Source organism: Haloferax sp. Atlit-12N (genome assembly GCF_003383095.1).
Taxonomy (GTDB): Archaea; Halobacteriota; Halobacteria; order Halobacteriales; family Haloferacaceae; genus Haloferax.
This window is the reverse complement of the sequence record NZ_PSYW01000005.1, coordinates 57672-111493: the sequence shown is the minus strand read 5'-3', so window position 1 is coordinate 111493 and position 53822 is coordinate 57672. Positions and strand designations below refer to the sequence as shown.

At 67.0% G+C, this 53822-nt stretch carries 62 protein-coding genes and 1 tRNA gene (1 of these 63 only partly in view); 29 read left to right on the top strand and 34 right to left on the bottom strand.

Annotated elements, in window-relative coordinates; translation table 11 throughout:
- Nucleotides 1-94 precede the first annotated feature (94 nt).
- Nucleotides 95-928 carry an MBL fold metallo-hydrolase gene (locus tag C5B90_RS18315; RefSeq protein ID WP_115883389.1) on the bottom strand — a complete coding sequence of 278 codons (834 nt, stop codon included), beginning with the start codon at nucleotides 926-928 and terminating at the stop codon, nucleotides 95-97.
- 506 nt (nucleotides 929-1434) lie between these two features.
- Between C5B90_RS18315 and C5B90_RS18305 the strand changes: the two genes are divergently transcribed.
- Nucleotides 1435-1884 (top strand): TIGR00725 family protein, encoded by a 450-nt coding sequence (locus C5B90_RS18305; protein WP_115883387.1) that lies wholly within the window; start codon nucleotides 1435-1437, stop codon nucleotides 1882-1884.
- Between the two features lie 18 nt (nucleotides 1885-1902).
- On the opposite strand, the gene C5B90_RS18300 is transcribed toward C5B90_RS18305, so the two are convergent.
- From C5B90_RS18300 to dph2, 3 genes are all read right to left on the bottom strand, one after another.
- Nucleotides 1903-3507: a hypothetical protein gene (locus tag C5B90_RS18300; protein WP_115883386.1), complete on the bottom strand. Its 1605-nt coding sequence runs from the start codon at nucleotides 3505-3507 to the stop codon at nucleotides 1903-1905.
- An 80-nt stretch (nucleotides 3508-3587) separates the two neighbouring features.
- Complete coding sequence (locus tag C5B90_RS18295) at nucleotides 3588-4148, bottom strand: hypothetical protein (RefSeq protein WP_115883385.1); 561 nt, start codon at nucleotides 4146-4148, stop codon at nucleotides 3588-3590.
- Between the two features lie 196 nt (nucleotides 4149-4344).
- Nucleotides 4345-5379: a diphthamide biosynthesis enzyme Dph2 gene (gene dph2, locus C5B90_RS18290; RefSeq protein WP_115883384.1), complete on the bottom strand. Its 1035-nt coding sequence runs from the start codon at nucleotides 5377-5379 to the stop codon at nucleotides 4345-4347.
- Between the two features lie 165 nt (nucleotides 5380-5544).
- On the opposite strand from dph2, the gene C5B90_RS18285 reads away from it, so the two are divergent.
- From C5B90_RS18285 to C5B90_RS18270, 4 genes are all read left to right on the top strand, one after another.
- On the top strand, nucleotides 5545-6198 hold the full coding sequence (locus C5B90_RS18285; RefSeq protein WP_115883383.1) for an alpha/beta hydrolase: 654 nt from the start codon (nucleotides 5545-5547) through the stop codon (nucleotides 6196-6198).
- A gap of 80 nt (nucleotides 6199-6278) precedes the next feature.
- Nucleotides 6279-6653, top strand: a complete 375-nt coding sequence (locus C5B90_RS18280; RefSeq protein ID WP_058567703.1) for a YlbF family regulator — start codon at nucleotides 6279-6281, stop codon at nucleotides 6651-6653.
- A gap of 64 nt (nucleotides 6654-6717) precedes the next feature.
- The gene (locus C5B90_RS18275) at nucleotides 6718-7335 is read left to right on the top strand and encodes a CDP-4-keto-6-deoxy-D-glucose-3-dehydrase (protein WP_115883382.1); all 618 of its coding nucleotides are present in this window, start codon (nucleotides 6718-6720) and stop codon (nucleotides 7333-7335) included.
- A 26-nt stretch (nucleotides 7336-7361) separates the two neighbouring features.
- On the top strand, nucleotides 7362-7985 hold the full coding sequence (locus C5B90_RS18270) for a transcriptional regulator (protein ID WP_115883381.1): 624 nt from the start codon (nucleotides 7362-7364) through the stop codon (nucleotides 7983-7985).
- Nucleotides 7986-8003: 18 nt separating this feature from the next.
- Here the strand turns inward: C5B90_RS18270 and C5B90_RS18265 are convergent, their stop codons facing one another.
- Complete coding sequence (locus C5B90_RS18265; RefSeq protein ID WP_058567936.1) at nucleotides 8004-8270, bottom strand: hypothetical protein; 267 nt, start codon at nucleotides 8268-8270, stop codon at nucleotides 8004-8006.
- Between the two features lie 73 nt (nucleotides 8271-8343).
- Entirely contained in the window at nucleotides 8344-9276 is a 933-nt protein-coding gene (locus C5B90_RS18260; protein WP_115883380.1) for a peptidylprolyl isomerase, read from the bottom strand.
- A gap of 154 nt (nucleotides 9277-9430) precedes the next feature.
- Between C5B90_RS18260 and C5B90_RS18255 the strand changes: the two genes are divergently transcribed.
- The 4 genes from C5B90_RS18255 to C5B90_RS18240 are packed head-to-tail and all read left to right on the top strand — an operon-like array spanning nucleotide 9431 to nucleotide 12330.
- Nucleotides 9431-9892, top strand: coding sequence for a hypothetical protein (locus C5B90_RS18255; RefSeq protein ID WP_115883379.1), 462 nt, complete (start codon nucleotides 9431-9433; stop codon nucleotides 9890-9892).
- 1 nt (nucleotide 9893) lies between these two features.
- Nucleotides 9894-10601: a hypothetical protein gene (locus tag C5B90_RS18250; RefSeq protein ID WP_115883378.1), complete on the top strand. Its 708-nt coding sequence runs from the start codon at nucleotides 9894-9896 to the stop codon at nucleotides 10599-10601.
- Nucleotides 10598-12022, top strand: a complete 1425-nt coding sequence (locus C5B90_RS18245) for a hypothetical protein (RefSeq protein WP_115883377.1) — start codon at nucleotides 10598-10600, stop codon at nucleotides 12020-12022. Before C5B90_RS18250 ends, C5B90_RS18245 begins: the two co-directional genes overlap by 4 nt.
- 20 nt (nucleotides 12023-12042) lie before the next feature.
- The gene (locus C5B90_RS18240; protein WP_115883376.1) at nucleotides 12043-12330 is read left to right on the top strand and encodes a hypothetical protein; all 288 of its coding nucleotides are present in this window, start codon (nucleotides 12043-12045) and stop codon (nucleotides 12328-12330) included.
- Nucleotides 12331-12350: 20 nt separating this feature from the next.
- Here C5B90_RS18240 and C5B90_RS18235 read toward each other — a convergent pair whose 3' ends face one another.
- The 6 genes from C5B90_RS18235 to C5B90_RS18210 form a co-directional block, all read right to left on the bottom strand.
- The gene (locus C5B90_RS18235; protein WP_115883375.1) at nucleotides 12351-12560 is read right to left on the bottom strand and encodes a hypothetical protein; all 210 of its coding nucleotides are present in this window, start codon (nucleotides 12558-12560) and stop codon (nucleotides 12351-12353) included.
- Between the two features lie 83 nt (nucleotides 12561-12643).
- Nucleotides 12644-12877, bottom strand: a complete 234-nt coding sequence (locus C5B90_RS18230; RefSeq protein WP_115883374.1) for a hypothetical protein — start codon at nucleotides 12875-12877, stop codon at nucleotides 12644-12646.
- Complete coding sequence (locus C5B90_RS18225) at nucleotides 12874-13134, bottom strand: cytochrome C oxidase subunit IV family protein (protein ID WP_115883373.1); 261 nt, start codon at nucleotides 13132-13134, stop codon at nucleotides 12874-12876. Before C5B90_RS18225 ends, C5B90_RS18230 begins: the two co-directional genes overlap by 4 nt.
- Before the next feature lie 10 nt (nucleotides 13135-13144).
- Nucleotides 13145-15706 (bottom strand): cbb3-type cytochrome c oxidase subunit I, encoded by a 2562-nt coding sequence (locus C5B90_RS18220; RefSeq protein ID WP_115883372.1) that lies wholly within the window; start codon nucleotides 15704-15706, stop codon nucleotides 13145-13147.
- Entirely contained in the window at nucleotides 15703-16464 is a 762-nt protein-coding gene (gene coxB, locus C5B90_RS18215; RefSeq protein ID WP_115883371.1) for a cytochrome c oxidase subunit II, read from the bottom strand. Before coxB ends, C5B90_RS18220 begins: the two co-directional genes overlap by 4 nt.
- Nucleotides 16465-16644: 180 nt before the next feature.
- Nucleotides 16645-17160, bottom strand: coding sequence for a DUF6789 family protein (locus C5B90_RS18210; RefSeq protein ID WP_115883370.1), 516 nt, complete (start codon nucleotides 17158-17160; stop codon nucleotides 16645-16647).
- A gap of 114 nt (nucleotides 17161-17274) precedes the next feature.
- Between C5B90_RS18210 and cyaB the strand changes: the two genes are divergently transcribed.
- The gene (gene cyaB / locus C5B90_RS18205; RefSeq protein WP_115883369.1) at nucleotides 17275-17832 is read left to right on the top strand and encodes a class IV adenylate cyclase; all 558 of its coding nucleotides are present in this window, start codon (nucleotides 17275-17277) and stop codon (nucleotides 17830-17832) included.
- A gap of 127 nt (nucleotides 17833-17959) precedes the next feature.
- Complete coding sequence (locus C5B90_RS18200) at nucleotides 17960-19168, top strand: methionine adenosyltransferase (protein ID WP_115883368.1); 1209 nt, start codon at nucleotides 17960-17962, stop codon at nucleotides 19166-19168.
- Nucleotides 19169-19235: 67 nt separating this feature from the next.
- Here the strand turns inward: C5B90_RS18200 and ppk1 are convergent, their stop codons facing one another.
- Entirely contained in the window at nucleotides 19236-21800 is a 2565-nt protein-coding gene (gene ppk1 / locus C5B90_RS18195; protein WP_115883367.1) for a polyphosphate kinase 1, read from the bottom strand.
- Nucleotides 21801-22053: 253 nt separating this feature from the next.
- On the opposite strand from ppk1, the gene thiI reads away from it, so the two are divergent.
- From thiI to C5B90_RS18180, 3 genes are all read left to right on the top strand, one after another.
- A complete protein-coding gene (thiI, locus tag C5B90_RS18190; protein ID WP_115883366.1) occupies nucleotides 22054-23229 on the top strand; it encodes a tRNA uracil 4-sulfurtransferase ThiI in 1176 nt (391 codons plus the stop codon).
- A 200-nt stretch (nucleotides 23230-23429) separates the two neighbouring features.
- Complete coding sequence (locus C5B90_RS18185; protein WP_058567952.1) at nucleotides 23430-23684, top strand: hypothetical protein; 255 nt, start codon at nucleotides 23430-23432, stop codon at nucleotides 23682-23684.
- Between the two features lie 42 nt (nucleotides 23685-23726).
- The gene (locus C5B90_RS18180) at nucleotides 23727-24179 is read left to right on the top strand and encodes a DUF5804 family protein (RefSeq protein ID WP_115883365.1); all 453 of its coding nucleotides are present in this window, start codon (nucleotides 23727-23729) and stop codon (nucleotides 24177-24179) included.
- A 21-nt stretch (nucleotides 24180-24200) separates the two neighbouring features.
- Here the strand turns inward: C5B90_RS18180 and C5B90_RS18175 are convergent, their stop codons facing one another.
- Entirely contained in the window at nucleotides 24201-25118 is a 918-nt protein-coding gene (locus C5B90_RS18175; RefSeq protein ID WP_115883364.1) for a PLP-dependent cysteine synthase family protein, read from the bottom strand.
- Nucleotides 25119-25264: 146 nt separating this feature from the next.
- Between C5B90_RS18175 and C5B90_RS18170 the strand changes: the two genes are divergently transcribed.
- On the top strand, nucleotides 25265-25645 hold the full coding sequence (locus tag C5B90_RS18170) for a thioredoxin family protein (RefSeq protein ID WP_115883363.1): 381 nt from the start codon (nucleotides 25265-25267) through the stop codon (nucleotides 25643-25645).
- A gap of 36 nt (nucleotides 25646-25681) precedes the next feature.
- Here the strand turns inward: C5B90_RS18170 and C5B90_RS18165 are convergent, their stop codons facing one another.
- On the bottom strand, nucleotides 25682-27793 hold the full coding sequence (locus C5B90_RS18165) for a thioredoxin domain-containing protein (protein WP_115883362.1): 2112 nt from the start codon (nucleotides 27791-27793) through the stop codon (nucleotides 25682-25684).
- A 177-nt stretch (nucleotides 27794-27970) separates the two neighbouring features.
- Here C5B90_RS18165 and purD point away from each other — a divergent pair, with 177 nt between their 5' ends.
- Both purD and C5B90_RS18155 read left to right on the top strand, forming a co-directional pair.
- Nucleotides 27971-29257 (top strand): phosphoribosylamine--glycine ligase, encoded by a 1287-nt coding sequence (gene purD / locus C5B90_RS18160; protein ID WP_115883361.1) that lies wholly within the window; start codon nucleotides 27971-27973, stop codon nucleotides 29255-29257.
- Nucleotides 29258-29347: 90 nt separating this feature from the next.
- A complete protein-coding gene (locus C5B90_RS18155; protein ID WP_115883360.1) occupies nucleotides 29348-29890 on the top strand; it encodes a DapH/DapD/GlmU-related protein in 543 nt (180 codons plus the stop codon).
- Between the two features lie 33 nt (nucleotides 29891-29923).
- Here the strand turns inward: C5B90_RS18155 and C5B90_RS18150 are convergent, their stop codons facing one another.
- The 5 genes from C5B90_RS18150 to C5B90_RS18130 form a co-directional block, all read right to left on the bottom strand.
- Nucleotides 29924-30955, bottom strand: coding sequence for a sensor histidine kinase (locus tag C5B90_RS18150; protein WP_115883359.1), 1032 nt, complete (start codon nucleotides 30953-30955; stop codon nucleotides 29924-29926).
- 122 nt (nucleotides 30956-31077) lie between these two features.
- A complete protein-coding gene (locus tag C5B90_RS18145) occupies nucleotides 31078-31692 on the bottom strand; it encodes a hypothetical protein (protein ID WP_115883358.1) in 615 nt (204 codons plus the stop codon).
- A gap of 202 nt (nucleotides 31693-31894) precedes the next feature.
- The gene (locus C5B90_RS18140) at nucleotides 31895-32767 is read right to left on the bottom strand and encodes a mechanosensitive ion channel family protein (protein WP_115883357.1); all 873 of its coding nucleotides are present in this window, start codon (nucleotides 32765-32767) and stop codon (nucleotides 31895-31897) included.
- A 1-nt stretch (nucleotide 32768) separates the two neighbouring features.
- Nucleotides 32769-33578, bottom strand: coding sequence for a diadenylate cyclase (gene dacZ / locus C5B90_RS18135; protein WP_004976646.1), 810 nt, complete (start codon nucleotides 33576-33578; stop codon nucleotides 32769-32771).
- A gap of 116 nt (nucleotides 33579-33694) precedes the next feature.
- The gene (locus tag C5B90_RS18130; protein WP_115883356.1) at nucleotides 33695-34057 is read right to left on the bottom strand and encodes a group 1 truncated hemoglobin; all 363 of its coding nucleotides are present in this window, start codon (nucleotides 34055-34057) and stop codon (nucleotides 33695-33697) included.
- A 173-nt stretch (nucleotides 34058-34230) separates the two neighbouring features.
- Between C5B90_RS18130 and C5B90_RS21075 the strand changes: the two genes are divergently transcribed.
- The gene (locus C5B90_RS21075) at nucleotides 34231-34686 is read left to right on the top strand and encodes a hypothetical protein (RefSeq protein WP_233512121.1); all 456 of its coding nucleotides are present in this window, start codon (nucleotides 34231-34233) and stop codon (nucleotides 34684-34686) included.
- Nucleotides 34687-35013: 327 nt separating this feature from the next.
- Here the strand turns inward: C5B90_RS21075 and C5B90_RS18120 are convergent.
- Nucleotides 35014-35096, bottom strand: a tRNA-Leu gene (locus C5B90_RS18120).
- 106 nt (nucleotides 35097-35202) lie between these two features.
- Between C5B90_RS18120 and C5B90_RS18115 the strand changes: the two genes are divergently transcribed.
- Nucleotides 35203-35511: a transcription initiation factor IIB family protein gene (locus C5B90_RS18115; RefSeq protein WP_115883355.1), complete on the top strand. Its 309-nt coding sequence runs from the start codon at nucleotides 35203-35205 to the stop codon at nucleotides 35509-35511.
- Nucleotides 35512-35522: 11 nt separating this feature from the next.
- Here C5B90_RS18115 and C5B90_RS18110 read toward each other — a convergent pair whose 3' ends face one another.
- From C5B90_RS18110 to C5B90_RS18085, 6 genes are all read right to left on the bottom strand, one after another.
- Nucleotides 35523-35729, bottom strand: a complete 207-nt coding sequence (locus C5B90_RS18110; RefSeq protein WP_058827794.1) for a hypothetical protein — start codon at nucleotides 35727-35729, stop codon at nucleotides 35523-35525.
- A gap of 29 nt (nucleotides 35730-35758) precedes the next feature.
- Nucleotides 35759-36259, bottom strand: coding sequence for a phosphopantetheine adenylyltransferase (locus C5B90_RS18105; RefSeq protein ID WP_115883354.1), 501 nt, complete (start codon nucleotides 36257-36259; stop codon nucleotides 35759-35761).
- 119 nt (nucleotides 36260-36378) lie between these two features.
- Nucleotides 36379-36843 carry a winged helix-turn-helix domain-containing protein gene (locus C5B90_RS18100; RefSeq protein ID WP_115883353.1) on the bottom strand — a complete coding sequence of 155 codons (465 nt, stop codon included), beginning with the start codon at nucleotides 36841-36843 and terminating at the stop codon, nucleotides 36379-36381.
- A 67-nt stretch (nucleotides 36844-36910) separates the two neighbouring features.
- On the bottom strand, nucleotides 36911-37987 hold the full coding sequence (locus C5B90_RS18095; RefSeq protein ID WP_115883352.1) for a glutamate--cysteine ligase: 1077 nt from the start codon (nucleotides 37985-37987) through the stop codon (nucleotides 36911-36913).
- Between the two features lie 157 nt (nucleotides 37988-38144).
- Nucleotides 38145-38810 (bottom strand): fibrillarin-like rRNA/tRNA 2'-O-methyltransferase, encoded by a 666-nt coding sequence (locus C5B90_RS18090; protein ID WP_115883351.1) that lies wholly within the window; start codon nucleotides 38808-38810, stop codon nucleotides 38145-38147.
- Nucleotides 38807-39649, bottom strand: coding sequence for an NOP5/NOP56 family protein (locus C5B90_RS18085; RefSeq protein ID WP_115883350.1), 843 nt, complete (start codon nucleotides 39647-39649; stop codon nucleotides 38807-38809). The genes C5B90_RS18090 and C5B90_RS18085 overlap by 4 nt, the downstream gene beginning before the upstream one ends.
- A 111-nt stretch (nucleotides 39650-39760) precedes the next feature.
- Here C5B90_RS18085 and C5B90_RS21310 point away from each other — a divergent pair, with 111 nt between their 5' ends.
- The 8 genes from C5B90_RS21310 (at nucleotide 39761) to C5B90_RS18050 (ending at nucleotide 44140) form a co-directional block, all read left to right on the top strand.
- Complete coding sequence (locus C5B90_RS21310; protein WP_115804898.1) at nucleotides 39761-39895, top strand: rubrerythrin-like domain-containing protein; 135 nt, start codon at nucleotides 39761-39763, stop codon at nucleotides 39893-39895.
- Nucleotides 39892-40314 (top strand): hypothetical protein, encoded by a 423-nt coding sequence (locus tag C5B90_RS18075; RefSeq protein ID WP_115883349.1) that lies wholly within the window; start codon nucleotides 39892-39894, stop codon nucleotides 40312-40314. The genes C5B90_RS21310 and C5B90_RS18075 overlap by 4 nt, the downstream gene beginning before the upstream one ends.
- A gap of 38 nt (nucleotides 40315-40352) precedes the next feature.
- Nucleotides 40353-40724, top strand: a complete 372-nt coding sequence (locus C5B90_RS18070; protein WP_115883348.1) for a hypothetical protein — start codon at nucleotides 40353-40355, stop codon at nucleotides 40722-40724.
- 116 nt (nucleotides 40725-40840) lie between these two features.
- Nucleotides 40841-41467: a DUF6517 family protein gene (locus C5B90_RS18065; protein WP_199517555.1), complete on the top strand. Its 627-nt coding sequence runs from the start codon at nucleotides 40841-40843 to the stop codon at nucleotides 41465-41467.
- A 47-nt stretch (nucleotides 41468-41514) separates the two neighbouring features.
- The gene (locus C5B90_RS20945; protein WP_199517548.1) at nucleotides 41515-41670 is read left to right on the top strand and encodes a hypothetical protein; all 156 of its coding nucleotides are present in this window, start codon (nucleotides 41515-41517) and stop codon (nucleotides 41668-41670) included.
- The gene (gene corA / locus C5B90_RS18060) at nucleotides 41667-42650 is read left to right on the top strand and encodes a magnesium/cobalt transporter CorA (protein WP_115883346.1); all 984 of its coding nucleotides are present in this window, start codon (nucleotides 41667-41669) and stop codon (nucleotides 42648-42650) included. The genes C5B90_RS20945 and corA overlap by 4 nt, the downstream gene beginning before the upstream one ends.
- Nucleotides 42651-42872: 222 nt before the next feature.
- Nucleotides 42873-43871, top strand: a complete 999-nt coding sequence (locus C5B90_RS18055) for a transcription initiation factor IIB family protein (RefSeq protein WP_115883345.1) — start codon at nucleotides 42873-42875, stop codon at nucleotides 43869-43871.
- 89 nt (nucleotides 43872-43960) lie between these two features.
- Nucleotides 43961-44140, top strand: coding sequence for a hypothetical protein (locus tag C5B90_RS18050; RefSeq protein ID WP_004976607.1), 180 nt, complete (start codon nucleotides 43961-43963; stop codon nucleotides 44138-44140).
- Nucleotides 44141-44198: 58 nt separating this feature from the next.
- On the opposite strand, the gene C5B90_RS18045 is transcribed toward C5B90_RS18050, so the two are convergent.
- Nucleotides 44199-44606, bottom strand: a complete 408-nt coding sequence (locus C5B90_RS18045; protein ID WP_115883344.1) for a translation initiation factor IF-2 subunit beta — start codon at nucleotides 44604-44606, stop codon at nucleotides 44199-44201.
- 267 nt (nucleotides 44607-44873) lie between these two features.
- On the opposite strand from C5B90_RS18045, the gene C5B90_RS18040 reads away from it, so the two are divergent.
- Nucleotides 44874-45110: a UPF0058 family protein gene (locus C5B90_RS18040; RefSeq protein WP_008093660.1), complete on the top strand. Its 237-nt coding sequence runs from the start codon at nucleotides 44874-44876 to the stop codon at nucleotides 45108-45110.
- A 215-nt stretch (nucleotides 45111-45325) separates the two neighbouring features.
- On the opposite strand, the gene C5B90_RS18035 is transcribed toward C5B90_RS18040, so the two are convergent.
- The 4 genes from C5B90_RS18035 to malQ all read right to left on the bottom strand — a co-directional run bounded on the left by C5B90_RS18035 (nucleotide 45326) and on the right by malQ (nucleotide 49372).
- On the bottom strand, nucleotides 45326-45763 hold the full coding sequence (locus C5B90_RS18035) for a DUF555 domain-containing protein (protein ID WP_115883343.1): 438 nt from the start codon (nucleotides 45761-45763) through the stop codon (nucleotides 45326-45328).
- A gap of 61 nt (nucleotides 45764-45824) precedes the next feature.
- Nucleotides 45825-46739 (bottom strand): DNA-3-methyladenine glycosylase, encoded by a 915-nt coding sequence (locus tag C5B90_RS18030; protein WP_115883342.1) that lies wholly within the window; start codon nucleotides 46737-46739, stop codon nucleotides 45825-45827.
- Nucleotides 46740-46873: 134 nt separating this feature from the next.
- Nucleotides 46874-47818 (bottom strand): mechanosensitive ion channel family protein, encoded by a 945-nt coding sequence (locus C5B90_RS18025; RefSeq protein WP_115883341.1) that lies wholly within the window; start codon nucleotides 47816-47818, stop codon nucleotides 46874-46876.
- Between the two features lie 63 nt (nucleotides 47819-47881).
- The gene (malQ, locus tag C5B90_RS18020) at nucleotides 47882-49372 is read right to left on the bottom strand and encodes a 4-alpha-glucanotransferase (RefSeq protein ID WP_115883340.1); all 1491 of its coding nucleotides are present in this window, start codon (nucleotides 49370-49372) and stop codon (nucleotides 47882-47884) included.
- Nucleotides 49373-49579: 207 nt separating this feature from the next.
- Here malQ and thrS point away from each other — a divergent pair, with 207 nt between their 5' ends.
- Nucleotides 49580-51511, top strand: a complete 1932-nt coding sequence (gene thrS, locus C5B90_RS18015) for a threonine--tRNA ligase (protein ID WP_115883339.1) — start codon at nucleotides 49580-49582, stop codon at nucleotides 51509-51511.
- Between the two features lie 12 nt (nucleotides 51512-51523).
- On the opposite strand, the gene C5B90_RS18010 is transcribed toward thrS, so the two are convergent.
- Complete coding sequence (locus tag C5B90_RS18010) at nucleotides 51524-52963, bottom strand: alpha/beta hydrolase family protein (protein WP_115883338.1); 1440 nt, start codon at nucleotides 52961-52963, stop codon at nucleotides 51524-51526.
- A 407-nt stretch (nucleotides 52964-53370) separates the two neighbouring features.
- On the bottom strand, nucleotides 53371-53822 hold the 3' portion of the coding sequence (locus tag C5B90_RS18005; protein WP_115883337.1) for a pyridoxamine 5'-phosphate oxidase family protein. It continues 46 nt past the right edge of the window; only the last 452 of its 498 coding nucleotides appear in the window; the start codon falls outside the window, past its right edge — the gene reads right to left on this strand; the stop codon is at nucleotides 53371-53373.

Below are 53822 nucleotides of genomic sequence, written 5' to 3'. Positions count from 1 at the left end.
GTCTCTCGATTCGACTGTTTCGGCGCGGTGACTGTCCGTCCGTGGCGAGCGTCGCTAACAGGGCCGCCGCGCGAAAGTCAGTTCGGACGCGACCTCAGAGGTCGACGCGGTCGCCGATTTCGACGAGGTCGAGCGAGCGCGGGGCCTCGAAGCTCTTTGCGTGGTGGTGCAGCACCTTCGGGTCGGAAGTCATGCCCTTCCACATGTCCCAGTGGGTCGGGACGAGGCGGTCGAGGTCGAGGTCGCTCGCGGCCTCGATAATCTGGTTTTCGTCGTTGTACCACTTCGTTCGAATCGGCTCGCCCGTCTCCTTGTCGGGGATGTTGCCGATGGTCCCGAACGCGAGGATGCCGAGGTCGAGGTCGTAGCGCTCGCCGATGTCGGCGAACTCCTCGGCGGGCTTGGTGTCGCCGGCGTGGATGAACGTGCCCGACTCGTGTTCGAAGACGTAGGCGACCGGGTGGGACGCGTCGGGGTCGTAGACGGGTTCGACGTGGACCGTGAACTCGCCGATTTCGACGGTGTCGCCCTCCGTAACCTCCTCGAACTGGTCCTCTGAGAGGTCGTAGTCGTCGAACCACGCCTCGTCGTCGTAGGCGACGGCGAGCGAGTCATCGGGGGCGACGAACGTCGCACCCGTGTTCTCGAGGATGGGGGCCTGACTCGGGCCGTGGACGTGGTCCGTGTGCTCGTGCGTGGCGAGGACCGCGTCGGCCTCGGTCACGTCCTCGGGGTCGAACGGGACGGGAATCATGCGGACCGTCCGCGGCGGGTCGCCGATGCCGACGTACGGGTCGACGAACAGCGTCGTGCCCTCGCTGCCCTTGATGACGAACCCGTTGCATCCCAGATACCAGATGGCCACCGTCTCGGGGTCGGCCGACTCGACCGCGCGCGGGAGCCAGTCGCTCCAGTCGCTGACTGTCATAGAGACGTGTCCTCGCGCGGGGGGACTAAGCGTTGCGCTCTCTCGCGTTCGACGCGCCGCGAGAGCCACCACCAGTTCCGTGACACCGCCACCAGCGCGTCCCGGAATTCGGAGGGATTTCCCGAATATGTGTTGAAATACCATAGAACGCAATAGAATCGGGAGGTGTATGTGGTGTATAAGGTATTACCTCGACAAGATATTTAGTGTAGGCTCACATGGCATCAAATACCATGACAGGACCTCACAAACAAACGGCGAACTTCTCGTCGATGGCTCGGACGATGCGCGCGTGCAGTGCGTGGGAAGCGGTTTCCCCACTGGACGACGAGGCATGGCGAACAGACGAGTTCTGACGCGACCGAGCACTCCGCGTCCGCCCCGGTCGGGCGACGTGGCCCCGCACTTATCTTCTTCGACGCGGTCCGATACCTCATGTCCATAGCGACCAGTCACGACGACGAGCGACGAGCCGACACCACAGAACGCAGAGCGGGAGGCTCGCCGTGCGCGTGAGCGTCATCGGCGGCAGCGTCGTCCCCGAGCCGGTCGAAACACTCGCCGAAGATGTGGGTCGCCTGCTCGCTCAGCGCGGCCACGAGGTCGTCTGCGGCGGCCTTGGCGGCGTCATGGAGGCGACCTGCCGCGGCGCGAAAGACGCCAGCGGCACGACCATCGGCGTCCTCCCGGGCGAGGACCGCGACGAGGCGAACCCCTACGTCGATATCGCCGTCGCCACCGGACTCGGCCACGCGAGAAACGCGCTCGTCGCCATGAACGGCGACGCCGTCATCGCCATCGACGGCGGCGGCGGAACCCTCTCGGAAATCGGCTACGCCAACGTCTTCGACCGCCCGACGGCCGGGCTCAGAACCCAGCAGGTCGGCTCGCTCGACGGGTTTGAACCGTGCGACTCACCGGAGGATGCCGTGGCGTTCATCGAGGACACGGTCTGAGAATCGGGCCGTGCCGCGCTACGCGCCCGCGACGCTCCCGTCGCGTTCGACGCAGTCGCGGAGCAGGTCGTCGACGACGGTCTCTCGGAACGTCTCCCAGTCGGTCGTCGACGTCCAGAGCCGGCCCGCGTCCGTGGGTTCGAGCGCGTCTCGGCCGCGTTCCCGCTCGCGCGTCGTGACGAACCCGTTCGCGGTGAGTCCCTCGACGGCCACGTCGAGCCGCGGGGCGAGCGCGTTCGAGAGCCGCTTTTCGAATCGGTCGCCGGTCACGCTATCGCGAGCGACGCCCACGCAGAACGAATCGAAGGCCGACCACGTCTCCTCGTCGCGCGCGCCGGCGACGATACCGTGGTGTTCGGCGCGCTCGCGGAGTTCGGCGGCGACGGCGCGGCGCGTCCGCGGGCGAGAGCGCGGCGGCCCCGTGGCGAGGACCGACAGCACCGCCGCTTCGAGGTCGCCCAGCGGCGAGAGCGCGTGCCCGTCGAGTTCGAGGGCCGAGTCGCCCGTCGCGGGGCCGGCCTCGTCGAGTTCGGAGAGGCTCGTCGCGGCCGCGGCGGCTCGGTCCGTGAGTTCAGTCGTCCGCTCGGCGACCGGGCCGGCGGCGGCCGAGAGTTGCGACCGGGCGTCGAGATAGGCGTCGAGATACGCCTCGAAGCGGTCGAGCGACGCGAACAGCTCGATGGTCGCCCGGTCTTCGAACTTCCCGAAGCGCGCCTCACAGCTCGTTCGGAAGCGGTCGACCAGTTCGTGGGGGTCCTCCTCGACCGACGCGAGCAGACGGCTCTCGTCGTCGAGCCACGCGTCGAGCGCATCGAGCACCGCGTTCGGGTCGCGCGTGTCCTCGGGGGCAGGACGGGGTGCCTCGGACTCGACGAGGTCCGCGAGTTGCTCGCGGGCGCGCCCGACGTAGGAACTCATCGCGCCGAGCGGCGAGTCACCGCTAGAGCGCGCCCCGCGAGCGCCCGCGGTTCGGCCGGCGCGGGAGTTCGGACGTGACCGTCGGGACTCGCCGCTGGCCTCGGCGAGCGCGTCTCGCAGGTCCGACAGGGCGATTCGGAGCGGTCGGGCGACGGCGGCGGCCGCGGGGCCGTCGGCGATGCGGCGGAACTCGGCGAACGCGTCGGACGCGGCCTCGACGTCTGAGACGAGGGTCCGGAGGTCGTCGATGGCGGCGAGGTCGGGTCGGTCGGTCGCGGGAATGGTCAGAAGCGAGACGGTCTCGCGGTCGAGTTCGCCGCCGTCGACGAGGGCGGTTCGCGCGGCGTAGAAGGCGGCGGCAACCTGCGGGGGCGCGCCGGCGAGGTTCACCCGCACGTCGCCGTCCGCGGCGGCCTCGCGGAGTAAGTCGGTCGTCGCGGCGTACAGTTCCTCGAAAGAGCCGGTGAAGGGGAGCCGTGCTTCGTCGACCGTCCCCCGGCCGGCGAGCCGTTCGCTGACGGTTTTCGCGGCGTGTGCGCTCGCTCGTGGCGCGCCGGGCGCGCAGTCGTCCGGGTCGCGACCCTGCTCGGGGTCGGCCTCGTCGCGGACCAGACGAACCCGGTCGGCGTCGATGTCGCCTGCTTCGAGCGGGGTGACGACCCGCTGCACGTCGAGTCCGAGGACGGAGAGGTGGGTCGTCGACATCTGTCTGACCCATTCGCTACCGGTACCCTGAATGTTGTGGTGGCTCCTGAGAGCCGCCTGTCAGAAGCGCCGGCGCGGCGTCAGGTCCACGAGCGGACGAGGTTGCGGCCGACGACGCCGAGTCCGAGGGTGTCGACGACGAACAGGATGACGCCGCCGAGGATGGGGACGAGCGACAGGACCGCCGCGACGAGCGCGCCGACGACGAGCGAGACGCCCAGCGAGGGCGACCCGCCGGCGGCGACGCCGGTCACGAGCGAGCCGAGGAGGACGGTCGCAAGCGCACCGCCGACGATGCCGAGGAGGATGAACGCGAGGAACCCCGGAATCGCCACGAGGAGGCCGATGATGGTGATTGCGAGGAGGACGAGGACGATGAGGCCGCCGATGCCGACGCCGAGGCCCCAGAGGAACGACCCGCCGGGGTCGTCTCGAATCTCGGCGATGGCGTCTCTGGTGTACGCCGGGGCCGCGGCGACGAGGATGCCGCCGACGACGAGGTCGATGAGGAAGCTCCCGCCGGCGCGAAACACCGGCGAAAGCTGCTGTGCGGATTCGAAGTTCTGCGCGGCGGCGGTTCCCGCGAGGGCGAGGACGCCGAGCAGACTCAGGAGAGCAGTTCGTGTTCGTGGAGGGACCATACGTGTCCGTCGAATGGCGACTCGTATAGGTATTCTGGATGGACTGTCAGGAAGTCGAATACGTCAGAAACGAGGCGCGACGAGAGAAGCGAGACAGGACGCGACCCGCGGCGGCGTCGCGAGAGCGACGCGCTGGTGGCGGCCGGGGGCGCTCACCGGGGGTCTCGGGGTACCGGCTGTCGTGGAGCGTCTCGGGCTACCAGGTGCCGTGGAACGTGTCGAACTCGAGGGAGTCGAGAGGCTCGTCGCCGACGGCGATGCGGTACTCCTGCGGCGTCAGCATCGGCTTGTGGAACCGCGGGCCGTCGTCGGTCGTGATGCGCGGGCAGCCGGTGTTGACGAACGCGTCCATGTCGAAGTTCCGGAGCCGGTCGGGCGTCACCTCGTCCATCGTGATGAGGTAGGCGTTCTCGTTGTCCTCCAGAATCTTCTCGGCGATTTCCATGCGACCCTGGCCGATTTTCGTACAGAAGATGACGCCCCACTTCTCGGCGTCCATCGCCTTGTGGACCGAGGCGTAGCGCTGTTTCATGAACTTCCGCGTGTCGGCGATGGTGACGACGTTGTTGACGGGGTCGGCGATGACGACGTTCTTGTCGGGGTGTTCCATCGCGAGGCCGAGCGGGTGGAACTTGCCGCCGCCGACGTAGAGCACGTCGTCCGCCGGGATGTCCGCGGAGGCGTAGTTGCAGCCGAGGACCTGTCCCTCGTAGGTGAGGCGGTCGTCGCCCTTGCGGGTCTGGACGGTGTAGCCGCGCTCTTCGAGCCAGTCGCACATGTCCTCGAAGCGGTTCATGTGCTGGGCGGTGGTGACGAGGCCGACCTCGTCGCCCTCGATGTCGTCGAGTGCGTCCTCCATGATGGGGAACGGGTCGACGTTGGAGAACAGCGGGACGTAGATGATTTTGTCCGACTCCTTCATCGGCGAGTGGCCGAAGTGGACGAACACGTCGGTCCGCCGCATGAGGTAGGTGTCGAGGTCACACGCGCCGTAACACGGCTGGCCGGAGAGCATGAACGTCACGTCGTCATCACAGAGCTGTCGGAGGTCGTCGGCGACGGCCGGGCCGCGGCGCTTCAGTCCCTCGGGGAACTGGAGGCCGACGCGCTTGGCGTCGCGTTCGTTGACGGCTTCGACGATTCGTTCGAGTTCGTAGTCCCACTCCCGGTCGTGCTTCAGCGACATCCCGGTGTTTCGAAGGTCTCCCTCCGAGGAGGCGTCCTGGCTCATTGCCCCATCGTTACGGACGGAGCCGTTTAACCACCGCGCTTCCCCACGAATGGGCGTCACACACCCGCACGCACGCCGAAGCGAACCGCGGCGTCGACGGCGGCGTCACCCGGTTACCCCGTTGTCACTCGGGGATTCAAGACTCGCGGCGGCTTACCGCCGTCCATGTCTGACATCCCCCTCGAACACGTCCACGTCGAACCGTCGGAACCGGGCGACGGACCGGCTCCCGCCGTCGTGCTGCTCCACGGCCGCGGCTCGAACGAACAGGACCTCCTGTCTATCGCACAGGAGTTCCCCGACCACGTCCACGTCGTGAGCCTCCGCGCGCCCGACCGCCTGCAGGGCGGCTACACGTGGTACGAACTCGACCTCTCGGAGGGCGGCCTCCACCAGAGCCAACCCCACGCGGAGCAGTTCGAGCGCTCGCGGAACCTCGTCCGCGAGGCCATCGCCGGCGCGGTCGAGGCGTACGACATCGACCCCGACCGAATCGGCCTCCTCGGCTTCAGTCAGGGTGCGATTACCAGCCTGTCGCTCCTCCTCGACGACCCCGACGACTACGCGTGGGTCGTCGCGCTCCACGGCTACCTCGCGGACTCCCACGCCGACCTCGACCCCGACGGCATCGCCGGCAAGCCGGTGTTCGTCGGCGGCGGGTCGATGGACCAAATCATCCCGTCCTCGCGGGTCGAACGCGCCGCCGAGCGCCTCCGCGACCTCGGCGCTGACGTGACCGCAAATCTCTACGGCGCGCCCCACGGCGTCAGCCCGGACGAACTGCAGGACGTGGTCGCGTTCGTCGAAGCCCGCGTCTGAACCCTCAGCGGGGGCGACCGCTCGACGTCTCTCCTTCCCCGTTCGGCAGGTTGAAACCGCTCGCACCCCAACGCGCGGCTATGAGCACGCAGACGACGCGGCTCGAAGAACTCGGGCGCGAACTCGGCGAAGCCATCGCCGACCATCCGAAGTACGAAGCCTACGAGGAGGCGAAGGCCGCCGTCGAAGCCGACGACGACGTGCAGGAACTCATCACGGAGTTCAACCAGCTCCGCGAGGAGTTCAACGTGGCCCGTCAGATGGGCGAAGCGACCCAAGAAGGGCTCCAGAAAGTCCAGGCGGCACAGGAGGAGCTTCACTCCGAACCCGTCATGGAGGAGTATCTCCTCGCGCAGGCCGAACTCGTCGGTGAGTTAGAGAAGATTAACGAGGCCATCTCGGAGCCGCTTTCGGTCGACTTCGGCGGCGAGGCCGGCGGTTGCTGTAACGACTGAACTCGGCTCGACGCGACTCGTTTTCGCCGCAGGTTCAAGTACCAAGCCGGGGGCAACCCCGGCTATGTTGGCAATCGCGGGCGGCAAGGGCGGCAGCGGAAAGACCACCACGACCCTCGGACTGGCGAGCGCGCTCGACGGCCCGGTGCTCGCCGTCGACGCCGACAGGGACATGCCGAACCTCCACGCGATGGCCGGCGTGGAACGCCCGGGCGACACCGCCGCGGACGGTCCCGCGGGCGAGCCGTCGGTCCGAGCGCATCCGACCGACCCGACCGTCTCCGTGCTTCCGGCACCCGCCGGCACCGACGACGACGCCTTCGAGCGGTGGCTTCGGACCGCCGCGGCCGACGGCCGGCGCGCGGTCGTCGACTGCCCCGCGGGCGCTGGGCCCGATGCCGCCGTCCCGCTCCGCGTCGCCGACGCCGTGGTCGTCGTGTCGCCGCTGTGCGCGCCGGCGCTCCGCGACGCCGCCAAGACGGCCGCGATGGCGCGGGCGCTCGGTACTCCGGTCGTCGGATGTATCATCTCACGTTCACGAATGGCCCCCGAGGCGGTGTCCGACCTCGTGGGCGCGCCGGTGCTCGGGACCGTTCCGGAGGAGTCGTCGCCAGTCCTCACTCGTCCGACAGTTCGGGCCGCGTACCGTCGAATCGCCGACAAGATACCGGGGAAGAAGTAATATGAGCGACCCCCTAACACACGAGCATGTCTCGACTGGCGACGGGAATCGACGTGCTCGACCGCCAACTCGGCGGGGGCATTCCCGCGGGGAGCATCGTCCTCCTCGCCGCCGACCCGGCCAGCCAGTCGGAGCTGTTCTTACACGAGCTCACGACCACCCGAGGGACGCTGTGGCTGACGACGATTCGCTCGGAACAGGCCGTCACCGACGCGCTGGAACGGAATCCCGGCCCGACCGGGAGCCCCACCGTCCGCGACGTGGGCGGCGACGCGCCGCTCGACACGGCGAGCAGTCTGGTCCGCGACCTCCCAGAGGGCGCGAACCTCGTCATCGACGTGGTTGACGTACTCGAACGGAGCGAGGGCGCTCGCTATCGGAAGTTCCTCAACGACCTCCAGACGCACATGGTCAACACCCAGGGGCTGACCGTCCTCCACGGGCTGAAAGGCGAGAGCGTTCCGGACAACCGCGACCTGACCGAGCACATGGCCGACGTGGTGTTCGACCTCGACACGAAGATAGACGGCTCGGAAATCGTCAATCGGCTCGCAGTCCCCAAGTTCCGCGGCGGACGGGCGCTCGACGAGACCATCAAGCTCCGGCTCGCGGAGCGCGTCACCGTCGACACCAGCCGCGACATCGCCTGATCGAGCCCGAGCAGCCGCTCAGAACGCGAAGAAGCCGAACGTGCCGAGCGTGACGGCCGCGATGAGCGCCATCCACGTCCGGGCGGACAGCGCCGCGCCGCGGGAAAAGACGTAGGCGAAGTACGGTGCGAGCGGGGAGAGTCGGTAGACGAACGGCACCTCGATTCCGGCGCCGTACTTGAGCGAGAGCGTCAATGCGACGGTGCAGAGCCCGGCGACGAGCGCGACTTTCACGTCTGTGAGGTCGCGGAACTCGGCCGTCGCGGCGTCGTCTGACGAAGCCATAGCTACGAGGCGGTCGGAAGGCGAGTGTCAAGAAGCCGCCGATTCGCCGGGACGGCGAGGGCGGCGGACTCGCTTACTCTTCGTCGGCGTCGAGTTCCGCGGCGAGTTCGTCGGCGTCGATGTCGACGTCCTCGATTGCCTCTTCGATGTCGGCGCCGCCCGCGCCGCCCATCATACCGCCGAGGCCGCCCATGCCGCCCATGCCGCCCTCGATGGTCTCCTGCACGATGACGCGGTCGATGTCCAGCCGCTGCATGATGTCCTGCGCGATCTGCTGCTTGGAGAACATCCACTGCTGGTTCATCGTCATCTGGGGCGTCGCCTCGATGTAGAGCGTGTCCTTCTCGACGGTGACGGTCTCCGTCTCGGGCTCGGCGTCTTCATCCTCGTCGTCGTCGGACTCGACGACCTGCTCCTCTTCGACCTCGTCCGTCTGAATCCAGACTTCAGGGGCCTGCTGGAGGTACATGCCGAGGAGACCGGAGGCCTGCTCCTCGCGGTCGTCGACGAGTTCGAGCACTTCGTACTCGTATTCGAGGTCCTCGCCGGCGAGGGGGTGGTTGAAGTTGACGCGGGCGCGACCGCCGATGATGGTCTCCAGACGACCCTGGTCGCCGTCGATGGTGACCTGTGCGCCGGGGTAGCGGTCGTCCTCGTCGATCTTGTTGGCGCTGACCGTGCGCACCTCGTCCTCGTCGTACTCGCCGAAGGCGTCGGCCGCCGGAATCTCGACGGTACCCTCGTCGCCAGCCTCGGCACCGATGAGAGCCTCGTCGACCTCGGGGAAGACGTGGCCGGCACCGACGATGACGACGCGGGGCTCGAACTCGTAGCCCTCGACGTCGATCTCGGCCTCTTCGGCCACTTCTTTGTCCGTCGTGTCGACGACGTCGCCGTCCTCGATCGTTCGCACCGTGTACGCGAGGCGGACGAAGTCGCCGTCCTGAATACCGGACTCGACCTCTTCATCGACCTGCTCGGCCTCCGCCTGCTGTTCGTCGCTCATACACGCTACGTGACTCGTGCGACCCTTAAGAATCACGTTTCGCTGCCGCGACGCGTTCGAGGCGGCCGACGCCCGGGAACTCGACCCCGAGGGCCGCTGTGGGTCGAATCGCTTATATCATTGTCAATAGTTATAGAAAACGAGGCGTGTTCACATGGCACAGACTGGCTTGTTCCTCGGGTTCGTTCTCGGCGTCGTACTGCTGGCGCTCACCGTGTTTCTGACCGGCCGCGGCTGGCGACACTACACGGTCTCGAGCGTTCCGACTCCGACAGGCGGGGGTTCGGCGGGCAGCGCGAGCGACAGCGCCGCCCGCCAGTGGGCCGACGACCCGACGGTGCTGTCGCTCGTCTTCGTCCTCGCGGCGCTCGGCTTCGGCGCGGTGGCGGTGCTGTTCGTCGGCGGAAGCGCCATCCCCGAAGACGTGACGAACGCAGCCGGCCCGGTGCTCATCGCCGGGACGCTCACCGTCGTCGTCGCGTACCTCTTCTACGGGACGTATCACGCCGCGCGGGGGCGCGGACTGGAACGCTCGCAGGCGGCGCTCCTCGGGTCGTGGGTGCTCGGCCTGCTGTTCGTCGTCGGCGTCGCCCTCAGGTTGGTGGGCCTCCTCTGAGATGGCGACCTCGTACGCGGGGCGACTCGACCCCCGGCACGCGCCGCGACTGTGGTGGCTCGCGGCGCTCTGCTGGGTCGAGGCGCTCGCCGTCGGGGCGTACCTCTCCGCCGCGCCGGAGCGCGTCGAGAGCGTCCGGTACCTGTTCTACCCGTTCGTCTGGATAACCGTCGGCGCGGCGGCAGTCCTCTGGACCGACCCGCCGCAGGCGAGCGGTCGGGCGCGACTCGTCGCCGGCGTGGTCGCTGGCGCGTACTTCTTCGTCCTCGCGTCGCTGGCCGGGTTGGTGTCCGTTGACCTCGCCGCGCTCCTCGGTGGGACTCACGGGCACGCCGCCACGCACCACTCGACCGGCTGGCAGTTCTCGCTCGCCGCGCCGGGGTGGGGGCCGCGGGTCGGCTACGCCGGCGAAGCCGTCTCCGCGACGTTCGTCCCGTACCGCGTCGCCGGCTACCTCGCGCTCGCGTACCTCGTCTACGCCGCCGTCCTCGACGCCACAAAGAGTGCGCTCTCCGGAGCGCTCGGGCTTGCCTCGTGCGTCGGCTGTACCTTCCCGCTCGTCGGTGGTCTCATCGCGGGCGCGGCGGGCGGCACCGGCGTCGTGAGCGCGCTCCAAGCGCTCTCGGTCGACATCTCGACGCTGGTGTTCGTCGCCGCCGTGGCTCTGCTCGCGTTCGGACCGCCGCTTGCGGAGCGGGCGCGACGATGAGCGAGCGCGACGACTCCGGGGTCCGCGCCGCGGCTCGACGCGGTGCCGTCTGTACAGTCGCGCTGGCGGTCGCGTCGCTCATCTTTTCGGCTCCGGTGCTCGCGCACGCCGGCTCGCTGGCCGGGTCGCTCCGCTCGGTTCCGGCCCCGTTCTGGCTCGTCGTCGTCTCCGGCGGCGGCGTCGTCTGCGTCTCGTTCCTGCTGTCGGCGTTCGTCACGGACGACGAGACGCTCGACGCCTTCGGGCGCGCCGGCGTCCGAATCGGAGGACTCGCCGGGGGCGTCGCAACCGCGGAAGCCGCGTTCAGACTACTCGGCGTCGCCGCGCTCGTCCTCGTCGTCGCCTTCGGGCTGTTCGGGCCGCCCGTCGGCATCGCCAACCTCGGCGTCCTGCTCGTCTGGGTCGGCTGGTGGGCGGGATTCACGATGGTCACCTACCTCGTCGGGAACGCGTGGCCGCTGGTGAACCCGTGGCGGACGCTCGGCGTGGCGCTTCGGGGGCGGTTCGCGGTGGCAGAGAGGCTGTCGCGGCCCTACCCCGACCGGCTCGGGTCGTGGCCGAGCGTCGTCGGCCTGCTCGGACTCGTCTGGCTGGAAGTCGTCAGCCCGCTCGCGGCGGACCCGCGGGCGCTCGCGGTCGTGGTCGTCGCGTACAGCCTCGGCACCGTCGGCGGCGCGGTCGTCTACGGCGACGCGTGGTTCCGCCGAGCCGACCCCGTCGCTCGGGTGTTCCGGCTGTACGGCCTCCTCGCCCCAGTCCAGCGGGGCGACGACGACGGCCTCTCGATTTCGGTTCCCGGCGCGGGGCTGGCGCGTACCCGCGAACGGCTGGGAGCCGACGACGTGGCGTTCGTCGTCGCGCTCCTCTGGGTGACGACGTTCGACGGCCTCGTCGTCACCGTCGCGTGGAGCCGAGTCCTCGACGTCGCGGCTCCGGCCCCCACGTGGCTCGTGAACCTCACCGGAATCGTCGCGGGCTACCTCCTCTTCCTCGGCGGCTACCGACTGGCCGCGCGAGTCGCCCGCCGAACCGCCGATACGTACGTGACCGTCGGCTTCGTCGCCGGTTGGTTCGCGCCCGCGTTGGTCCCCATCGCCGCCGGCTACCATCTCGCGCACTTCCTCGGCTACGTCGTCGGACTCGCGCCCGCGCTGGTCGCGGTCGCGGCCTCGCCGCTGTCGCCGCCCGCGAATCCCTCGGTGCTGGTCGTTCCGGCGTGGTTCGGCGGCCTCCAGTTGGCGTTCGTCGTCCTCGGCCACCTGCTTTCGGTGTGGGTCGCCCACGCCCGCGCGTTCGACCTCTTTCCGGGTCGCCTGCAACCGCTCCGGAGCGAGTACCCCTTCGTCGCCGTCACGGTCTGCTACACGATGGCGAGCCTGTGGGTCGTCGCCCAACCGACGGTCGGGGGTGTCGCGGGGTGAGTCGCAAAGCGAGTCGTGGAGTGGGTCGCGAAGACTCGGTCTTCGTCCCCGAGACCGCCGTCCTTGACGGCGAGACCGCGGCCGCGACGTGTCCGTACTGCGACCGCCCGTTTCGACGGGAACGGCTCCGAAACCTCCACGTCGGCGACGCCCACGAGGAGTTGAGTGACAGCGAAACCGCGGCGTACGAGGCCGCGGTCGAGGCAGAGGACGAGGACCTATTCGTCTATCACCTGAAGGTCGCGGGCGCACTCGGGATGGTCTTCACGGCGCTGTTCCTGCTCGCGGTCGTCGGTTTTAGCCTGTGAGAGGGGCGCGGGCGGCGCGGTCAGGCGTGGTCGCCGCCGTGTTCGCCTTCGCCGGGGTCCGGCAGGCGCATCACGACGCCGGTGAGGACGCCGACGCCGGCCAGCGCGACGACGCCGCCCACCACGACGAACGATTCGCTCGCACCGACGGCTTCCGAGAGGAGGAGCACCGCGAGTCCGAGGACGACTGCTCCGAAGGCGGCCGCGAGGGCGACGGTTGTTCTATTCATGTGTACTGCTACCACGCCAAAGTCAAAGAAGGTACGTGCGAAAACGGGGTGGAAGGAGCGTGGAGTGGAGGAAGGACGGCCGACTACGTCGCGTTCTCGCCGGTCGTCGCGGCGGCGACGACGAGCGCGAAGACGGCCACCGCGAGCACGAGACCGGGGCCGACGACGAGCGGGTCGGTGAGCCTGCCGGGGGTGACGCGGGTCATCATGGCGGTCACGCCGACGCCGACGGGGACCGAAAACAGCAGAGCGTAGCCGACCGCGACGAGGGTTTCGCGGGAGCGCCAGCGGGGATGGGAGTCGGCTCGCACGGTCAGAGGAGCGAGTACGATGCCGCGAGCGTGAGCGCCAGCGCGGCCGCGAGGCCGATGCCGACCAGATACGTCAGCGACCGCGGCTCGAACCGGAGGTGCTGGAAGTACGCCGCGACCAGCACCGCCTTCGCGGCCGACAGAACCATGATGACGCCGAAGGCCAGCCAGTAACTCAGCCCGGCGAACTCGACCAGCACTTGGATGGTCGCCGAGACGAACAACACCACGTAAATCGCCGTATAGAGTTTCGTTGATACCATTTCTGTCACCTCACAGGATGTAGAACAGCGGGAACAGGAACAGCCAGACGATGTCGACGAAGTGCCAGTAGAGGCCGAAGTACTCCACCGAGCGGCTGTCTTCGAGATACGCGCCCCGCCAGGCGCGCGCGGTCAGGTACAGTGCGATAACGAGCCCCGCGATGACGTGGGCGGCGTGCAGGCCGGTCGTGAGGAAGAACGTCGAGGCGCGGACGTTCGTCGAGAGCCACAGCCCCTCGTGGAACAGGTGCTGCCACTCCAACCCCTTGTTGACGAGGAAGCCGATGCCGAGGATGAACGTGGCCCCGAGGCTCGTCACGAGACCCCACTTGTGTTGCTTCTCGGCCGCGACGAGCGCGAGCACGACCGTGAAACTGCTCGTGAGCAGGATGTAGGTGTTCACGAGCCCCGGAATCGGGTCGGACGGAATCGGCTCCCAGCCGGTCCAACCGAAGGCGACCCGGGTGAACACGTAGGCTCCGAGGAAGCCCCCGAACAGCACCACGTCGGACGCGAGGAATATCCACATCCCGACCTTGCCGTTGTCGATGCCGGCGAAGGGCCACGCCTCGCCCTCCTCGAAGACTGGCCCGTGGAACGGTTCGAGCCCCATGGCGACGAGCGACCCGAGGGTGACGACGCCGCCCGCGACCGTCGTGGTCGCGTAGGCCGCCCCGACCATCCCCTCGGGGAACGCGGCGTCCTGAAGCGGCGAGAGGCCGAGGAGGACGAGGAACGCGCCGGCGGAGAGGACGAACGGCCAGATACTCGCGTGACTCGGCCCCTCGACTTCGGTCGCTTCGGCGGTCGGCAGTTCCGCGTCCGCCGTGACCGCCGTCGTCGCCGACGCGGTGACGCCGCCATCGGAGACGGCCGCGCCGGTCGGCCCGCCAGCCCGGTCCTCGGTCAGCGCGACTTCGCCGGTATCGAGGAATTCGAGGTGTCCGTTTCGATAGGTCGGCGTCCCGTCGAAGTTCTCCAGCGGCGGCGGCGACGAGACGGCCCACTCGGCCGAGGTCGCGTACTCCCACGGGTTGTCGGGCGCGGGTTCGCCGACGAAGGCGCTCTTGAACAGGTTGTAGAACATGATGAGGAACGACAGTCCGAGGACGAACCCACCGACCGTAGCGAGCTGGTGCCACGGCGCGAGTTCGGGCGCGTAGTCGAACACGCGGCGCGGCGTCTCCCACGCGACGAAAAGCGGGAAGTACAGCAGGTTGAAGCCGACGAAGTAGACGGCGAAGTGGAGTTTGCCGAGGAACTCGTCGTACATCCGGCCGGTCATCTTCGGGAACCAGTAGTAGAGGCCGCCGACGAGCGCCGTCACCCCGCCGACCATCACGTAGTGGAAGTGGGCGACGACCCAGTAGGTGCCGCGGAACTCGTAGTCGAGGACGACCGCGCCGAGGAAGACGCCGGTGATGCCACCGATGATGAACAACAGGAGTGCCCCGAAGACGAACAGGAACGGCGTCGTGAAGCGAATCTTCCCCTTCAGCATCGTGTAGATGAGCGCGAACACCATCAGGTCGAACGGCAGCGAGATGCCGATGGTGGTAATCATGAACAGCGTCTTCACCTGCAGGTTGATGCTCGTCAGGAACATGTGATGCATCCAGACGGCGAAGCTCTGGATGGCGACGAGCACCATCGCGATGATGAACCACTTGCGGCCGACGATGCGGCGGCCGGTGAACGTCTGGAACACCTCGGCCATGACGCCGAGCGCCGGGAAGAAGACGATGTACACCTCGGGGTGGCCGAAGAACCAAAACAGGTGCGTCCACAGAAGCGCCCCCGCCGGCGACTCCATGGCGAAGTAGGTCGTCCCGAGCAGGCGGTCCGACGAGAGCACCAGAAGCGCCGCCAGAAGCGCCGCGAAGGCGAACAGCATCATCCACGCCGTCAGGAGAATTGTCCAGCTAAACAGCGGGACGTTTCGGAGCGTCAGTCCCTCGGCGCGCATCCGGTGCATCGTCGTCAGGAAGTTGACCGACGAGACGGTGACCGAGGCGACGAACAACACGAGCGCCAACACGGCCGTCGACGCCCCCACGTCCGGCGTGAACGTCGGGACGCTCAGCGGGGCGTACATCGTCCACCCGCCGGAGAACGTCCCCCCTTGGAAGAACGAGACGCCGAACAGGATGCCCGAAAAGAGATAGAGCCAGTACGACAGCGCGTTGAGCCGCGGGAACGCGAGGTCCTTCGCGCCGAGTTGGAGCGGGACGACGTAGTTGGCGAAGCCGAACGCGAACGGCGAGAGGAACCAGAACACCATCAACAGCCCGTGAGCCGAGACGGCTTGGTTGTACGCGACGGGCGCGAGAATCCCCTCGCCGAGCGCCCGCGGAGCGAGCAGTTGGATTCGCATCAGCCACGCGAGGACGCCGCCGAGCACGAGGAAGAAAAGCGACGTGACGATGTAGAGGATGCCCACGTCCTTGTGGTTCGTCGTGACGAACCAGCGCTTGATGCTCCCCGTGCCGGGGAAGTCGTGGCCGTGGTCGTCGTGTGCGACCTCGTGGCCGCCGTCGGCCGCGGCGTCCCGCTCGGGAGACGCGTCGGTCATGGTGCCACCGCCGGTCGGAGGCTCGACTCGTTCGCGGTCGCGCTGTCCGCGTCCGTGTTATCCGCGGTCGTGTTCGCGTACCACGCTTCGTACTCGTCGGGCGGCATCACGATGACCTCGGCGGACATGTAGGAGTGGCCGGCCCCGCAGAGTTCGTAACACTGCGCGGTGTACGTCCCCGGTTCGTCGGCGGTGAACCACGTCTCCGTCTCCTGGCCGGGGATGGCGTCGGACTTGACGCGTAACTCCGTGATGCCGAAGTTGTGGAACACGTCCGCGGTGGTAATCGTCAGTTGGACGGGCTGGTCGGCGGGGACCCGGAGCACGCCGTCGGTGGTGTGGCCGTTCGGATAGGTAAAGCGCCAGCCGAACTGGTAGCCCTCGACCTCGACGTCGAGCGACTCGGCGTCGGAGGGGCCCTCTTCGACGTACAGGAGCGTCAGATACGTCCACGAGACCAGCGAGACGACGATTATCATGCTCATGAAAAACGAGGTGAACAGTTTTCGCCCGCCCCCGCTCCCCGACGGGAGTTCCCCGAGGACGAGGCGCTCCTCGTCGTCGATGTGACCGTTTCCGGAGCCGGAGCGATACTTGTACGCGTTGTAGAGCATGTACCCCACGACGACGACCCCGACGAGCGTCCCCAAGAGCAGGAACACCTCGAAGATGCTTTCGAAGACGAACGTGCGCGTCCCCCGCGGGACCAACCCCGACTGGAGCGGGAACGCGGCCGCCGGTACGAGTTCCGTGACCATTGATAACACCACCCAGATAGTATAATTAACGTTCGTGATGATTATTGTTTCGGAGAAGTCGGCAGTGACCGGCCTCGAACGGGCGTTTCCGGTCGCTCGGCGAAAAAGAGAGAACAGAACGGACGGCGGTCGGGGTCGCGGACGACGACAGACGGCGACCCGACCGGCGGCGACGCCCGGTCAGACCTCGTGTTGCGGGATGTCCGCGAACAGGTCGAGCAGGTAGCCGAGCGACAGGCCGTACACCCAGTGGGCCAGAAGCGAGAACACGAGGAACGAGAGGATGACGAACGCGTCGGCTGCTGGCCAGAACGCCGGGACGAACCCCACCCAGTAGAGCGTCGCGAACGACACGCCGCGGAGGTACTTCGGCGACTCCGGCGGGAGGAACGCCCCAACGACGACGAACGTCACCGGGAGGACGATGACACCGCCGATGCCGAAGAGGAAGGCCCCGAGAGCGAGCGTCGGTTCGTAACCGAAGAACGCCGCCATCCCGGCGAATCGCGTAATCGGCTCGGTCGTGAAGAGACCGAGCAGTTCGGGGATGCCGACGAGGACGGGCAGCATCAACACCGTCCCGACGAACCCGCTCGCCATCGCGGTGAGGATGACGTTACCCGTGATTTCGTAGTCGGCGGCCTCGCCGACTTGCTGTTCTACCGCGGTGGCCGGGTTCGGCGTCTCTTGGCTCATACTCTCGTCGTACTACGCAGTCTTGCATGATAAAAGGTAACAAATACCTCGATACTGAGGGGTCGCCGGCGCGAGACACCGACGTTTTTGCCTCCCGGACGCGCCCGTCGAAGCATGTACGAAGTCGAGGTCAAGGTCCGCGCGGACCACGACGCGGTTCGCGAGCGACTCGACGCGACCGAAGCCGAACAGGTCAACCGCGTCGCCCAGACGGACACCTACTACGACGCCCCGCACAGGGACTTCGCCGAGACCGACGAGGCGCTCCGACTCCGGCGCGAGTCGCGCTACGAGGGCGGCGACCTCGCCGACGAGGAGACCGTCGTCACCTACAAGGGACCGCTCGTGGACGAGTCGTCGAAAACCCGCCGAGAGTACGAGACGGGCGTCGAAGACGGCGAGACGATGGACGATATCTGCGAAGCGGTCGGCTTCGAACCCGCCGCGACCGTCGAGAAAGACCGCGAGCGGTTCGCCCTCGACGGCTACACCGTCTCGCTCGACTCGGTGTCGGGGCTCGGCGAGTTCGTGGAGGTCGAAGTCGAGGTCGAATCCGGCGTCGACGACGCCCGCGAAGGGGCGTTCGCCGTTCTCCGGGACCTCGGTCTCGACCCCGGCAACCAGATTCGGACCTCCTACCTCGGGATGTTGCTGGGCGCGCCCGAGGAGTAGTCGGTTCGTCGGCTCCCGCAGGCGTCTCTTCTCTCGGCAGATACTGCCCGAGCATACTCTCAGGTAATACGAGGGTGGCCAAAGGTTTCCGCAAGTTATAGAACCGCCCGCCGGGTACGTCCCGCCAATGAGCGACCGAAATATCCGCCTCGAATCCGCCGACAAGCGCGCGGTCGAGGACCAGGAGGTCGAAATCGTCGAGCGAAAGGGAATCGGTCACCCTGACTCCATCTCCGACGGCATCGCCGAGAGCGTCTCCCGCGCCCTCTCGAACCTCTATCTCGACCGCGTCGGCAAGGTGCTTCACTACAACACCGACGAGACGCAACTCGTCGCCGGCACGGCCGCGCCCGCCTTCGGCGGCGGCGAGGTCATCGAGCCCATCTATCTCCTCATCGTCGGCCGCGCCACGAAGGAGTACGACGGCGAGAAGATTCCCGTCGATTCGACGGCGCTCCGGGCCGCCCGCGAGTACCTCAACGAGAACATTCCCGGACTCGACGTGGGCACGGACATCATCGTCGACGTGAAACTCGGCGAGGGCTCCGGCGACCTCCAAGACGTGTTCGGCGAGGAGACCCAGCAGGTCCCGATGGCCAACGACACGAGTTTCGGCGTCGGCCACGCCCCCCTGACCGAGACGGAGCGCATCGTCCTCGAAGCCGAGCGCGCCCTCAACGGCGCGGCCTACGGCGACGACCACCCCGAGCTCGGACAGGACATCAAGCTCATGGGCAAGCGCGAGGGTGACGTCATCGACGTGACCGTCGCCGCCGCGATGGTCGACCAGTACATCGAGGACATCGACGACTACGTCGCCGCCGTCGACAACGTCCGCGAGTTCGTCACCGACCTCGCCACCGACTACACCGACCGCGAGGTCAACGTCGAGGTCAACACCGCCGACGACTACGAGGAGGGCTCCATCTACCTCACGACGACCGGCACGTCCGCCGAGCAGGGCGACGACGGCTCCGTCGGCCGCGGCAACCGCGCCAACGGCCTCATCACGCCGAACCGCCCGATGAGCATGGAAGCGACCTCCGGCAAGAACCCCGTCAACCACATCGGGAAGATTTACAACCTGCTTTCGACCCACATCGCCGAGACGGTCGTCGCCGAGGTCGACGGCATCCGCGACCTGCAGGTCCGCCTGCTCTCGCAGATCGGTCGCCCCATCGACGAACCGCACGTCGCCGACGCGAAGGTTATCACGGACGAGGGCGTCACCGTCGCCGACATCGAAGACGAGGTCGTCGCCATCATCGACCGCGAACTCGCCAACGTGACCGACATCACCCGTCGGACCATCGAAGGCGAACTCAGCACGTTCTGAGGCGTCGCCTCGGAGCGTCTCGAAAACAGGACACCGAACGCCGCGTCGCCCGCGAGGGCGATTGCGATTACTCCGACTGCTCGACGTAGTACTTCTCGACCAGTCGCGCGGCCGCCTCGGCCGTCTTCCGGTAGTCGCGGTCGCCGTCCGGCGTCCGAACCGCGTACTCGTAGTGCCGACTGCTCGGCACGTACCACTTCTCGGGGAAGTCGTCGAGGACGTGCTGCGGGTCGCCGTTCTTCGGCGCGCCCGTGCCCGCCGCGACGACGGGGTCGGTGGCGGCGTCGGCGGCAGGTTCGGTTGCAGATTCGGTTGCGGCTTCGGTGTCGCTCTCGTCCCCGGCTTCGGCCTCAGTCTCATCCTCGCCCTCACCCTCGTTCGCATCCGCAGTCGCCGCCCCGTCTCGGGGAGCCATCACGGACGGGTGGGACTCCACGAGGAGCGTCTCGGGAACGTCGGGGTGTGACGCCGAGATGCCGCGGTGGACACCGGGCGTGTTCGACGCCGCGAGCGTCTGTTCCATCAGAATCTTCTGCATGCTAATCTCGTGGCCGTCGCCCGGGTCGCGCTGGTCGTAGGTGCCGTCGGCGTGCATCTCCCACGCCTTCCGGTTGTCCGCGAAGCCGAGTTCGAGGATGAACCGCAACTGCTCGCGGATGTCTGGGTCCTCGACGGGCGCGATGGCTTCCACGCGCTTGTCGAGGTTGCGGGTCATCCAGTCGGCGGAGCCGATGTAGTAGTCCGGGTCGCCCGCGTTCTCGAAGTAGAAGATGCGGGAGTGTTCGAGGAAGCGGTCCACGACGCTCCGAACTGTGACGGTCTCCGAGACGCCCTCCAGACCGGGGCGGAGCCGACAGATGTCGCGGACGAGCAGGTCGATGTCGACCCCGGCCATCGAGGCCTCGTACAGTTCCTCGACGATGCCCGGGTCTTCGAGGGCGTTCATCTTGGCGACGATGCGGGCGTCGCGGCCGGCGCGAGCGTGTTCGGCCTCCCGGCGGATGCACTTCGTGAACTCGTTTCGCATCGTCACGGGCGCGATGAGGAGCTTTCGGAACTCCTCGTCCAACGAGGGGCCGGTGAAGAAGTTGAACACCTTCACGAGGTCCTGTCCGATGTCGCGGTCGGCGGTGAGGACGCCGAGGTCGACGTAACCCTTCGCGGTCCCGGAGTGGTAGTTTCCGGTGGCGACGTGAGAGTAGAGGCGGACGCCGTCTTCCTCCTCGCGGACGACGAGCGCCGTCTTCGTGTGCGTCTTCAGGCCGATGGTACCGTAGGCGACGTGGATGCCCTCCTCTTCGAGGCGACGGACCCATTCGAGGTTGTTCTGCTCGTCGAACCGCGCTTTGAGTTCGACCATCGCCGCGACCTGCTTGCCGTTGTCGGCGGCGTCGATGAGCGCCTCGATGATTTTCGAGTCCGAGGCCGTCCGGTAGATGGCGGCCTTGATTGCCAACACGTTGGGGTCGTTGGCGGCCTCGTCGAGGAACTCCTGGACGGTGTCGCCGAACGAGTGGTACGGGTGGTGCAACAGCACGTCCTTGCGGCGAATCTCGTCGAAGATGGTGTCGCCGTCTTCGGCGGCAGCCTCGCTGGCCGACGCGCCCGGACCGATTCCCGCGTCCGTCGCGTCGAGGTCCGAAAATCGCGGGTGCGACTGCGGCGTCCACGACTCCAGCGAGAGGTCCGGCCGGTCGAGGTCCGTGAGGTCCATCAGTTCGCGGTAGTCGAGCGGCCCGCGGAGTTCGAACACCTCGCGGTCGTCGAGGTCCAACTGCTCGACGAGGAGGTCCCGCGCGGCCTCGGGCGCGTCGGCCTCGATTTCGAGGCGGACCACGGTGGCGAAGCGGCGCTGTTCGAGCACCTCCTCTATCATGTCGATGAGGTCCTCCGCGACCTCCTCGTTGCGGCGGACTTCGGCGTTCCGCGTCAGTTTGAACACCGCGGTGTCGACGACCTCGACGTTCGGGAACAGCAGGTCGAGGTTGGCGCGGATGACCTCCTCAAGGAGGACGTACCGAACCTCGTCGCCGTCGGTCTCGACCTCCACGAGGCGCGGGCGGTTCTGCGGAATCTTCACGCGCGTGAACGTCTGGTCGCCGTCGTCGTCGCGGGTGACGACCGCGAGCGACAGCGAGAGGTTCGAGATGAACGGGAACGGGTGCGCCGGGTCGAACGACAGCGGCGTGAGCGTCGGCAACACCGAGAGCTCGAAGTAGTCGCGCATCTCCGCCCGCTGGTCGGGCGTCAGGTCGTCGTAGTCGCAGATGCGGATTCCCGCGTCGGCGAGCGCCGGGCGAATCTCCTCGCGGTAGCACTCGGCCTGTCGCTCGAACATGGGCCGGGCCTTGTCGATGGCCTCCTCCCACTGCTCGCGGGGCGTCCGGCCGTCGGTCGTCCGCTCCGTCACACCGGCGTCTATCTGCTGTTTCAACCCGCCGACGCGCTTCATGAAGAACTCGTCTAGGTTCTTCGTGAAGATAGAGAGAAATCGGACTCGTTCGAGAAGCGGGTTCCGGTCGTCGAGGGCTTCGTTGAGCACGCGCGACTGGAACTCCAGTTCGCTCAGCTCGCGGTTGAGATAGTACTGGGGGTCTGCAAGGTCGATGTCGGCTGGCAACTCGTCGGTCATTGGCATCGAGTGGGCATCGAAGTGGCGGCAGTTGTTCGTCGAGAGGGCCGCGGGGCGGTCGGCGGTTGTACGAGACAGAAACGGGGTGAAATCTATTAAGCGGTTTATATTGTTTCGCCGTCTGTCTACGGTTCAGTAAATTGTACTATGTACAAATATATAACACTAATAGCGGTAGATAGCGCCGTGCCGCGCCGGGTGCGGACGCCCCGCGAAACGAGACGCTGAAGGGTGCCGGCGGAGAACGTCGACCGTGAATCAGACGGCGCACGTCGTCCTCGTCGGCTACGGCGAGGTGGGCACGAAGAGTTCGAGCGTCCGGGCGAAGATGGAGGCCAAACTGCGGACGAACCTCCAAGCGGTTCTCGACGACCGCTCGCTCTCGGGCCGCGTCGAGCGGGAGTGGTCCCGCCTGCTCGTCCGCGACGTGGCCGACGCCGACGCCGTCGCGGCCGCCTGCGCCGAGGTGCCGGGCGTCGTCTGGGCGCGCCCCTGCGTCGCCTGTGACCCCGTCCTCGACGACATCGTCACGGTCTGTCGCGGCCTCGCGACCGACCACCCCGACGGGGCGGCGTTCGCCATCGACGCCGACCGCATCGGCGACGCCGACCAACACGAGTTCACGAGTTCCGACCTCGAACGCGAGGCCGGGAGCGCCGTCGTCGAGGCGACCGGCGCGCCCGTGGACCTCGACGACCCCGACCGGACCTACCGAATCGAGTGCCGCGAGGAGACGGCCTATCTCTCCGTGCGGCGGTTCGACGGCCCCGGCGGACTCCCGCTCGGAACGCAGGGACGGGCCGTCTCGCTCGTCTCCGGCGGTATCGACTCGCCAGTCGCGACGTGGGAACTGATGCGCCGCGGCTGTGAAATCGTCCCCGTCTACATCGACTTGGGCGACTACGGCGGCGCGGACCACCGCGCGCGCGCCATCGAGACGGTGCGGACCATCGCCCGTCGCGCCCCGAACGCGGACATGCGAGTACACGTCGTCCCGGCCGGTGACGTGGTCGAGCGACTGATGGACACCGTCGAGGACACCCGGATGCTCTCGCTTCGGCGCGCCATGCTCGCCATCGCCGCCGAGGTGGCCACCGACGAACACGCCCACTCAATCGTGACCGGGGAGTCGCTCGGCCAGAAGTCGAGTCAGACCGGCGAGAACCTCGCCGTCACCGAGGCCGCGGTCGACTACCCCGTCCACCGCCCGCTTTTGACCCGCGACAAGACCGACATCGTCGCGGCCGCCCGCGACCTCGGCACCTACGACGACTCGACGCTCCCCGTCGGGTGCGAGCGCGTCGCGCCGAGTTTCCCCGAGACGAACGCCTCGCTGTCGGCCGTCGAGGCCGCGGAACCCGACGACCTGTTGGACCTCGCGGGTGAGGTCGCCCGCGAGCGGGTGGTCGTCTCGCCCGACGGCGAGTGAGCGCGGGAGCACGAGGTGAAAGCCGAGGGCGAGGAACCCGAAGCGCGACCCTCCGCCAGACTCACCGAGGTGCGGTACCGACGCACACACGAACCGTGCAAACGACCACCATAGTCACGATTCTTCAAACGTTTAGATTCGTTTCGAATGAACAATTGCACAAAAATGGCTTTATTTACCGTGAGCGCTAGGGTTCTCTCATGTCGAAAACATCGCATCCCGGTCACGGCCACCCCGGCCCCGAGTGGCGCGTCAGCCACCGGGCGTCGCGGACCGACTGGAGCGACACCGTCGAGCGGTGCGCGGCGTGCCGCGCCCGCGTCGACATGAGCGAAGCGCACTATCAGGTCCTCCTCGAGCGGGACATCGACAAGCCCGGTAAGATAACCCTCGAGCGCGAGCGCGTCGTCTTCTGCGACGAGTCCTGCGCCGCCGAGTGGGAATCGACCGCCTGAGTACCGGAACCGCTTTACCGAGTCCGGACCCTCCCTCTCGACGTGACGCAGGTCTGTATCGTCGGCGCGGAGGACGTCCACCTCCAGTACGAACTGCTGTCGCGCGACACCGCGCGCGCGGCGCTTTCGACCTACGACATCGCAGAACCGTTCGACAACTCGCTTTCGGTCGATACGGTGAGCCTCGGCGCGGCCGTCTCGCTTCTCAACGACCTCAACTGGTATCTCGTCCGATTCGCCGACTTCTCGTTAGTCCGCGAGCCCTCCGTCTCGACCGACGAGTGGCTCTCCCGCGACCTCGCCCGACAGATTCGAGACGGGGCGGTCCAGCCGGAAGACACCGGCGACCACCTCGCCATCTACGGTGTCGAAGACGGCCGCCTCGTCGAGCCGATGTACGTGACGCGCGTCGACGGCTCGGTCCCCGACTACGACCTCAGAGATGTGGAGCGAACGCTCGTCGTCAGAGTCGCGGAAGACGAGTTCGGTCGGTGAAAACAGGCCGTCGAGCGACCGCTATTCTTGGTCGAACATCCCGGTGGACATGTAGCGCTCGCCGGAGTCCCAGAAAACCGTCACCACGAGCGGCTGGTCTCCGTCGTCCGCATCGGGATCGGCGAGTCGCTCTGCGACGCGCTTGGCCGCGAGGAGCGACGCGCCGGACGACTGGCCGACGAGGATGCCCTCCTCGCGGGCGAGGCGGCGACACTCGGTCTCGGCGTCGGCGAGTTCGACGATTTCCACGTCGTCGATGAGGTCGGTGTCGAGGTTGGGGCTGACGAAGCCCGGCCCCATCCCCTGGAAGTCGTTGTTTCCGACCTCGTGGCCCGAGAGGACGGCGCTCTCGGCGGGTTCGACGCCGACGACGCGCATCGAGGGGAACTCCTCGACGAGGCGGCGGCCGTTGCCCGAAATCGTGCCGCCGGTGCCGATACCGGCGACGAAGGCGTCGATGCGGCGGTCGCCCACCTGTTCGAGAATCTCCTCGGCGGTCGTCCGGTAGTGCGCCTCCGGATTCGCGGGGTTCTCGAACTGCCGGAGTTGGTACATGCCCTCGGCTTCGAGTTCGTCCGCACGCTCTTTCGCGGCGGAGATGTCGCCCTCGACGAGTTCGATGGTCGCCCCGTAGGCGCGCATGATTTCGCGGCGCTCGGGCGACATCGAGTCCGGCATGACGATAGTCAGGTCGTAGCCCTTCGCCGCCGCGACGACGGCGAGTCCGATACCGGTGTTCCCGGACGTGGGTTCGACGAGGTGGTCGCCCGGCGAGATGTCGCCCGCTTCCTCGGCCGCCTCGACCATCGCCAACGCGGGGCGGTCCTTCGCCGACCCGCCCGGATTCTTCGACTCTATCTTCGCCGCGACCGTCGACCCCTCGGGGGAGTCGACGCGGACCAGCGGCGACCCGATAGCGTCGAGGATACTGTCGTCCATCGACCCTCCGTTGACGGTGCGACACTAAACGACTGGCGGAGGCGGACGATACGGCCACCGTCTCGGGGCAGAGACAGCGACGAGCGCGGGCGGCGAGCCCCGCCGCGAGCGTACCCGTTAAATCCGCTCGGCCGGTACACCGGCGCATGGCCGAAGCCGAGACGCTCGAAACGATGCAACCGAACCCCGCGTGGGACGCGGCGTCCTACCCCGACGTGGTCGACACCCTCGCGGCCGCAGACTACACGTTCAAGGTCTGGGGCGGCGACTGGTGCGGCGACTGCCGCGGACAGCTCCCCGACTTCGCGGCGGCCCTCGACGCCGCCGGCGTCCCCGCCGAGCGAATCGACCACTACCCCGTCGAGAAGGCCGACGACGGCTCGAAGGTCGGCCCGCTCGTCGAGGAGTACGACATTGAACTCATCCCCACGGTCGTCGTCGAACTCGACGGCGATGAGGTCGCCCGTTTCGTCGAAGAAGAAGACGTTCCGATTGCGGTCTACCTCGCAGAGCGGCTCTCGAACTGAGCGCCGACGCCGCTTTTCTCGCAGTCGCTCCCGCCGTTACGCACCTTCGCCCGCCGTGAACCACGCCAGCGCCTCGTCGAGGTCGTGGGTCGGCGCGGAGCAGGTGAAGTTCTCGCAGGCGTAGACGGTCGGTTCGTCGTCGGCCGCTTCGCGGCCGGCCCAGATTGGCGGGGCCTCGTCAAGTCCGAGTTCGTCCAGCCACGCGTCGAGTTCCTCGTCGGTGCCGGGGCGACGGGAGACGACGAGGCCGGGGAGATACCGCGAGGCGAGCGTCTCGCGCCACTCGTCAGGCACTTCGTTGGCGGCGACGGTGAGTTCGGGGACGCCGCTGGCGGCCTTCTCGGCGGCGAGCGCGAGCGAGACGTGTTCGAGCGGACTGCCGCGGACGCGGTTGGCGAACGACCCGAGGACCGCGTCCGCGACCTCGCCGAAGTCGGCGTCCGGCGCGAACTGTTCGAGGTCCAAGAACAGCGACGTGGCGACGCCGAGGCTCGACGGCGTGGACTGGTCGGTCGGCTCCTGCGGGCGGGTGACGAGCGACTCGCCGCTCTCGGGGGTAAAGTAGAGCGTGCCCGCGTCGGCGTCGTAGAACTCGCGGCGAGTCGCCCGCGCGAGGTCGAGCGCGAACGAGAGCGGGGCGAGGTCGCCGGTCGCCTGATAGAGGTCGAACGCGCCGCGCGCGAGGAAGGCGTAGTCTTCGAGGTAGCCGTCGCCTTTCACCTCGTCGTTCATCACGCGCCGTGAGAGCGTCTCGGTCTCGTCGTCCCAGAGGCGCTCGCGCACGAAGTCGAGGGCGCGACGGGCGTCGTCAGCGAGCGAGTCGTCTTCGAGGACGACCGACCCCTGCGCGAACGCCGAAATCATCAGGCCGTTCCAGCCGGCGAGCACCTTCTCGTCGCGGGCGGGCCGTTCGCGTCCCTCACGGGCGGCGAACAGCGCTTTCCGGGCCTTTTCGAGTCGGGCTTCCACCTCGGACTCGTCGAGGTCGTACTCGTCGGCGAGTTCGGCGGTCGTCGCCGAGACGTTCAGGACGGTCGTCTTGCGCTCGAAGTTGCCGCCGGGCGTGACGCCGTAGCGGTCGCAAAAGAGGTCGGCGTCGAGTTCGGGGAGGAGGTCGCGCACGTCGTCGGGCGTCCAGACGTAGAAGGTACCCTCCTCGCCGCCGGACTGGGCGTCGAGGGTGGCGAAGAAGCCGCCGTCGTCGTGGCTGAGTTCGCGGCGGACGAACTCGAACGTCTCGGCGGCGACGGTCGCATAGGACTCGTTGCCCGTGAGTCGGGCGGCGTCGAGGTACCGCGAGGCGAGGCCGGCCTGGTCGTACAGCATCTTCTCGAAGTGCGGGACGGTCCACTCGCGGTCGACGCAGTAGCGGTGGAAGCCGCCGCCGAGATGGTCGCGGAGGCCGCCATTGGCCATCGCGTCGAGGCTCTGGCGAGCCACGTCGAGCGCCTCGCGGCGGCCGGAGACGGCGTAGCCGCGGAGCAGGGCGTCGATGCGACCGGGTTGGGGGAATTTCGGCCCGTCGCCGCCGAAGCCGCCGTGGTCGCGGTCAGCGCCGCGGAGCGCGGCCTGCACGGTCGTGTCGAGAACTTCCGAACCGGGGGCTTCGCCGGGAACGTCGGGCGTCTCCTCCAGTCGGTCGGTGATGGCGCTCGTCCACTGCTCGGCGCGGTTTTCTATCTCGTCGCGGTCGGTCCGCCACGACTCGGCGAAGCTCTCGACGAGGTCGCGGAAGCCGGGTGCGCCGCGTCGGGGTTCCGGCGGGAAGTACGTCCCGACGAAGAAGGGCTTGCCCTCGGGCGTGAGCCAGACCGAAAGCGGCCACCCGCCGCCGCCGGTGACGAGTTGGCAGATGGTCTGGTAGATGCGGTCGAGGTCGGGGCGCTCCTCGCGGTCGACCTTCACCGGGACGAAGTGCTCGTTGAGCACCTCGGCGATTCCGGGGTCCGAGAAGCTCTCGTCGGCCATGACGTGACACCAGTGGCACGCCGAGTAGCCGACCGAGAGGAAGATGGGCTTGTCCACCTCGCGGGCGGCGTCGAGCGCCGTCTCGTCCCACGGTTGCCAGTTGACCGGATTGTCGGCGTGCTGGCGGAGGTACGGGCTCTGCTCGTCGTCGAGTCGGTTGCGTCCCACCGGGTCGGACATGCGTCGAGGTCGGCGCTCCGGGAACTAAAGCGGCGTGGAGACGGCCGTCGTGGCCGGCGCGGGGTGTGGGTCGGACAGCGAATCCACCTCGTTGGCGACCGGACATAACCACAATCGTGCCTATTTCGTCGCCGATAAAGAGCAATCTTTACACTCCCGTGCGCAGGGTATGCGACCATGAGCGAGACCGTCCTTCTCGTCGGCGGCGGCGGCCGCGAGCACGCGATTGCCCGCGCGCTGGCCCCCGACTGCGACCTGTACGCCTGCGCCAGCAACCGAAACCCCGGCATCGCCGCCCTCGCCGAGGACTTCGAGACGATTTCGGAGACCGCCGCCGAGGACATCGTCGCCTACGCCGAGTCCGTCGGCGCGACGCTCGCGGTCGTCGGCCCGGAATCCGGCCTCGCGGCCGGCGTCTCTGACGCCCTCGACGACGCCGGCATCTACACGTTCGGCCCGCAGGCGGCCGAGGCGCGCATCGAGACGGACAAGGCGTTCCAGCGGCAGTTCATGCGCGACGAGGCGATTCCGGGCAACCCCGACTTCGCCACCTTCGACGACATGGAGGCCGCCTGCGACTACATCGACGACTACGACGGCGACCTCGCGGTCAAGCCCGCGGGCCTCACCGGCGGCAAGGGCGTGAAGGTCATCGGCGACCAGGTGACGCCCGAGGAGGCGAAGGCGTACCTCCTCGATTCGGACTACGAGCGCGTCGTCCTCGAAGAGCGCCTCGTCGGCGAGGAGTTCACGATTCAGGCGTTCGTCGCCAACGGCGAGTTCCGCGTCAGCCCCGCCGTGCAGGACCACAAGCGCGCCTACGAGGGCGACGAGGGGCCGAACACCGGCGGCATGGGGAGCTACACCGACGTGTCTCCCTCCCTGCCGTTCATGGCCGACGGCGACTACGAGGCCGCCGTCGAGGTCATCGAGGCCGTCGTCGAGGCGCTGCCGGACTACAAGGGCATCCTCTACGGTCAGTTCATGCTCACGACCGAGGGCCCGAAGGTCATCGAGTTCAACGCCCGCTTCGGCGACCCCGAGGCGATGAACACGCTGCCGGTCCTCGAAACGCCCTTCATCGACGTGCTCACGGCCGCCCGCGAGGGCGAGTCCCTGCCCGAACTCGACTTCGCCGAGGCCGCCACGGTCTGTAAGTACGCCGTCCCCGAGGGCTACCCGACGGACCCCGAGGCCGGCGCGGAAATCACGGTCGAAGTGGACGAGAACGCCGGCGCGCTGCTGTTCTACGCGAGCGTCGACGACCGCGAGGACGGCCTGTACACGACGACCTCCCGGTCGTTCGCCGTGGTCGGCGTCGCCGACAGCATCGCCGAGGCGGAGGAACTCGCGGAGGACGCGCTCGCCGACGCCGGCGAGGGCTTCCACATCCGCCACGACATCGGTACGGCGGCGCTCGTCCAGCGTCGCATCGACCACATGGCCGAACTCCGCGGCGAGTAGATAGTAGCCGAACCCGCGGCCCCGCGTTTCTATTTCTCTCGTCGCCCCCGCGCCGAGGGCGCTTTTACCCCCGCGGCCCAATCGACGGACGTGACCGACGACGATGCCGCACCGGCGGACGGTGACGCCCGCCGACACGACCGAATCCAGCACCACCCGACGCCCGGCCCGCGGAACTCGCTGCAGTACTGGACCGACGCCAAGCCCGTCTGGCGCGTGATGCTCAACTACGTGTTCGTCCTCGTGGCGCGCATCGCGCCGTCGCTCAAACTTCGAAACTGGGCGCTCAGACGCATCGGTGTCACCGTCGGGGCGGGCGTCTCGTGGGGGCTCGAAGCGACGCCCGACGTGTTCTGGCCGGAACTCATCACCATCGAAGACGACGCCATCATCGGCTACGATTCGGTCATTCTCTGTCACGAGTTCCTGCAAGACGAGTACCGGACCGGCGAGGTCGTCGTCGGCGAGCGCGCCATGATTGGCGCGAAGGCCACCATCCTCCCGGGCGTCCGCATCGGTGAAGGGGCGCAGGTCGCGGCGAACTCGCTCGTCACGCGCGACGTGCCCGCGGGAGAGACGGTCGCCGGCGTGCCCGCGAGGCCGATGTCCGGCGACGAGACTGACGGAGAGTAATCGGTCGTTGTCGCGTCGTCTCGCTGCCCGCGGTCAGTCGTCGACCGTGGACTGTTCCTGCAGGCGGACGCAGAAGACCGCACCGTCGCCGTCCTCGCGGTCTTCGACCCAGATGGTGCCGTTGTACGACGAGATGACGTTGTCGGCGAAAAAGAGGCTGATACCCGTGCCGTGGTGCAGTTGGTCGTACTCCTCGCGGCCGAAGATGAGGTCGCGGTGTTCCTCGGGGACGCCCGGGCCGTTGTCGGCGACGCGGACGATAACGAAGCCGCCGTCACGGTCGGCCGAGACCTCGACGCACGGCGTCTCCTTGTCGTTGTGCATGACCGCGTTTTCGAGCAGACACTCGATTGCCTCGCCGAGGAGGTCGTCGCCGATGACCTCGACCTCGGGGAACGACCCGAACTCGAACTCGGCGTCCGGGAACTCTATCATGGCGTCGACGATTTTGTTGTTCAACACCACGTCGAGACGGACCGGGTGGTTGGACACGTCGTGGGAGCGTTCGAGGTGCTCGCGGAGGTCGCGGGCGCGCTCGGACTTGTGGACGATTTCGAGGACCTTCTCCTGGACGAGGTCGAGTTCCTTCAGCGCCTGCTCGTCGTCGATTCGGCTGGCCACCTGCTGGGTGTAGCCGTAGACGATGTTGAGTTCGTTTCGGAGGTCGTGCCGGAGGAGGCGGTTGAGCACTTCTGATGCGTTCTCGTAGCGACGCTGTTTGGTCGTGTCGACGAAGAAGGCGAGAAACCCCTCCACGTCGCCGTCGACGACCATCGGGCTGGCGAACCCCTGCCCGTAGACGACCTGCTGGTCTTTCCGCCGCGCCATGAACTCCCCGGACCACGTCTCGCCGGCGATCATCTGCTCGACGATTTCGTAGTATATCTCCTCGTCGGCGGCGATGAGTCCGACCGACTCGCCGACGATGTCGTCGTAGTCGTAGCCGAGGAACTCCAACCCGGCGTCGTTAATGTCACGAAAAGCGAAATTCGTATCCGCAATCAACATGGGGATATCCGCACTTCGAAAGGCCTCGCGATACAGTTCCGGGTCGGTATCCTCCATGTTCGCTCTGCAGAGATAATTCTACCACCAATACTTATTTTCGGCGGTCGTTTCACCATCGAAAATATATCAATATGTATTCATTAACGGGTTCCGTTTATATACGGTTTATGTCCCGTTTATTACTCGTCTCTGAGGTCGAACAGCCGTTGATAATAGTGTGCAACGATATCGATCGCGGAAGAAACATCGCGCTCGGGGCTCTCTCGGGCCCACTCGTCGTGGCGGGTGACGCCGACGACGAAATACTGCGCGAGGTTGTCGACGGTTTCGTCGTCCGCCGAGGGGGCCATCCGAGAGACCTTGATGCGGTGGGCCCGCCGAGCGACGGTCTCCCAGCCGTCGACCTCCTGTCCGTGGAGTCGCCAAAAGCGGGTGTGGAGCGTCGCGTACTCCGGGTTTATGTCGAGTTCGTCACAGACGGTGCCGAGGAGTTCTCGAACGTCTCGCCACCGCGGGTCGTCGTTTATCGTGTCCGGCTCGAAGTCGTCGGGAGCGGACGAGACGAACGCTCCGGAGGGGACGTCGTGTTCGAAGCAGGCGTCGAAGTCGTCTCGGTTTTCGATTTCGTCCTGGAGAAAGAGCGCTCGCATGAACAGTTCGCCGGCGCGCTCGGCGCGCTCGGCGGGAACGTCGGGGAACTCGGCGACGAACGCCTCGGACATATGATGTACCGCACGCTCCGCGGCGGTCATCGCGGCGTCGAAGTCGCAGCTAAGAAGATGTGTCTCCCGCATATCCTGAAAGTGAAATCCTCGAAGTAGCGTCTCTGCAACCTCAAACGCTCGGGTTGAGGGGGCAGTAACGTCGAGGGTTGGGAGGTTCTCCGTCATCGTCTTCAGGGGGAGCCGATATGAGACAATCTTCGGACCACTTCTAAACTGTTATGGTAACGGTATGACAAAATTTCCGGAACCATCAGCCGTCGAGAGAGTTTACTTAGCGAACACGACCAACGCCCTTGTCGAGGACGCGGGCGTTCGGGATGACGAACTCAGTGTCCTCGGATTCGACGTGAGTGACGAACATATCGAGCTCCTGAACGACGCCGCTGACCTCGCCGACGACGATTTCGTCGCCGATGCTGTACGGTTGGGTGAAAAGGAGGTACGTCCCCGCCGCGCCCGAGCGGAGCAGGTCGCGGAACGCGACGGCGCTGAGCACGATGAGCCCCAGCATGTACGACGCGAGGAGGACGATGAGTGCGAGCGTCGCGACGCCGACCTGCGAGAGCGCGACCAGCGTGGCGAGGAAGAAGACGGTGTATTTGGCGAGCGACGGGAGGACGTTCACCTGCGGGAGTTTAACCGCGCGGAACCGCTCGGCGACGAGGAGTTCGACCTTGTCGCCGACGACGACGCCGATGATGAGGACCAAGATGGCGATGAACAGTTGCGGCAGGATGGCGATAACGAGCCCCCAGAAGCGGTCGGCGTAGTTGACCCCGGCGAACGAGAGAGCCGCGAAGACGCTGATGCCGAGGACGAAATACCGCGTCAGCCACGACAGGATTTCGACCGTCGATGTCTCGAAGTCGCGGGCGGTCCGCTCGAAGGCGGTTCCCTCGATGGCCTCGGGGACGCCGACGCTGACGAGGAGTCGATGGACGAGCGTCCCCGCGACGTACGCGAGCACCAACCCGAGAAACAGGATGGCGAGCACGCCGAGAAACCGGAGCCCGACTATCCGGACGAGGTCGTTGACGGCACCGCCGACTGTCTGGAGCGGGACGGCAGATACGGATGCGGCTGTGGACGCGGGTGCGGGACCGACCGACGAATGGACCAGGGACGCCGAAACGGGCCCCGGCATCTCAGTACGCCTCCGGGTCGATTTCGAGAATCATCTTGCCGCCTTTGAACGCCCGGACGAGTCCGTCGGACTCCGAGAGGACGATGGCGGTGGCGTTGGTGTCGCGGGTGATAGCGCCGCCGGCCATGTGGCGCGCGCCCAGCCCCTTCGGGATGTCGACGCCCTCCGCGGAGGGTTCGAGGTAGCGGTACGCCGAGACGATTTTCCCCGAGTCGGAGATGACGAACGCGCCGTCGAGCCGCGAGAACTCTTTGAGCATCACGTTGACGATGGGGTCGCCGACGTAGACGTGGGACTTCTCGAAGGGGTTGTACGAGAGCGGCCGCGACTTGTTCATCACCTTACCCGCGTCGCCGACGATGAACAGCGCGCCGACGGGTTCGCCCTTCTGCCCTTTCTTGCCCAGTTCGATGGCCACCTCGAACACGTCGCGGATGACGCCGGGGTCCGCCCGGGAGTTCGCAAAGAGGTCGTAGATGCCCGACCGCATGTTCTCGTCGACGCGAACCCGGACGAGCGAGTCGAGGTCGCCGCCGAAGACCCCGACGTTGCAGGCGATGGTGTCTCCCGCCTCGACGATACTCTGTTCCATCGCGCCCTCGACGCCGAACCGGATGCGGTCCTTGACGTTCTGGAACTGGAGGGGCAGTTCCACGAACGTCTCGGCTTCGACCGTGTTCTCCGGCGCGATAACCACCGTCGGAACGTCCGTCTCGGCGAACTGCTCGTAGTGGGAGTGACTCGGCGTGAACAGAAACAGCCCATCGACGTCCGCCACGAGGTCGCCCAATAACTCGGATAACGCCGCCATTGGTGGAGAGACACACCGGGTGAGAAAAAGGGTTGTGTCGCGTCTGACGCGTGGCGTGCGCGATTCGGCCGGTCGAAACCGGCGACTGATTCTCCCAGGAACGGGACGGACGGAACCTACTGCCCCAGAATCGGGGCTCTGAGCGCGGCGACTTCGTCGAGAATCGCATCGGCGTCTTCCGGGGCAACGCCGTTTTCGTCGAGCGCCGCCGCGAGGTGTTCGGCGATGGCGTCGAAGTCCTCACCGGAGAGGTCGAGGTGGTCGTGAGCCTCCCGCATGTCGGCCCCGTCGTACTCGACGGGACCGCCCGCGACGGCGCTGATGAACTTGACCTGATGGGCGCGCTGTTCGACCATGTCGATGTCGTCGAAGTAGTGGGCGACCGAGTCGTCGGCGAGGACGCGGTCGTAGAAGTCCGAGACGACTGCTTCGACGGCCTCGCGGCCGCCGATGCGAGCGTAGAGTGACTGCGCAGACATTCGTCAGCGAATTAGACACCACGACGGTAAGGTTTCCTCCGAACGTATGCGGGGTGTTTAAGGGTGGAGTACGGGGCCGCGGCGGAGTGAGGGGCGTCTGTTTGAATCCCCGTGTCTGGACCCCACAAGAGGTTTGACAGCCTGTTGTGACTCTGGTAGTGGGAAAGATTGAGATGAGCAATTCGGTCGCTGTCGTGCTAACGGCGCTTCTGATTATTCTCGCGGGGTGCTCGGGAATCGGTGCCCGCGACACAACGACAGCCGAAACGACGTCTCCGTCCGCGGCGACCACACCGTCTCCGACTGAGTCGACCTCGACGTCCGAGCGGACGGGAGCGCTCACCGACCGAACGCCCGAGACTCGCCTGGCACTGTATCCAGAAGCAGGGTTCACAGGGCGCGTTGCGGTCGCAGTCGGCAGTGAAGAGGTCTTCAATGAGTCGTTCTCCGACTACGGTGGAGACGGCGGTCTCGACCTGACCGACCGGTTCCAGCCGACCCGCCAGACGGTCTCCGTCGCGGTGAACGGAACGGTGCGGTGGGAGCGCCCGGTCGGTTCCACGGAGTCGTTCGAACTCACCGTCCTCGAAAACGGGACCGTTGAGGTCCGCGAGCACACGATTCGATAACGAACGCTCTTCTCCCCGGGCGACGGTCTATCTGCTGTTTTCGAACTCCCCGCTCGCCGCTGTCTCAACGCTATCACCGACGACGAATTTCAACAGACAGCGCGCGGGATAGGGTTCGAACCGGACCGAGACTCGCGGTGCTCGTCTCGTAGGGTTCGAACTCTTCTGCCACGATTTTCGTCCTCGCTCACGGCTTCGCCATTCGGGTCGCGTCGGATGGAAAAGGCGCGGGACAGGGTTCGAACCGCGGTCGCAACGCGTCGCGTTGCTCCCTGATTCGAACCCTTCTGTCGCGCAGACACGTCTCTCACGGTGTTCGAGACGGTATGCGCGGGACAGGGTTCGAACCTGCGAAGGTCTACACCACAGCGTCCTAAGCGCTGCGCCTTTGGCCACTTGGCTACCCGCGCGCAATCGGGCGACGCTCGCCCTTCGGCCTGACATTTCCCGCAACGATATATAAACGTCACGAGGGGCCGCCGCGGGGATTATGCTCCCGCGGCCGCAACGACGACCATGTACAGCGCCCGAGACCAGCGAGACAATCAGGAGTGGCTGTCCCGCATCGACGCCGCCGCCGACGGCCTCGAACTCGGCAGCGAGGCCCGCTCGTACGCCTCGGACATGTTTCTCACGCAGTTGCCCGACGAGGAGCGCTCGAAGAAGGCCGTCGCCGCCGCCAGCCTCTACGCCGGCGCGCTCATCGCCGGCGAGGAGCGCTCACAGACCGCCGTCGCCGAGTCGATGGACGTGTCGCGGCTCAGCATCCAACAGCGCTGGAAGGACCTCCTCCGAGAGGCCGGCTTCCGACCGCCGAGTTGGTGATTAGGAGGCGCTCACTCTGGGGAGTTCGACGGTGCCATCCGGCGAGTCAAGACCGCGTAGGTCACCGCAACGGCGAGGACGCCGGCGACGATACCGGCCGGAATACCGACGAACAGCGAGAAGAAAATCCACCGAGCGGCCAGTTCGGTGACGGCGATGCCGACGAGCACGGCGGCGACGACGCCGACGGCGAAGCTGGCGAACAACGGGTGTCGCATGGGCGGCGATACGACCGTGAGCGTGAAAACTATTCGTCGCTCGGGGGTGTCCGACCGCGACCCTCGCGGTCGGGCGTGAGGTTGCCGTGGCGGTCTATCTCCCCTGAGACGATACGGGTCGAGGAGATACGCTCGCCGTCTTCGGCGGGAATGTGCTCGACAACCTCGATACGGAGGGGTTTGAGGCCTTTCTCTTCGCGAATCTCGTTGACGCGCTCGCCGCCGCCCCGCGTCTCGGGCGAGACGATGAGGACATCGAAGCCTTCCTCGGTCGCGATGCCGGTCGGTTTGTCGAGTTCGCGGACCTCGAACTCGCGGTCGTACTCCTCGGCGAGCGGTCGGAGTTCGGCTTCGAGGTCGGCCTTGCGGTCGTCGAAGGGCCGGACGTAGCGGTCGACGTGTCGCGTCTTCGGCGCGAGTTCGTCGCTCGTGAGTCCGACCGTGACATCACCCAATTCGAACGCCCGCTCGAACAGCGCGAGGTGTCCATCGTGGACAGGGTCGAACGTCCCGCCCAGCGCGACGTGCATACTCTCGCGGTGGGTGCGGCGCGACTTAAGCGGGTCGGGTTAGCCTAACCGACCAACACCCGCGGAGCGAAGGCTCCCGAAATCGGGCGAGTCACCGCAGAAGCCGGCAGACCGCGGAGCTACTCCTCGTGGACCGTAATCGTGACCGGTTCGGTCTCGTCGGTGCGGTCGGTGCCGAGGTGTCGGTCGAGGTTGAACACGGCGTTCAACTGCTCTTGCACCTGCCCGGAGACGCCCTTCACGAGGTCGCTCGGCGCGATTGCGACGTACTCGTAGGGGTTGTTTCCCGCGCCGGAACTCTTCCGCTTGCGGCGCTCGACCGTCTCGTCGTCGGTGAGTTCGGCCAGCGCCTCCCGAACCGTACTGGGGTAGAGGCCGGTCCCCTCGGCGACTTCCTCACTCGTCGAGTGGGGGTGCTGTCGGAGGTAGACGTAGATTCGCGCGCGGGTCTCTGTGTCGAGAATCCACGCGAGCAGGTCCACCAACCCATCGTCGAACTCGGAGACGGCGCAGTCGGCCGCGCCACCCGAGTGTTCTTCGTCCGTCGACTCCGCGCTCCCCTCTGTGCTCTGGTCCGCAGACATTTGTGCTACGGCAAAGGTCAAAACTGGGGCGCTAAAAAATGTTTCCTGTCGGTCGTCGGCGTGCGACTCAGTCCAGCGTCAAGTGTTCGCACAGGGCGTCGAGCCCGGACTTCTCGTGAATCCGTCGCTGGACGGCGGTGCCGGGTTCGGCGTCGAGAAGCGACCGGAGGCCGTCGACGCCGAGGCGGTCGGACTCGCTTTCGACGAACGATTCGAGGCTCACGACGCCCTCGGAATCGGGAGCGATGAAGTCGGTGTCTCGGCCGTAGCGGGTCGCGCGCCACTTGTTCTCGTCGAGGAGTTCCCGGCGGACCGTCGTTCCCGATTCACCGGACTCGTAGCGGTCGGCGAGGTCCAACACGAGCGCGTGGACGTACTCGACGAAGTCGGCGACGCGTTCGGGGTCGGTCTGGGCGTCGGGGGTGCGGATTTCGACCGTCCCGTGGCCTGTGTGGGGGCGCACGTCGTACCAGAGTTCGCCCCGGTCGTCTATCGAGCCGTACTCGACCATCCGGCGCTCGAAGCGCTGGAAGTCCTCGAAGTCGTCGAAGGCGGTCGGCATGCCGGTGTTCGGGAGGTTCTCGAACACCTTGGCGCGGGCCGAGGCGAGGCCGGTGTCGAAGCCGTTCCAGAAGGGAGAGTTCGCAGAGAGCGCGAGCAGGGGCGCGAGATACCAGCGGAGTTCGTTGGCGACCCAGACGGCCTTGTCCGCGTCGTCGACGCCGACGTGGACGTGGAGGCCGGCGGTCGTGTTCCGATGTTGTGGGTACTGAATTCGGTCGAGCTGCGCCTGATACCGGGGCTTCGTCGCGTGGTCGAGTTCGCGCCACTTGGCGGCGGGGTGGAGCCCGGCCGCGGCGATGCGGTAGCCGTGGTCCGCGGCGTGGTCGACGAGCGCCTCGCGGACCGTCTCGACGGCCGCGCCGGCCTCGTCGGGGTCCTCGATGAGCGGCGTCTGCGTCTCGATAGTGAATTTGAACAACTCGTGGTCGAGCCGTCCGGCGAGCGGTTCGGGAGGCTCCGGTCCGTAGACTAAGTCGTCGATACCCGAGGTGGGGCGGCCGTCGGCATCGACGATATAGAATTCCTCTTCGACGCCGAGCGTCCCCATTCGGTCGAAGGCGTCCGCCGACCCTAGTTCCATCGCAACGGCGTAAGTTGCGCCGAATTAAAAACACCGTGGGAGCCGGCGAACGCGTCGCACGACCGCGGGCAAGCGAATCGGGCGATAATGACGGGCGAAAATCAGGTCTCTCGGAACGGTCGTCAGACGGAGCGATGACGGAACCGCCGCCGCCCGTCTACTTCGGCCGGGCGACGATACCGAGGTGGTCCGCGTGGAAGCGGTCGAGACGGGCTGTGTCGATGATTTCGTAGGCCGAGTCGAGTTCGGCGACCACGTCGTCGAACACGTCGTCCGGCTCGGCGGTCACGTCCTCGCTCCGCGCCTTGACGGCCATCAGGAGCCGACCGTCGTCCGCGAGGAACTGTCGGTTGCGGACAGCGACGGTCGCCTGCCCGCGGGTCGCCACGTCCATGACGAGGCAATCGATGCCGGATTCGACCACGTGCGCGTAGGATTCGGGGTCGCGCGCGTCCTTCAAGAGCGGAAAGAGATTGTCGCGGTCCTCGGCGACGCCGACGAGGTCGCGGACGGGGCGCGGCGCGAACTCCACGGCGTAGGTCGGCCCGGCGAAGTCGGCGACGTGCGAGACGGTGGTCCCCGAGGCGGCCCCGAGGTAGAGGACCGACTCGCCGCCGACGAGGCCGGTGTCCATGCCGAGTTCGAGCATCGCGCCGAGCTTCGAGCGCCCGGCGTCCCACGCGCGCCAGCCGTCGGAATCGACGGGTTCGCCGTAGACCTGCGCGCCCCGCGTCGAGAGGCGCTGTCGGCCGCCGAACGGCCGGCGTTCGACGCCTTCGGGAAGGTCGACATCGGCGTCGGCTGCGGAGCTATCGTCGCTCATTCGTCGGCCCCCTCGTCGGCGCGGGCGCGAATCGTCTCCATCCGGTCGGCGAGTTCGGTGTGTAGGTCCGACCGATAGTCGCCCGAGTAGTGGTCGATGCGTGCGGCGATAGAGAGCTTCCCGGCGAGCGCGCGGGCGGCCGACCCGCGGTCCTGCGGGCGCGTCCCGCGGACGAACTCGTGGGTGAAGATGACGCCGTGTTTGGGTGACGTGGCGCGACCCTTCAGGTGCGCGAACAGGGCGTCTTCTGCCCCGAGCACTTGGACCGTTCCGCTCGGCTTCTTGGCGAGGCTTTCGAGGCCACCAGCAAGCGCGATGAGCCGCGCCGCGAGGACCGGACCGGCCATCTCGGCGAGGTTCGGCGCGGCCGTGGGCGCGCGCTCCTCGATGAACGCCCGGAGGTCGTCGCGTTCGTCGAGCAGGTCCACCGCGCGGGTGGCGTAGGAGACGACGCGTTCTTCGGCTGCAGTCTTGGGGTTTCGTTCGGCGATGTCGCGGACGCCGTCGAGGCCGCGCGGGACGTCCTCGTAGAGCGTGCCGGCCCACTCGACGACCCGCTCGGCGAGTTCGTTCGCGGTCCGTTCGGCGTCGTCCATCGCGCGCACCGCGTGGGCGAGTTGCACGTCGTCGGAGCGCTCGCGCTCTGCGACGGCCTCGCTGGCGGCGGCGAGCGTCGCAGAGCGGAGTTTGGCGTAGTAGTCGGTCTCGTCGGCGGCGAACCCGGTATCGACGGCCTCGGCCGGCCAGTCGGCGGGGGCGGAGGCGCGGCCCGTTCGGACTCGCGTCGCCCCGGATTCGGGGTCGTCGGGGTCCGCGCCGGCGAACCATGCGTCTGTCATACTGGCGGATTGCGCCCCGTTCGGGTAAAAGGACACGGACCCGCGGGCGCGATTCCCCGCTCGTGGTTTCTGTGGTAAGTTTTAACACACCATGTCTCGTACGAATGTTCGATGGAACGCGCTTCGTACGTCTGTCGTGAGTGTCAAACGACCGTGAGCGCCGCGTCGTACCGTTCGACCTGCCCCGAGTGCAGCGGCGAACTGCGGCCCACGTCGGTAACGAGTCGCCGACGCGCCGGAGATTGAACGACGCGCGCGGGTCGTCCGACCCGAGCGCCGTCCGCTCGCTCGCAGTCACGACCGACGACCTCGTGACCGCCCTCGAGGCGAACCGCCGGGGCGACGACCCCGTCGTCCTCCGCGTCACCCCGCCGTTCTACGGGCGGATGCGAGCGCGAATTCACCGAACCGGCGGCGAGGCCTCGGACTACGCCGACCCCGAGCCGATACACCTCGACCCGCGGGTCTTCGTCGCCGACGACGCCCCCGCGTACCCCGAACCCGACGAGACGCGTCCGGAGCCCTACGAGGTCGAAGCGCACCACGAGCACCACACGAAGGCGGTCCGAGCGTGGCGCTCGGCGGTCCGCGACCACCTCCGCGAGGCCGTCGCGCTCCCGACGGACGACGGCCCACACGAGGTCGAAGTCAAGTACCTCGGCTGAGCGAACCACTTTTTCCGCGGGGGGCACACCGTAGCGACATGAGCACCGACGAGTACCGCCGCGGGACGGCGGTCGAGCGCGAGCGGCAGCAGAAACAGCGCCCGGCGCGCGGCCGCTACCGCGGGGTACTGCCGGTCATCTACGCCATCGGGTTCGTCATGTTCACCGGGGTCTCCCTGTACATCGGGCCCGAGCCGGCGTTCGCGGTGTACCTCGTCACGCACGTCTTCTACGCGGGACTGATTCGCGCCGATATCAAGTCGCTCCGTGGGCAAGGCATCAACTGGGGCGCGTCGCGGCACCTCTGGTTCGGCGCGGCGTTCGCGCTCCCGTTCGTCGCGCCCGCCTACTACCTCTACAGCGGCCGCGTGCTTCGCCGCGAAAACGAGTCGCGGAACCTCGACGACTGAGGCGAAAACCGCGGACCGCTCGGAGAGTCGCGCAGAGTCGGTCGCCGCCGCGGCCACCGAACTTATACCCGGCGAGGGAAAATGGCGGGGCAATGACTTCCAGACGCGTAGTCGCGGTGCTCGCGCTCGCCGCGCTCGTGCTCACGAGCGGCTGTATTGGCTTTCTGACGGGCGAGGAGACCCTGACGTTCGAGTCGGAGCCGGCCACGACGGACGCGACCGTCGCCGAGAACGCCGGCTACGAGACGAACGGGACCGAGACGTTCGCGGTGAACCGCACGCTCTCGTTCGGCGGACAGGAGCGCCAAATCGCCGCCAGTAACCACATCACGACGTACGAGAAGACGCTGGACCTCGGCTTCTTCGGCGAGGCCAAACTCGGCTCGTTCAGCGTCATCTCGACGCCCGCGGTCGAGGTTGCGGGCCAGCCGCGGAACCCCATCGGCGACTACTCGAACGACGATCTCATCCGCCTCGTCGACAACCAGTATCAGGGCCTCAGCGACGTTGAACCCGTCAGCTCTCGCAACGTCCAGATGCTCGGGCAGACCACCAACGTCACGAAGTACAGCGCCACCGCCCGGTTCGGCGGCCAAGAAGTCGACGTGTACGTCCACGTGACGAAGGTCCAGCACAACGAGGACTTCGTCATCGCAATCGGGCTGTACCCCCAACAGCTCGACGGCGAGGAGGAGAACGTCCTCGAACTGATTCGCTCGGTCGAACATCCGTCTGAAGCGTAAGCCGCTTCGGGGGAGCCTTTTTCTCGTCGCCGCGGGTCGATGGTTCCATGACTCGCGTACGAACCGCAGGTATCGCGGTGACGGCGCTCGGCGTCGTCGGCTACGGCGTCGGGGTGTTCGTCTCCTATCCGGGGCGGGCGTTCTCGGTGACGGCCGTCATGGTCGGCATCACGCTCTGGGCCATCGGGGGTGACGTGCGGTGATTTCGGCGCTCGTCTACGGCGACGACGGCGTGTCGGCCTACGAAGAGACCGCGTTGGACGCGGCGCGCGACGCCGAGGGGACCACGTGGGTTCGTGCGACCGCCGCGGAGGAGTTCGAGCGCGTCGCCGAGGCGTTCGGCGTCCACCCGCTTTCGGTCGAGGACGTTCGGAACGACGCCCGTCCGAAGGCCGAGGAGTACGACGAGTACACGTTCGTCGTCGTCCGGGTGGCGACGCTCCGCGCCGGCGAACAGGTGTTCGAAGAGGAGGTCCAGACCAGACCCGTGGGACTCTGCTTCGGCGACGACTGGCTCGTGACGCTGACGCGCCGGGAGTTGGAGCCGATAAACTACGTGTGGAACGCCATCGAGCGGGAAGAGCCGCGGATGCTCCGGTTCGGCCCGGATTTCGTGGCCTACCGCGTCATCGACCGCATCGTCGACGAGTACTTCGGGCTGTTGGACGAGGTCGGCGAGGAGATCGAACTCATCGAGGACAGCATCTTCGAAGGGCCCGACCCGGAGGTGCTCGAAGGGCTGAACGCCGTTCGACGCGACCTGCTGTCGTTCCGGAAAACAGTGTGGCCGACCCGCGAGGCCGTCGGCGTGCTCGCCCGCGGTGACCCCGACTACGTCCGCGAGACGACGGAGAAGTACTACCGCGACGTGTACGACCACCTCGTCGAGTTGGTCGACCTGACCGAGACGTACCGCGACCTCGCGCGCGGCGCGCGTGACATCTACCTCAACACCCTCTCGCAGTCGACGAACGAGGTGATGAAGACGCTCACCGTCGTCGCGACCATCATCCTCCCGCTCACGCTCGTCGTCGGCGTCTACGGCATGAACTTCGACCCCGGCGCGTCGGCGTTCAACATGCCCGAACTCGGGTGGGCCTACGGCTACCCGGCGACGATGCTCGGGATGGCGCTCGTCTCCGTGGTCCTCCTCGTCTACTTCCGACGGGAGAACTGGCTCTGAACGACGAAAGAGATATACTACCCGATTAATCACGTCTGACGCTCGGTTCTCGTCGGCTCGATGACGACAAAGCGCCCACATCATGCGATTGACCCGCATGACCTCGGCGAAAAGTTTATATGCTTTTCGGACTTACTGATGGTAAGGCCAGTCCAAGCCGGATTATTCTTTCGTCTTCTGTGGTCTTCCCGGCCGAGACGTATCCGCGCCTTCCACCCCACCATGAGCGACACCACAACCACCCGAACCTACAGTACCGACGCAAAGGCCCGGGACGTCCGTCCCCGCGAGTCCGAGCGAGACGAAAAACAGCAGGACGAAGCGCAGGTGTGCCCGGAGTGTAGCGGCAACCTCGTCACCGACGAGGAACACGGCGAGACGATTTGCGAGGAGTGCGGCCTCGTCGTCGAGGACACCGTAGTCGACCGCGGCCCCGAGTGGCGCGCGTTCGACTCCGCCGAGCGCGACAGCAAGTCCCGCGTCGGCGCGCCGACGACGAAGATGATGCACGACAAGGGGCTGTCGACCAACATCGGCTGGCAGAACAAAGACGCCTACGGCAAGTCCCTCTCGCCGCGCCAGCGCGAGCAGATGCAGCGGCTCCGCACGTGGAACGAGCGGTTCCGCACCCGCGACTCCAAGGAGCGCAACCTCAAGCAGGCGCTCGGCGAAATCGACCGCATGGCCTCGGCCCTCGGTCTCCCGGAGAACGTCCGCGAGACCGCCTCGGTCATCTACCGCCGCGCGCTCAACGACGACCTGCTCCCCGGCCGCTCCATTGAGGGCGTCGCCACCGCGGCGCTGTACGCGTCGGCCCGGATGGCGGGCACTCCCCGTTCGCTCGACGAACTGGAGAAGGTCTCGCGCGTCGATAAGATGGAGCTCACCCGAACGTACCGGTACGTCGTCCGCGAGCTGAAGCTCGAAATCAAGCCCGCCGACCCCGAGCAGTACGTCCCGCGGTTCGCCAGCGAACTCGGCCTCTCCGACGAGGCCGAGCGGCAGGCCCGTCAGCTCCTCCGCGACGCGAAGGAGACGGGTATCCACTCCGGCAAGTCGCCGGTCGGCCTCGCCGCCGCCGCCGTCTACGCCGCGGCCCTCCTCACCAACGAGAAGGTGACCCAAAGCGAGGTCTCGACGGTCGCAGACATCTCCGAAGTCACCATCCGCAACCGCTACAAGGAGCTGCTCGAAGTCCAAGACGGCACGCTGTTCGCGTAAGCGCTCGGTGGGCTCGGTGGCCAGTACTTTTTCTCGGTCGTGCCAGACCGTAACAACATTTATCCGCATCCCCGGAGCATATACGGGGTATGGTTGAAGCGTTCGTCCGGCTCTTGTGCCCCGAATGTGGAAAGGACTGGGAGACGAATCCGACCGACCTCCCCGCTCACCGCGACAACTACTCGTGTCAGGGATGCGGTGCGACGCGGCGCACGGCTGAGTTCATGCGGACGGAGCGCGACCTCCAGACGCTCAAACAGTTCGAGTAGCGAGGAGTGAGAGAGGAACCGCCTCCGGCACGGGGCGGCCTCGCGGGACGTTTGCTTTTTAGATGTCGGGAATCGCCGAGAGCGCGCCGCACGCGTCGCACTTCAACACCTCGGCACCCTGTTCGGTGACGAGTTTCGTGTCCGGCGACCCGCACTCGCTACACAGCACGAACGACTCGACGTACTCGTCGAGCGCGTCGGCGATGCGGCGCTGGCGGAACTCGCCGGTGAAGCGCGCGCGACTTCTGTCGTCGATTTGGGCGCTCGTCCCCAACTCCGTCTGGAAGAACTTCAGGACGTGCGCCGCCTCGCGCGCGAGCCGGTCGTGGGTCGCCGCGAAGTTCTCGTAGACCGTGACGTTCCCCTCCTGGCGGACCGTCGGCTCCGGGACGCTGAAGCGGTCGCCGCCTTCCGCGACGTCCGGCGACTCCGAGAGCGCGCGGTCCAGTTGGTCGTCGTAGTCCATGCGCGACAGTACGCGCACGCCGGGGTAAAATTCTCACGACCCCCGGCGCGCGCGACCGGCGCTCGGCGCGCGCCCTACATAGCTATATAAACTACTCGTGAGATTCGGCCGGCGATTGCTATCGACGGGGCGAAACAACAAACGAATTGAAAACGGTCGAACACGAAATTTCCGCTGAGACCCCCATAATCGGCGGTTTAAGGGAGTCGGATGCTAACGTGACTCAAGATAATACTATATCCCTCCGGTCTCAAGCCGTGGTTGCTCATGAAGAAGCAGGAACTCATCCACCTGCACGGTCTGCTCGCAGAAGTCCACACCCAGATTGAGGCCTGGGAGGACGAGGAAATCAGTCTTGTCGAGTACAACGAACTCGGCGTACGACCGACATCCATCCACAAGTCCAAAACGGACCACAAAGCAGCCGTGTTTAAACTGGCGAAAGGTATCACCGGAGCGATGCACGAGGCCGAACCAGAGCCGCTCGCACCGCAAGCCGACTGAACCGAGAAAAGAAACGCGTTCTCCTCTACGACCCTACACATCCGAGAGCCACCGCGCTGTTCTCTCGCGCGACAACACTCCCGAGCAACCGCCGTGCTGAACCGATGGATGAGTTCCACGCACGGGCAGAAACAGCGATTAAACGAGACTGAGGCGTCGTCACGAGCTTTTGATAGAGCTGAGACGCCCCCTCGGCGACGAGAATAGGTCGTGCTTCAGCGGTCGTCGACGAGGTCGTCGAAGTCGACAAGCGTGTCGTCGTCGGACGCGCCGGTCTCGGCGCGGGTGTCTCCTTCGCCGTCCGTCTCGACTGACTCGTCGTCGACTCGTTCGACCGACAGCACCTTCAGCGGAATATTTTCGAGACGTTGGCCGATCTCCTTGCGGGCGATTCGCGAGGCGTGTTCCTCCTGTTCGACGTTGAAGACGGTCATCTCCAGTTCGAGGGCGACGAGCGCCTCGTCCGCGGCGATGAACGCGGGGGGGAGTTCCTCGCCGCCGGGCGAGGTGCGAGCGCCCATGCTAATCTCGACGTACTTCAGGTCGGGATTGAGCATCTCTCCGGTCTTCGAGATGGCGATGCGAATCGCCTCGTCAACGGTTTCCACGTCGTACACCGGGACCGCGGCCTCGACGACGACTCTGCAGTCCATGGTTACGATGAGGTTGTGTGCCGAAGGCTATCAACCTTCTTGCCACCGCGTCTCGTGGCGCTCACTCCCCGCCTGAGCGGAGGTAGTGAAACACGTACGTCTGGGTGTAGCCGGCGTAGCGACCGCCGAGGCGCTCGCGGATGGCCCGCGAGGTGTCGGCGTAGTTCCCCCGGTCGCAGTCGGGGTAGTGCTCCTCGATGGCCGACCGAATCCACGTGTCGAGCGGGACGGCTTCGAGGTAGTCGAGCGAGAACAGGAGGACGCAGTCCGCGACCTTGTCGCCGACGCCGACGAACGTCGTCAGGAAGTCACGGGCGTCCTCGTAGTCGCGGCCGCGGGCCTCGGCGGGCGTCGCCTCGCCCGTGGCGACCATCTCGGCCGTCCGCCGGACGTAGGGCGCGCGGTAGCCGAGGCTGAGGTCGCGCAGTTCGTCCTCCGTGGCCTCGGCCAGTCGCTCGGGCGTCGGGTACGCGAAGTACGTCTCGCCGTCGAACTCGACGCGCTCGCCGTAGGTCTCTCTGAGCCGCGACTGCATCCCGAAGATGCGCGAGACGCGCATCTGTGCCGAGCAAATAAAGGAGACGAGACAGCCGAACGGCGGGTCGCGGACGAGTCGCATGCCCGGATACGCCTCGTAGGCCCGCCGGACCAGCGGTTCGTCGGGCATCTCCGAGACGATAGAATCGAGGTCGTCGTCGAGGCGGAGCAGGTGGGTGAGAAGCGGGACTGCGTCGAGGTTCGACTCCCACTCCAGCGCGCCGTCGGTCTGGCGGACCCTGACGACGGCGGACTCGTCGGAGACGCCGTCGAGCGGTGGGACGACCGTCTGGTACCACGCGTCGCCGCCGTGGGCCGCGTCGCGCTCGTACATCCGGCCGTCGGGGCGGTCCCAGAGGTACGACTGACCGCTCTCCAGCGTCGATTGGAGGTCGAACGCTCCGTCGAGGCTCGCGAGGTCGATGACACCCGTCTCCATCGCTTCGACGTTGGGCGCGGGGGATTTGCGGGTTTCGATGCCGGCGGACGAGGTGGGTCAGTGACGAATCGGGGTGGCGACGAGCGAGGCGCGCCGCGTCGGGCCGCGTCGGGCCGCGTCGGGTCGCGTCGCGCTCAGCGGTTGCGACTCACCGGGAAGCTAACGCGGTCCGGGTGGTCGCCCAGTCGGTCGAGGATGCGCTCGTACAGCCGGTTTTTGACGCGCTGGGCGCGGGTCGGCGGGACGAGCACGCGGAGACGGAAGACGACCCACGACTCCTCCTGTGCGACGTTGACAGTCGGGCCGTCGGCCACGTCGAGGTCCAGCGGCGACTCGCGGAGTCTGTCTCGGTAGCGCTTCATCGCGGCGTCCATATCGTCGCCGAGCTCCTCGTCCGCCACGTCCAAGAGGAGTTGGCGGACGAACGGGAGGTCCGTCTCGTAGGACACCTGCACCGGCACCTCGGTCCAGACGCGGTCGAACAGCGCGCCGTAGTTGACGACCTCAGAGGAGAGGACGAGCGAGTTCGGGACGGTGACGGTCCGGCCGGACGGCTGGTTCGACGCGAGGGTGCCGCCGGTCTCCCAGAGCGTCGTGACGAGGAAGTCGACCTCGGCCACGTCGCCCGAGACCGAACCGATGTTGACGCGGTCGCCGACCGAGTACGGCCGCTTGACGAGGATGTAGAACCAGCCGATGAAGGAGAGAATCGGCTGTTGGAGCGCGAAGGTGACGGCGAAGCCGATGACGCCGAAGGAGACCAACACGCCGAGCCACTGGTCCGTGAACGCCCCGAGGACGCCGACCAGCGCGACGCCGCCGAGGGTGAGTCGGAGGACGTTCCGAACGTCGTGGGCCCGGCGGCGGTCGGCGATGCGCCCGACGAAGAACGCGGCGAGAAACCGATAGACGCCGTAGGCGACGAGCGCGACCGCGGCGGCAGACAGCCCCTTCGAGAGGAGCAGGTCGGCGTTGGGGACGGCGAACTCCGAGAGGGGGGTCGTCGCGCGGACGAGCGCCGAGAGGACCGCGGCGAGAAGCCCGGCGGCGAACGCGCCGAGGCCGAGGCGGCGAGACATACCGTTGCCGTCGGGTGGGCGACTGAAAAAGGTGTAGTCGAACCGAGGCGAGGGTCGGCGGCCTCAGTTGCGGATGTGGAGGTCCGTGAGGTTCGCGAGGCGGTCGGCGACGCCGTCGTCGAGGCCCTCGCGGGTGACGCGCCACTCCCAGTTACCGGTCTGCGTGCCGGGGGTGTTGAAGCGGGCGTCGGAGCCGAGGCCGAGGAGGTCTTGGGTCGTCGTGAACGCGAGGACGGACGCGGAGTTCCAGACGGCGTCGATGATAGACCAGTGAATCTCCGAGCCGTCCGCGCCGATGTTGTAGTGGAGGCAGTCGCGGGTGCGGTCGTCGAGGTCGCGGTAGTAGCCGACGAACGTGTCGGTGTCGTGGGTCGAGGTGTAGGCGACGGAGTTCTCCGGGTAGTGCATCGGCTGGTACATGTCGCCCTCGCTGCACCAGTCGGCGTACTGCGGGACGCGCATGCCGGGGAAGGCGAACCGGTCGCGGAGGTCGACGAGCGAGGCGTCGAGGAAGCCGAGGTCCTCGACGATGAAGGGGAGGTCGCCCAGTTCGCGCTCGACCGTCTCGAAGAAGTCGTGGCCGGGCGCGTCGCGCCACTCGCCGTCGCCGGGGTCGTCGGAGTCGGCGTCGATGGCCCAGAACTCGTCGAAGCCTTTGAAGTGGTCGATGCGGGTCACGTCCACGAGGTCGAACAGGCGACGGAGGCGGTCGAGCCACCAGCCGTAGCCGTCCTCGCGGAGCGTCTCCCAGTCGTACAGCGGGTTGCCCCAGCGCTGGCCGGAGTCGTTCGGGTTCGGCGGGACGCCGGCGACGACGGCGGGTTCGTTCGACTCGGTGAGGTCGAACGCCTCGGGGGCGGCCCACACGTCGGCGCTGTCGAGCGCGACGTAGATGGGGAGGTCGCCGACGAGGGTGACGCCCTTCTCGTCGGCGTAGTCGGCGAGGGCGCGCCACTGTTCGTCGAAGCAGAACTGGACGAACTCGCGGTAGCGAATCTCGTCGGCGCGCGCCTCGCGGGCGTCGGCGAGCGCGTCGGGGTCGCGGGTCTTCAACTCGGTCGGCCAGTCTATCCACGCCCGCTGGAACTCGTCTTTCAGGGCGGCGAACAGCGCGTAGTCGTCGAGCCAGCCGGCCTCGCGCTCGCGGAAGGCGTCGAAGGCGGCGCGGTCGTCCTCGGTGGCCTCGGCCTCGAAGCGGTCGAAGGCGGTGCGAAGCCGCGAGCGCTTGTACTCGCCGACGCGCTCGTAGTCGACCGCGTGGGGGTCGAAGTCGGGGACGGGTTCAAGGTCGTCGTCGGTGAGCCAGCCGCGAGCGACGAGGTCGGTGAGGTCGATGAGAAGCGGATTACCGGCGAACGAGGAGGTCGATTGGTACGGCGAGTTCGCCATGGCCGGCTCCGTCGGCCCGAGGGGGCAGAACTGCCACATCGACTGTTCGGCGTCGGCGAGGAAGTCCACGAAGGCGCGCGCGCCGTCGCCGAGGTCGCCGATGCCGTGAGGCCCCGGGACCGAGGTGACGTGCATGAACACCCCGCTCTGTCGAGAAAGTCGCATACCCACAGGGTCCGCGTGCGACCCAATTGGTACTTTGGGTCGAAACAGCGGGCAGACGAAGAGACCGCGAGCGCGGGGACAGAGTCCGGCTCACCCCGCCGACGCCGTCACAGTTGTGCTAGCAAATCGCACGAAACCGGCCGCGAGCGGGCGTCACTCGCGCTCGTCTCAACAACACTTATTCTCCCCCGTCCGTTCCGTGCGCGTATGAGTGATATCGCTGTCATCCTCCCCGACGGGACGGAACTCTCCGTCGAGGAGGGTGCGACGGTGCGAGACGCCGCGTTCGCAATCGGCCCCGGCCTCGGCAAGGACACCGTCGCCGGCGTCGTCGATGGCGAACTCGTGGACAAGGAGACGCCGCTCCACGACGGCGCGGACCTCGTCATCGTCACCGACCAGTCCGACGAGTATCTGGACGTGCTCCGCCACTCGGCGGCCCACGTCTTCGCGCAGGCCCTCCAGCGGCTCCACCCCGAGGCCAAGCTGACCATCGGCCCGTGGACGGACGACGGCTTCTACTACGACGTGACGAGCGTCGACCTCGAACAGGAGGACCTCGAAGCCATCGAAGACGAGATGCGCGACATCATCGAGGAGGACCTCGACATCGAGCGCGTCCTCGTCGACCGCGAGGAGGCCCTCGAAAAGTACGCCGACAACCCCTACAAGCGCGACATCCTCGAAGAGGAGGCCGCCGGCGACGACGAGCTTTCGTTCTACCAGCAGGGCGAGTTCGAGGACCTCTGTAAGGGGCCGCACGTCGAATCGACGGGCGAAATCGGCGCGGTCAAGCTCCTGAACATCTCCGCGGCCTACTGGCGCGGCGACGAGGAGAACGACACGCTGACGCGGGTGTACGGGACGGCGTTCGAGTCCGAGTCCGACCTCGAAGAGTTCCTCGACATGCGCGAGGAGGCCAAAGAGCGCGACCACCGGAAGCTCGGACAGGAGCTGAACCTGTTCGCCATCGACGAGACGACGGGACCGGGCCTGCCGCTGTACCAGCCCAACGGCAAGCGCATCCTCGACGAACTCGCGGACTACGCGAAACAGCTCAACCTCGACGCGGGTTACGACCCCGTCGAGACGCCCCACCTGTTCCGGACGGAACTGTGGAAGAAGTCGGGCCACTACGAGAACTACGTGGACGACATGTTCCTCCTCGACGTGAACGACGAGGAGTACGGCCTGAAGCCGATGAACTGCCCCGGTCACGCGACCATCTTCGACCAGCAGTCGTGGTCCTACCGCGACCTGCCGGTGCGCTACTTCGAGGACGGGAAGGTCTACCGGAAAGAGCAGCGCGGCGAGCTGTCGGGCCTCTCGCGCGTCTGGTCCTTTACCATCGACGACGGCCACCTGTTCGTCCGCCCCGACCAGATTGAGGACGAAATCAACCTCATCATCGACAACATCCTGTCGGTGTTCGACACGTTCGGACTGGACGCCGAAGTCGCGCTCGCCACGCGCCCCGAGAAATCCGTCGGCAGCGACGAAATCTGGGAGCAGGCGGAGACGCAACTCCGCGCGGTGCTCGACGACAGCGGCATCGACTACGGCATCGAGGCCGGCGACGGCGCGTTCTACGGGCCGAAAATCGACTTCGCGTTCAAGGACGCCCTCGGTCGCAAGTGGGACGGCCCGACGGTCCAACTCGACTTCAACATGCCCGACCGCTTCGACCTCACCTACACGGGCGAGGACAACGAGGACCACCAGCCGGTGATGATTCACCGCGCGCTCTACGGCAGCTACGAGCGCTTCTTCATGGTCCTCATCGAGCACTTCAACGGTAAGTTCCCGTTCTGGCTCGCGCCCGAGCAGGTCCGCATCCTGCCCATCTCGGACGACCAGATGGGCTACGCGAAGAAGCTCCAGTACGAACTCGGCGACTTCCGCGTCGACATCGAGGACCGCTCGTGGACGCTCGGCCGGAAGATTCGCGAGGCCCAGACCGACCGCGTCCCGTACATGGTCATCGTCGGCGGCGACGAGGAAGAAGACGGAACCATCTCCGTCCGCGACCGCAAGGAGCGCGAGGCCAAGGACGTGAGCGTCGAGGCGTTCCGCGACCACCTCCAGAGCGAATACGACGAAAAGCGCCCCGAGCCCGACTTCCTCGCCGACGAGGAGTGAGGGCCCCAGCAGTCAGGCAGTAACTGATTCTCTGTTCCGGCGGTTCCGCGCCGCCGCGTCCAACTCTCGCCGGACCGTCGTCCGGAACGACTCGTCTCTGATGAGGTTCGCGAGCACGCCGAAATGTCCGCAGTCCCACTCGCGGCGGTTCGGCCGCGGAACGCCCCACTCGTCGAGGAGCGCGCGGGCCGTGGACGCGGGAGCCATCTCGTCACGAGTCCCGACGAACGGGAAGACGCGTTCGGGCGCGAGACACGGGTCTTTCGGCGGGTTCAACAGCGGTGCGAACTCGTGGAGCGCCTCGCCGGTCCAACCGGCCGCGTCGAGCGCGTCGTCGATATCGAGCAGTTTCGTGAGGCCGCCAGCGAGGAGCGTCTGGTCGACAGCGCCGGGCATCCCCGCGGGGAACAGCAGGTCGGGGCGCATGGACTCCGGCCAGTCGCCGCACCGACCGCCGACGTGGAGCGCGACGGTGCCGCCGAGGCTGACGCCGCCGACGCCGACGACCGGCGCGCCCTCTGTCCGCGCCCAGTCGATGAGGACGGCGGTCTCCAGCGCGGCCGCCGAGTAGAGCGTGAACAGGCCGACGGGCGCGCGGGCGATGTAGGGTTCGCCGCTGTACCGACCGAGTAGCTCGCGGCGGCCGTGCCACGGTGCGTCGGGGAGGATGACCCGGTAGCCCTCGGGGGCGAGCGCGCGGGCGACGTACTCCTCTTCGGGCCAGTAGGTGAGTTGGTCGTCGAACATCCCCCACCCGGAGTGGAAGACGAGCGTCGGCAGGTCGTCGGCGGCGTCGACGGGTTCGTACACCCGCGCAGTCGCCCGGTCGCTGAGGTGCGGCGAGGGCGACCGGAAGCGAAGCAGGTACTCGACGGTTCCCGGACCACGGACGGTCGCGGAGCGCTCGACCCGGGGGAACTCCTCGGCCGCGCTCGACTCGGCGAAGCCGTACAGCCGCTCCGGTTCGGCGAGTTCGTGGTGCCAGCGAGTCCGCGCGTCCTCGGGCGAAGGAATCTCGAACTTCACCGGCGGCACGAGGTGTTCCTTCGAGAGGAACCCGAAGATATCGGTGGGTTTAGCCCGCCGTTCCGACACTTCTCGGCGCTCGCGCTCGACGGCGACGCGCTCGTCGGGGGTGGACTCGTTGTCCCCCCAGAAGACGCTGTCCCAGCGCTCCATCGTCTCGTCGTACGCGCCGCGGAGGCGGGCGTACTGCGCGAGGGCGCGCTCGATTCGGTCGTGGAGGTGCGGCGCGGGTGGTGCGCCGACCTCGCGGAGGAACGCTTCCGGGCCCTCCGAGAGCGCGACGTCGGCCGCGGCGCGAGCGCGGACGACACCGAACTCGCGGGGAAGCGAGCGAGTCTTGAACGCCTCGAACGGGCGCGAGGTCAACAATCGGCCGGCGGGCGAGGTGAGCAACCGGTGTACCGCCGGGGTTTCGAGGTGGTCCATGCCGTGTGATACGAGTGACAGGATAATGACCCTAGGCCCGCGTGTCAGAGCGTGAGAACGGTCGGAGCCGCGGGGCGGCTACTGACGTGCCGGCGACCGCGAGACCGGCAGAGAGTCTGAACGCGTATCCCGCCGGCGCGAACGCGAGAAGCGCGAGGCACGGGTCTCAGATGGGAGCGTAGCCGAGGTTGTCAGCGACGGTGCTCCGAAGCGACATGAAGCGTCGTTCGGCCGCCGAAGGCCAATAATTTGTGGCCACCGGTTCGGAGAGCAGAACCAGCCACTCGTCGTCGTAAATCAGATACTGCGATACGAAATGCCGTTCCGCGAGGACCGAGTCGTGCGATTGGAAACGGAAGACAGTCGAGTGAGTAGCAGGGAGGGGCGAAACAGAGACGGGGCGACGCTCAGGCCGAGTTGAACCGCCACCGCGTCGCGTCGGCGGGAAAGCCGGACCACGCCAGCACGCGCTCGGGTCGAATCCGAAACACCGGCGTCCCGTGACGAATCCCGTACTTCGCCTCGTAGGCGTCGTCAATGCGGGCGAGGGTGGCCTCGTCGGCGGTTTTCTCGTCCAGTCGCTCGGCGACGCCTTCGAGGATGACCACGTCGGTCCCGCTTTCGGTGTGGACCACGAGACGAGGGTCGAGCGCGAGGTTCCTGACCCATCTGGTCCGCTCGCCGCCGCCGCAGTAGAACGCGCCGTCGACCCAGACGCCCCAGACCGGGCGGGCGTGCGGTCGGCCGTCGGGCCGGGTCGTCGTGACCCAGAACACCTCGTCGTCGGCGAACGCGGTTTCGACGACGCGCCACTCCAGAAGTCCGTCGTCCGACTCGGGAATGCCGTAACTCGCTTCGG

Coding starts and splice junctions, on each gene's coding strand:
- ppk1 (WP_115883367.1), bottom strand. CDS start 21,800: ATGACCGACGAGTTGCCAGCCGACATCGACCTTGCAGACCCCCAGTAC.
- C5B90_RS18145 (WP_115883358.1), bottom strand. CDS start 31,692: ATGCGGGAGACACATCTTCTTAGCTGCGACTTCGACGCCGCGATGACC.
- C5B90_RS18175 (WP_115883364.1), bottom strand. CDS start 25,118: ATGGACGACAGTATCCTCGACGCTATCGGGTCGCCGCTGGTCCGCGTC.
- C5B90_RS18250 (WP_115883378.1), top strand. CDS start 9,894: ATGGCGACCTCGTACGCGGGGCGACTCGACCCCCGGCACGCGCCGCGA.
- C5B90_RS18030 (WP_115883342.1), bottom strand. CDS start 46,739: ATGGAGACGGGTGTCATCGACCTCGCGAGCCTCGACGGAGCGTTCGAC.
- purD (WP_115883361.1), top strand. CDS start 27,971: ATGAGCGAGACCGTCCTTCTCGTCGGCGGCGGCGGCCGCGAGCACGCG.
- C5B90_RS18050 (WP_004976607.1), top strand. CDS start 43,961: ATGGTTGAAGCGTTCGTCCGGCTCTTGTGCCCCGAATGTGGAAAGGAC.
- C5B90_RS18045 (WP_115883344.1), bottom strand. CDS start 44,606: ATGGACTACGACGACCAACTGGACCGCGCGCTCTCGGAGTCGCCGGAC.
- C5B90_RS18040 (WP_008093660.1), top strand. CDS start 44,874: ATGAAGAAGCAGGAACTCATCCACCTGCACGGTCTGCTCGCAGAAGTC.
- cyaB (WP_115883369.1), top strand. CDS start 17,275: ATGTACGAAGTCGAGGTCAAGGTCCGCGCGGACCACGACGCGGTTCGC.
- C5B90_RS18070 (WP_115883348.1), top strand. CDS start 40,353: ATGAGCACCGACGAGTACCGCCGCGGGACGGCGGTCGAGCGCGAGCGG.
- C5B90_RS18245 (WP_115883377.1), top strand. CDS start 10,598: ATGAGCGAGCGCGACGACTCCGGGGTCCGCGCCGCGGCTCGACGCGGT.
- C5B90_RS18035 (WP_115883343.1), bottom strand. CDS start 45,763: ATGGACTGCAGAGTCGTCGTCGAGGCCGCGGTCCCGGTGTACGACGTG.
- dph2 (WP_115883384.1), bottom strand. CDS start 5,379: ATGAGCCAGGACGCCTCCTCGGAGGGAGACCTTCGAAACACCGGGATG.
- C5B90_RS18300 (WP_115883386.1), bottom strand. CDS start 3,507: ATGTCGACGACCCACCTCTCCGTCCTCGGACTCGACGTGCAGCGGGTC.
- C5B90_RS18260 (WP_115883380.1), bottom strand. CDS start 9,276: ATGAGCGACGAACAGCAGGCGGAGGCCGAGCAGGTCGATGAAGAGGTC.
- C5B90_RS18225 (WP_115883373.1), bottom strand. CDS start 13,134: ATGGTATCAACGAAACTCTATACGGCGATTTACGTGGTGTTGTTCGTC.
- C5B90_RS18010 (WP_115883338.1), bottom strand. CDS start 52,963: ATGGACCACCTCGAAACCCCGGCGGTACACCGGTTGCTCACCTCGCCC.
- C5B90_RS18200 (WP_115883368.1), top strand. CDS start 17,960: ATGAGCGACCGAAATATCCGCCTCGAATCCGCCGACAAGCGCGCGGTC.
- C5B90_RS18275 (WP_115883382.1), top strand. CDS start 6,718: ATGTTGGCAATCGCGGGCGGCAAGGGCGGCAGCGGAAAGACCACCACG.
- C5B90_RS18255 (WP_115883379.1), top strand. CDS start 9,431: ATGGCACAGACTGGCTTGTTCCTCGGGTTCGTTCTCGGCGTCGTACTG.
- C5B90_RS18090 (WP_115883351.1), bottom strand. CDS start 38,810: ATGAGCGACGATAGCTCCGCAGCCGACGCCGATGTCGACCTTCCCGAA.
- C5B90_RS18150 (WP_115883359.1), bottom strand. CDS start 30,955: ATGGAGGATACCGACCCGGAACTGTATCGCGAGGCCTTTCGAAGTGCG.
- C5B90_RS18140 (WP_115883357.1), bottom strand. CDS start 32,767: ATGCCGGGGCCCGTTTCGGCGTCCCTGGTCCATTCGTCGGTCGGTCCC.
- C5B90_RS21310 (WP_115804898.1), top strand. CDS start 39,761: ATGGAACGCGCTTCGTACGTCTGTCGTGAGTGTCAAACGACCGTGAGC.
- C5B90_RS18100 (WP_115883353.1), bottom strand. CDS start 36,843: ATGTCTGCGGACCAGAGCACAGAGGGGAGCGCGGAGTCGACGGACGAA.
- C5B90_RS18295 (WP_115883385.1), bottom strand. CDS start 4,148: ATGGTCCCTCCACGAACACGAACTGCTCTCCTGAGTCTGCTCGGCGTC.
- C5B90_RS18315 (WP_115883389.1), bottom strand. CDS start 928: ATGACAGTCAGCGACTGGAGCGACTGGCTCCCGCGCGCGGTCGAGTCG.
- C5B90_RS18085 (WP_115883350.1), bottom strand. CDS start 39,649: ATGACAGACGCATGGTTCGCCGGCGCGGACCCCGACGACCCCGAATCC.
- C5B90_RS18210 (WP_115883370.1), bottom strand. CDS start 17,160: ATGAGCCAAGAGACGCCGAACCCGGCCACCGCGGTAGAACAGCAAGTC.
- C5B90_RS18280 (WP_058567703.1), top strand. CDS start 6,279: ATGAGCACGCAGACGACGCGGCTCGAAGAACTCGGGCGCGAACTCGGC.
- C5B90_RS18270 (WP_115883381.1), top strand. CDS start 7,362: ATGTCTCGACTGGCGACGGGAATCGACGTGCTCGACCGCCAACTCGGC.
- dacZ (WP_004976646.1), bottom strand. CDS start 33,578: ATGGCGGCGTTATCCGAGTTATTGGGCGACCTCGTGGCGGACGTCGAT.
- C5B90_RS20945 (WP_199517548.1), top strand. CDS start 41,515: ATGACTCGCGTACGAACCGCAGGTATCGCGGTGACGGCGCTCGGCGTC.
- C5B90_RS18185 (WP_058567952.1), top strand. CDS start 23,430: ATGTCGAAAACATCGCATCCCGGTCACGGCCACCCCGGCCCCGAGTGG.
- C5B90_RS18110 (WP_058827794.1), bottom strand. CDS start 35,729: ATGCGACACCCGTTGTTCGCCAGCTTCGCCGTCGGCGTCGTCGCCGCC.
- coxB (WP_115883371.1), bottom strand. CDS start 16,464: ATGGTCACGGAACTCGTACCGGCGGCCGCGTTCCCGCTCCAGTCGGGG.
- C5B90_RS18285 (WP_115883383.1), top strand. CDS start 5,545: ATGTCTGACATCCCCCTCGAACACGTCCACGTCGAACCGTCGGAACCG.
- C5B90_RS18115 (WP_115883355.1), top strand. CDS start 35,203: ATGTACAGCGCCCGAGACCAGCGAGACAATCAGGAGTGGCTGTCCCGC.
- C5B90_RS18220 (WP_115883372.1), bottom strand. CDS start 15,706: ATGACCGACGCGTCTCCCGAGCGGGACGCCGCGGCCGACGGCGGCCAC.
- thrS (WP_115883339.1), top strand. CDS start 49,580: ATGAGTGATATCGCTGTCATCCTCCCCGACGGGACGGAACTCTCCGTC.
- C5B90_RS18095 (WP_115883352.1), bottom strand. CDS start 37,987: ATGGAACTAGGGTCGGCGGACGCCTTCGACCGAATGGGGACGCTCGGC.
- C5B90_RS18165 (WP_115883362.1), bottom strand. CDS start 27,793: ATGTCCGACCCGGTGGGACGCAACCGACTCGACGACGAGCAGAGCCCG.
- C5B90_RS18170 (WP_115883363.1), top strand. CDS start 25,265: ATGGCCGAAGCCGAGACGCTCGAAACGATGCAACCGAACCCCGCGTGG.
- C5B90_RS18055 (WP_115883345.1), top strand. CDS start 42,873: ATGAGCGACACCACAACCACCCGAACCTACAGTACCGACGCAAAGGCC.
- C5B90_RS18265 (WP_058567936.1), bottom strand. CDS start 8,270: ATGGCTTCGTCAGACGACGCCGCGACGGCCGAGTTCCGCGACCTCACA.
- C5B90_RS18235 (WP_115883375.1), bottom strand. CDS start 12,560: ATGAATAGAACAACCGTCGCCCTCGCGGCCGCCTTCGGAGCAGTCGTC.
- C5B90_RS18025 (WP_115883341.1), bottom strand. CDS start 47,818: ATGTCTCGCCGCCTCGGCCTCGGCGCGTTCGCCGCCGGGCTTCTCGCC.
- C5B90_RS21075 (WP_233512121.1), top strand. CDS start 34,231: ATGAGCAATTCGGTCGCTGTCGTGCTAACGGCGCTTCTGATTATTCTC.
- C5B90_RS18130 (WP_115883356.1), bottom strand. CDS start 34,057: ATGTCTGCGCAGTCACTCTACGCTCGCATCGGCGGCCGCGAGGCCGTC.
- malQ (WP_115883340.1), bottom strand. CDS start 49,372: ATGCGACTTTCTCGACAGAGCGGGGTGTTCATGCACGTCACCTCGGTC.
- C5B90_RS18105 (WP_115883354.1), bottom strand. CDS start 36,259: ATGCACGTCGCGCTGGGCGGGACGTTCGACCCTGTCCACGATGGACAC.